This is a genomic window from Ramlibacter sp. P4_H7 (assembly GCF_056400765.1).
This window is the reverse complement of record NZ_JBFUKP010000026.1, coordinates 1-55721: the sequence shown is the minus strand read 5'-3', so window position 1 is coordinate 55721 and position 55721 is coordinate 1. Positions and strand designations below refer to the sequence as shown.

The window sequence follows — 55721 nt, the reverse complement described above, 5'->3', positions numbered from 1 at the left end:
CGCTGGCGCCGCCCGCCGCCGCCGGAACCACCGGCGCCGCGGGGCGTGTCGCCCGGCAGCACCACGCGGGCGCCGTCGCGCAGGCGGTCGGCGCCTTCGGTGATCACCTTCTCGCCGATCTGCAGGCCGCTGGCCACCTGCACGCGGTCGCCCACCGGCTGGCCGCGCACCACCGGCCGCAGCTTCACCGTGCGGTCGTCCTGCAGCACGAACACGTACTCGCCGCTGCCGCTCTGGCGCACCGCGGACACCGGCACCACGACCGCGTTCTGCAGCGTGCGGATGCGCAGCTGCACGTTCACGAACTGGCTGGGAAACAGCTGCTGGCGCGCGTTGTTGAAGCGCGCCTTGGCCCGCACCGTGCCGGTCTGGGTGTCGATCTGGTTGTCCAGCGAGGCGAACGCGCCGGTGTCCAGCAGCTCGGTGCGGGTGCGGTCGAAGGCCTTGACCTCCATGAACGCCGCCGCGTTGTTCTGCAGGAAGGCCGCGTGGTCCTGCGGAATGGCGAACTCCACGTCGATCGGCGACATCTTGGTGATGACCGCGATGCCGTTCGTGTCGCCCGTGCTCACCTGGTTGCCGACGTCCACGTTGCGCAGGCCCACCCGGCCCTCGATGGGCGCGACGATCCGGGCGTACGACAGGTTCAGGCGCGCCGTGCCTTCGTTGGCCTTGGAGGCGACCACGGTGGCGGCCAGCTGGTTGACGGTGGCGCGCTGCGTGTCCACCTCCTGGCGCGCGATCGAATCCTGCTTGAGCAGGGTCTCGAAGCGCTCGAGCGTCACGCGGGCGGCGGCCAGCTGGGCCTCGTCGCGCATGCGCTGGCCCAGCGCCTGCTGCAGCGCCATCTCGAACGGGCGCGGATCGATCAGGGCGAGCAGCTGTCCCTTCTTGACGTTCTGGCCTTCCTTGAACAGCACCTGGGTCAGCACGCCGTTGACCTGGGGACGCACGCGCACGGTCGCCTGCGGGGCCACCGTGCCGAGCGCTTCCAGGTTGACCGGGATGTCGGCCGCCTCCGCGACGGCGAAACCGACGGTGGTCGCACCCCGCGCCCCGGCGGCGCCCCCGGGCCCGCCGGCGCCGCCGCCCGCCCGTGCACCTGCACCTGCACCGGCGCCGCCACCGGTGCCGCGCTGCACGGCCGACAGCTGCTCGGGCCGCGTGAGGTCCCAGGCCAGCCAGGCGAGGCCTGCCGCCACCACGACCGCGATCGCCGTGCCGATGACGGACGCGCGGCGACTGAGCTTGCGGCGCGGCGGCGGCGCGGGCTGCAGGGCGGTCTCGCGGGACAGGGGGGCGTCGGCCGGGTCGGACGGCGGGGGTGTGGGCATCAAGGTCCTTCTTGTTCCGTCTGGAGGTGCGCAAGTTCAGCCATCGCAGAGCTTGCCTGCCGCTGGCTCAACGGGCCGACAGTGCCCGGCGCGACCCGCTGTAGGCGGGTTTCTGATGTGCTCGCACGGTCCTAGCCTCGCCGTTGCGCGTAACGGCGGCGTGTGTCGATTGTTGCGCGCGTGTGAAGTTGGCGATGGGCGGTTGCCGCACCGGAGTCAAGGGGCGGCCAGGGGCAAGGGCCGGCCTTCGCTGGCCGCCGGCGCCGCGACGCCCAGCATCCGAGCGAGGGTGGGCGCGATGTCCGCCACCTCCACCCGCTGCGCGACCGAGCCGGCCTGGACCCAGCGCGGGCCCCAGACCAGCAGCGGCACGTGCGTGTCGTACTCGTAGGGCGAACCGTGGGTGGCGATGCTGGTGCTGGAGCCGAACATGAAGTTGGGCTTGAGCACGTACTGGACGTCGCCGGACACCTCGCGGTTCCAGCTCTTGCGCATCGGCTCGAACAGCGGCGCGCCGGCGCGGTTGCCGCTTTGCAGCTCGCCACGCGTGTACGCCGCCGCCACGTTCGGCTGCGCCAGCAAGGCCTCGCGGGCGGTCAACGCCACCGCTTCGGCATCGAGTCCGCGGGCCGCCACCAGCTTGCGGTCCAGCAGAATGGCGGAGGCGGACATGCCCAGCGCCAGCTTGGGCGCGCCATGGCGCTGCTCCAGCGCGGCATTGACGGCCGCCAGCATCGGCCCGCTGGCGACCCGGCCGGCGCTCAACCCTCGCGACTGGCTCACCTCGGGCGCGGGCATGAAGCCGTGGTCGGCCGTGAGCACGGCCACGTAGTTGTCGCGGCCCACCGTGCGGTCGAGATCGGCGAAGAAGGCCTGCAGCAGGCGGTCGAGCTGCAGCAGGTGGTCGTGCGACAGGCGCGACTCGGCGCTCCAGCGGTGGTTGACGTAGTCGTGGCCGGACAGGCTGATCGACAGGATGTCCGGCGCATCGTCGGCGCCCAGCTGCTCGCCGGCGATGGCGGCCCGCGCGAAGTCCAGCGTCAGCGCGTCGGCATAGGGGCTGGCCAGCAGCGCCGCGTAGTAGTTCGGCCCCGGCTTGTCGTCGTTCGCAGTGCCCATCATCATCGGCAGCTTGCCGCCGCGCGGGCCGAACCAGGGCTGGCTGTCCGGCAGCGAGCGCGCGTAGGCCGCCTCCGGCAGCAGCGGCTTCCACTCGGTCTTGAAGTAGCGGTCGGCCGGCTTCGCGTCGTTGAAGGCGTTGACCCAGGCCGGGTGCTGCGGCATGTAGTAGGTGGTGGAGGCGAACTGGCCGCTGCCGCCCATGTACATGTAGGCGGTGCCAGTGCGGCCCGCGGGCAGGATCGCGCCGCGGTCCTTGCCCGAGATGCCGATCACCTTGGAGCGCGGGTCGGCGCGACGCAGCACGTCGCCCACCGTCTCCACCTTCAGGTTGCGCGGGCTGGTGCCGTCCAGCGGCTGCGTCCTGTTGCCGATGTAGCTGGCGCCGGTGTCACCGGTGCAGTACACGGGCTGGCCGGTGGCGGCGTCCAGCCATTCGTTGCCGATGATGCCGCTGCGGTGCGGATAGGCGCCGCTCAGCACGGTGGCGTGGCCGGCCGCCGTGACGGTGAAGGCGTAGCCGTAGTGCGCCTGGCTGAAGGCGGCGCCGCGCTCCAGGAAGCGCGCCAGGCCGTCGGGCGCGAGCTGGTCGCGGTAGGCCTCCACCTGGCGCTGCGGCAGGCCGTCGACGACGAACAGCACCACCAGTTTCGGCCGGCCTCCTGGCGGCGGCGCGGACGTGACGCCAGCGCAGCCGGCCAGGGCGATTGCGACCAGGAGCAGCGCACGGCGGCGCAGCGATGCGGGCATGAACATGCCCGCGAGGTTAACCGACGTGACCGCCCGCGATGTAGAGGCCAACCCAGGGGAAGCTGCGCACCTCGAAGCCCTGCAGCCGCTCGGCGAGCAGGGTCCAGGGCTGGTCCAGCCCTTCGAGCGTGGTCACCGAATAGAGCGCGGCGCCGAGCACGAACGCGTTGGTGGGCAGCAGCCAGGCAGGCGCCCATTGCAGCCCGCTCGCGACCACGGGCGCGCCCGGCTTCAGGTGCGCCATCACGTGGTCCAGCGCCCGGGCATTGCGCAGCACGTCGTGGGTGAAGTGGAACAGCGCCGCGTCGGCGTGTCCCTGCAGGTGGGCGGAAGCGGCGGTCGCTTCCATCACCGCGACGTTGCTCCAGCCGTGGCAGGCGATGCGGCTGCGCGCGCGCGCCAGCATGTCGGGCGACGGATCGACGCCGACGATGCGGCCGGTGGGGCCGATGCATTCGAGCAGCGGCTCGAAGCTCAGGCCGGTGCCGCAGCCGATGTCCAGCACCGTCGCACCGGCCGGCGGCGCGAGCTGGGCGATCGCCTTCGCGCGCAGCGGCTCGAACGGGGCGAGCTCCAGGTCGTAGCGCTCCGCCCGCCCGCGGTAGGTGTCGCGCGAGGCGGAAGGGTCGGGCCTCCGGCCCGGGCCGGAGGTGAAGCGCATGGCCCGCAGCAAAACGGTCAGGGCGTGATGACGACCAGCACGCTGCAGGGCGCGTGCTCGATCAGCGCCCCGGAGATGGAGCCGCGCCACCAGCGCGCCGCCCAGCTGTCCAGGTGCTTGTGGCCGACGATGATCAGGTCGGCGGCGATGCGGCGCGCGTACTTGGTGATCTCGTCGATCGCCTCGCCGGTGACCACCTCGCCGCGCGCGGTGAAGCCGGATTCGCTCAGGCGGCGCAGGCCGTCGTCGAGGACGCCGCGGTACTTGCGCTTCTCGCGCTCCTCGAGTTCGACGTCGTAGACGCCGCCTTCGAGGCCCACGAAGCTCATGGCCGATGGCATCACGGCCACCAGGTGCAGTTCCGACTGGCTCCATTGCGCGAGGTCGCGGCAGTCGAGCAAGGCCTTCTGTCCGGCGTCGGAGCCGTCATAGGCCAGCAGGATCTTCTTGTACATGGCAAGGCCCCCAAGACATGCCGTGGCCCCGTGCCGCGGCTGGGCCGAGTATGGACCGCAACCGCCGGCAAGGGCAACCGGTCGCAGGGCGGCGTTTCCCCCTAGCAGGCGATGAGTCCAGGCAGGAAGCCGGGAGCGAAATGGCGGTCCGCGACGTCGGCGAGCCGGTCGAACACGGTGTCCAGCGTCGGCGCGGCCGCACCGAACAGCGCCTGCAGCACCGCCGGCTGCTCGAACAGCCCGTGCAGGTACACGCCCAGCACATTGCCCGCGGCGTTCTGCCACCCCAGGTTCGCCGGCAGCACGGTCCGTCCCGGCGCCATGCCGGCATGCTGCGCGGTCTGCCCCTGGTGGATCTCGTAGCCGTCCACGGTCACGCCGGACAGCACGGCCCAGGGGCCGGCCATGGCACCGAAAGCGTGCGAGGCGTGCCGCACCGTCTTGCGCGCCTCGAACTGCGTCACCAGCGGCAGCAGGCCCAGCCCCGGCATGTTGCCGGCGATGTCCTGCGGGTCGACCAGCGCCTCGCCCAGCATCTGCAGGCCGCCGCAGATGCCCAGCACCCGGCCGCCGCCTTCGGCGAACGAGGCCACGGCACCGGCCAGGCCCTGGCGCCGCAGCCAGTCGAGATCGCCCTGCGTGTGCTTGGAACCGGGCAGGATCACCCAGTCGGCGCCGGCCAGTTCCGCCGGCGTGCGCACCCAGCGCAGGCGCACGCCGGGGATGTTGCGCAGCGGCTGGAACTCGTCGAGGTTGCTGATGCGGGGATAGGCGACGACGGCGATGGTCAGGCGCACCTCGCCGGCGGCGGCGGCGCGCTCGTCGTGCGGGCCGTCTTCTTCCGGCAGGCCGTGGTGCCACACCATGGGCAGGGTGGCGACGGTGGGTACGCCGGTGAGCCGTTCGAGCTGTTCCGGCGCCGGAGCGAGCAGCGCCGCGTCGCCGCGAAAGCGATTGAGCACGAAGCCGCGCAGCAGCGCGCGCTCGTCCGGCGCCAGCAGCGCCCAGGTGCCGTACAGGTGGGCGAAGGCGCCGCCGCGGTCGATGTCGGTCACCAGCAGGCAGCGCGCCTGCGCATGCAGCGCCACGCGCAGGTTCACGTAGTCGCTGTCGCGCAGGTTGATCTCCGCCGGCGACCCCGCGCCCTCGATCACCACCACGTCGTTCTCGGCACGCAGCGCCTCCAGCGCATCGCGCACGCGCGGCCACACGAGCGCGCTGCGCTCGCGCCAGGGCGTGTTGGTGAGCACCGGGTCCACCTGGCCCAGCACCACCACCTGGCTGTGGGTGTCGCGCTCGGGCTTGAGCAGCACCGGGTTCATGCGCACGTCGGGCTCCGCGCGCGCGGCCAGGGCCTGGAAGTACTGCGCGCTGCCGATCTCGCCCAGCTCGCCATCCTGACCGGCCACCACCCGCGCGTTGTTGCTCATGTTCTGCGCCTTGAAGGGCGCCACGCGCAGGCCCTGGCGCGCGTACCAGCGGCACAAGGCCGTGGCCAGCCAGCTCTTGCCGGCGCCGCTGCTGGTGCCCAGCACCATGACGCAGGGCGCGGTCACGCCAGCACCTCCGGCTCGCGGACTGCGGTGCCATGTGCCTTCGGAGCAGCCGCGCGGCTCATGCCGGTGCCGCCTCCCGCGGCAGCGCGACCCAGCGGCCGGCCACCGCGTGCACCTGCAGGCGCTGGTCGAACACCGCCTCCACGGCGCGGTGGGTGGCCTCGTCGGCGGTGGCGCCGTGGTGGGCCACCTGCCCGTCGCGCAGCAGCAGCAGGTCGTCGGCCTGCAGCGCCATGCCGATCTCGTGCAGCACGCTCACCGCCGTGCCGCCGAGCGCGACGTGGCGGCGCACGATGGCCAGCCAGTCGGCCTGGTGCGGCGGGTCCAGGTGCGAGAGCGGCTCGTCCATCAGCAGGATGGGCGCGTGCACCGCCAGCGCGCGCGCCAGCAGCACCCGCTGGCGCTCTCCGCCCGACAGGCTGCCCAGCGGCCGGCCCCGGAAGGCCTCGCTCTGCGTTTCCTCCATGGCCGCCAGCACCGCCGCATGGTCCTGCGCGCTGGGCACGCCCAGCCAGTCCTGGTGCGGCAGTCGCCCCAGCATCACCACGTCCTCGGCCAGCAGGTCTTCCGCGCCCGGCTCGCCCTGCCCCAGCCAGGCGATCGCCAGCGCCCGCTCGCGCGCACTCCAGGCCGATGCGGCCTTGCCGAGGACCGAGACCTGCCCGGTGCAGGGCAGCAGGTGCGCCAGCGCCTTGAGCAGCGTCGTCTTGCCCGCACCGTTGGGGCCGGCGATCGCGGTCCAGCGGCCCGCGGGCAACTCCAGCGCGATGTCGTGCAGCACCAGGCGATCGCCCAGCGTCACGCGCAGGCCGGTGCAGGCGAGCGCGGCGTTCACCGGGTCCTCCGCTGCATCAGCACCAGCAGGTAGCCGCCGCCCAGCACCGCGGTGACCACGCCCACCGGCAGCTCGCGCGGCGCCAGCAGCCAGCGGGACAGCACGTCGGCCGCCAGCAGCAGCGCACCGCCCGCCAGCGCCGCCAGCGGCAGCAGCCAGCGGTGCGTCGGCTTGCACAGGGCGCGCACCAGGTGCGGCGCCATGAGGCCGATGAAGGCGACCAGGCCCACGTGCGCCACGGCCGCACCGGTCGCCAGCGCCATCGCCGCCACCAGCAGCAGGCGCACCGGGCCGAGCGCCACGCCCAGGCTCGCGGCCGTGGTCTCGCCCAGCGCCAGCGCATCGAGGGCGCGGCTGCACAGCACGGCCACCACGCCGGCGACGGCGAGCACCAGCGCCAGCACCACGGTGGAAGGCCAGCCCAGGAAACCGGTGGTGCCGAGCAGGAAGGCCTGCATGCTGCGCAGCAGCTCCGGCGCGAGGAACATGGCCAGCGCCGCCAGCGCGCCGAACACCATGCCCACGATCACCCCCGACAGCAGCAGCCGCGTGGTGTGCTGCACCCCGCGCGCGAGCGTGAGCGTGACCGCGACCGCGCCCAGCGCGCCGAGAAAGGCCGCACCGGTAAGGCCGATGCGTGCAGCCCAGGTGGCCGCGGCCGCCGGCGCCGCGCCGAGCAGCACCAGCAGCAGGGCCACGCCGAAGGCCGCACCGGTGGCGCTGCCCAGGAGGTAGGGATCGGCCAGCGGATTGCGGAACAGCCCCTGCGCCACCGCGCCGGCCAGGCCGAGCAGCGCGCCGGCGGTCCAGGCACCCAGCGTGCGGGGAAGGCGGATCTCCCACACGATGGTGAGGCCCGCACCGGTCGGGTCCACCAGCGGCTCCCAGCCCATGCTGCCCACCGCGAGCCCCAGTGCGAGCAGGCCGGCGCTGGCCGCCAGCAGCCAGGCCAGCACCACCACGGGGGGACGGGTCGCGGCGCTCATCGCTGGACCCCGCTGGGCCACTGTCCCTTGAGGCACTGCACCATCAGCCGGGCGGCCTCCGCCATGCCGGGGCCGGCGCGCACCAGCACGTCGCGCTGCGCGGCGTCGAAGGCGCACACCCGGCCGGCGCGCACGGCGCGCATGCGCTGCCAGCCGGGCCGGCCCTCGATGCGGGCCGCGGGCTCGTCCTCCGCCAGCATGATCACGTCGGGATCGGCGCGCACCACGAATTCGGGATTGAGCTTGGGAAACGGCCCCAGCGACGCCGGCACGATGTTGCGTGCGCCGATGCGCGCCAGCAGCTCGCCGATAAAGGACGCTTCGCCGGCGGCATAGGGCGCGGTGCTGACCTCGAAGTAGACGCGGGTGCCGCGCAGCGCCGGCGGCAGTTCGCGCGCGGCGGCCGCCACGCCCTCTTCCACCTCGCGCCACACCTGCGCGCCGTCGCGGGCGCCGAGCACGGGGCCCAGCAGGCGCAGCACCCGTTCCACGTCGGCCAGGGTGCGCGGCTCCGCCACGAACACCTTCAGCCCCAGCGACTGCAGGCGCTCCAGCGCGCGCGAGGACTGCGGCACCAGCACCAGGTCCGGCTTGAGCGCGACGATGGTCTCCACCCGCGCATCCTCCATGCCGCCGACGCGGGGCACCGCCTTCACCGGCGCCGGATGGTTGGAATAGTCGTCCACGCCGACCAGGCGGTCGCAGGCGCCCAGCGCGCACACGAATTCCGTCAGGGAAGGCAGCAGGGAGACGATGCGCTGCGGCGGCTGGTCGAAGCGCACCGCGACGCCGCGCTCGTCGGTGACCGTCAGCGGCTGCGCCGACGCCGCACCGACCCACAGCAACAGGAGCAGCAGCAGCCTAGCCATGCGCCGCACTCCACGCACTCACGATGCGGTGCATCTGCTCCACGCCGTCGGTGAGCGCGGCGGGACCGGGCTGCAGGATGTCGGCCGACTTGATCTCGAACAGCTGGCCGTCGCGGACGGCGTTCACCTGCGCCCAGCCCGGGCGCGCAGCTACCTTCTCGGGGCGGAACTTCTTGCCGCACCAGGAGCCGATCACGATGTCCGGATTGCGCCGCACGATCTCGGCGCCGTCGGCGACGATGCGGTCCTTGCCCAGCGGCTGCAGCGCCAGTTCGGGAAAGATGTCGTCACCGCCGGCGATGCCCAGCAGCTCCGACACCCAGCGGATGCCGCTGATGTGCGGCTCGTCCCACTCCTCGAAGAACACGCGCGGCCGCCGCGGCAGCGCGCGCGCCGCGGCCTCGATCGCCAGCAGGCGCTCGCGCATGCCTTCCAGCAGCCGCAGGCCTTCGTCGGCACGGCCCACCATGGCCGCCACCTGGTACAGCATGGCGAAGATCTCCTCCACGCTGCGCTGGTTGAAGATGGTCACCTGCACGCCCTGCCTGACCAGCTGGGCGGCGATGTCCGCCTGCAGGTCGGAAAAGCCGAACACGCAGTCCGGCCGCAGCGCGAGGATCCGGTCGATCTTCGCGCTGAGGAAGGCGCTCACCTTGGGTTTCTCCTCGCGGGCGCGGCGCGGCCGCACCGTGTAGCCGGAGATGCCGACGATGCGCGCCTCCTCGCCCAGCAGGTACAGCCATTCCGTCGTCTCCTCGGTGAGGCAGACGATGCGGCGCGGTCCGCGCGGAATGGCGATCACTGGCGGCGCTCCTAGAACTGCACGCGCAGCGAGGCGTTGAACTGGCGCCCTGCTTCCGGATAGATCGCGGTGGTCTGCGTGCCCGCGCAGCCGAAGGCCTGCGTGTAGTAGTTGCGGTCGAACAGGTTGGTCACGCCGACCCCCAGCTCCGCGTTGCGGTGGAACTGCCAGGCGTAGCGGGCGTCGGCCGTGGTGTACGAGGGGATCTTGCAGGCATTGTTGAAATCCGGATGCTGCGACGATACCCAGTTCAGGCCGGCGTTGATGCGGTGGCCGGCGACCGGCACCCAGTCGCCCCGCAGCGCCAGCGTCTGGCGCGGCACCAGCGGCACGTCCTTGCCGTCGTACGGGCCGGAGCGGAAGGTCGCCTTGCGCACGACCGCGTTCACCCGCGTGGTGACGCTGGCGCTGACCGCGTGGCTCCAGTCCAGCTCCAGCCCCTGCCGGCGCGTCGGGTCGAAATTGACGTTGGCGCCGAAGAAGCCGAAGGAGCCGACCGCGTTGGGATCGAAGCCGATCTCGTTGGTCAGCGCGCTGCGGTACAGCCGCGCCTGCACGTTGCCGCTGGCGTAGTCCCAGCGCGTACCGAACTCGGTGTCGCGCGAGACCTGTGGCTGCAGGATGACGCCCGGCTGCGTGAAGCTGAACTCGTCCACGTTCGCCAGCCGGAAGCTGCGGCCCACGCGCGCATAGCCGGTCCAGCCGGCCGCGAACGGATGGCTCACGCCGAGCTCCCAGGCGTGCTCGCGGTCGTCCAGCGCCGTGCCCGACGAGCTCTCGTCCTTCTCGATGCGCTCGGTGCGCGCGCCCAGCGAGAAGCGCGTTCCGCCCTGCAGCACGATGTCATCCTTCGCGTACCAGGCGCGCGACTGCTGGTTGGCCACGGAGCCGAAGGCGCCCAGCACGTTGCGGCGCCAGTCGTTGTAGTCGGTGCCCAGCACCAGGATGTTCTTCGCCGTGCCGACGGCCACCTCCTCGCGTGCCCGCAGCGCGTACGACGTGGCGTCCACGTCGTAGTCGAAGGGGAAGCCGCTGTTCATGCTGCGCAGCTTCTTGTCGCGCTGCCCGGCATCGAAGGCCAGCTGCCAGCTGCCCACTTCCGCCTGCGCGAACACGGAGGCGCGTTCGTTGCGGATGCTGGCGAAGTCGTTGGGACGGCTTGCCTGCGACGGATCGGCCTGGTACTGCGCCGTGCTCAGCGCTCCCGGCAGGCGTGCGTCCAGGTCGTCCTGCGCGACGCGGGCGCCCAGCCGCACCGAGCCGTTGGACCATTGGCCCGACACGTCACCCGCGTTCAGCTCCGAGGCCTGGTTGGCGCGGTAACCGTCGCTCTTGCGCTGCTGCGCGTGCGCGTCCAGCGTGAAGCCGCCAGGGGTGCTGACGACGCCGCTGGCGCGCAGGTCGCGCAGGCCGTCGCTGCCCACCCCGCCGTAGAGAGTGGCGCCGCTCGCCTGCTGCTTGCCGGAGCCCGACCTGGTGGTGATCACGATGACGCCGCCGGTGGCGCCCTCGCCGTACAGCACGGCGCCGCTGCCGCGCAGCACCTCGATGCGCTCGATCGAATCGATCGGGATGCCGGCCATGCGCGTGCCGCCCAGGTCGGCCTCGGTCAGGCGCAGGCCGTCGAGGATGACGACCTGGTTGTTGTCGGCGGTGACGCCGAAGCCGCGCAGGTCGACGCTGGTGTCGCCGCCGTTGAACAGGTCCTGCCGGCCGGGCACGCCCAGCAGGCGCACGAGCGCGTCGTTGACGGTGGTGGCGCCACTGGCGCGGATCTCGTCGGCGGTGATCACGCTGACGCCCAGCGGCAGCGAGGCCGCCGGTTCGGCGAAGCGCGTCGCGCGGACGACGGTCTCCTTCAGCGTGGGGGATTGCGCGAGGGCGGAAGTGGCGGACAGCGTGGCGACGGCTGCCAGGAGGCAGGCGGGCGCGCGCAGCGAGGGCACGTTGGAAGTCATGAATGGAGCCGGAAACAGATTTGCCCGCACCGGCTTCCCCGCCGGCGAAATTGGGCGATCACGGCCGCGCGCCTTGCGAGCGCACGGCCACCTCGTTGGCCGGTATCCGGGCTGGCGGAAGAACTTCCATCGCCTTCCCAGGGCCGCTGTTTCAGGCGGCCCCAGTGGCTGTGCGAGGATGGAAGTGATGCATCGCGCCGGAGGTGCAGCGGTTCTCTGGTGCTGCGCATGCGCGCAATGCACCCTTCGAGACCGCTGCGCCTCTGGCGCGATGCACCTCCGCTTACCGTTGCGGGGGCAGCGCAGGTTGGCTTGCGCGCTGGTGCGCGCAGGGCCTCCTGCTTCCCGTTGAACTGCGGCATGTGAACCACACCGCGAGCACCAACGCGCCGATTCTAAAGCTGCCGGATTAACAAAACCCTACAATTCGCGCCATGGCCAGCGGCTCCCCCATCGACCCCCTCGTCGAACGCGTCGAGCGACTGCTCGTGCGCTACGAGGAACTGCAGCGCACCAACGCGCTGCTGGTCGCGCAGGTGGAGCAGCTCACGCAGGAACGCGACTCGCTCAAGTCGCGCCTGTCCGCGGCCCGTTCGCGTGTCGACGCCTTGCTCGAACGCCTGCCCGACCTCAATACGCCCGCATGAAGCAGCTGGAAGTCCAGATCATGGGCCAGAGCTACCTGCTCGGCTGCCCCGAAGGCGGCGAACAGCGCCTGCTCGAAGCCGTGGAAAAGGTCGACACCGCCATGTGCCGCATCCGCGATGCCGGCAAGGTGAAGGCGCGCGACCGCATCGCCGTGCTCGCCGCGCTCAATCTCGCGTTCGACGCCGAACGCAACGCCACGCAGCAGCTGCAGGCAGCGAGCTTCGTCAACGGCGACCCCACGCTCACCGGCGTGCGCAACCTCGCCGACGACGTGCGCCTCGCGCAACTGATGGTCCGCCTGGACCAGGCGCTCGGGGACGACGGCCGCCTGCTCTGAGCATGCACCGCGCGTTCGCGCGCGACGCATTCCACGGTTCAGTTTCGCGCGGTTTTGTCAAGCCCGCAAAATCATCGATGACTTCACATCTTCCTTGCACAACGCGCCGTTTTGCGGCCTAGAATGGATTCGTCTGCAGTGCGTATCGGGCTTTATATTTCCTTGAACCAATGCTCATTGAGCAAGGGCTTGGAACATCGCCCGGCGAGCGTGAACATCTCGCGTCAGATGATCCCAACGCCGAAGCTGACCTCGCCCACCTGAACCCCGGTTCAGGATGCGGCTCGGTGGCGCTGTAGACACCTCTTGCACGGGCTGCCCATGGCAGCCCGTTCCTTTTGCGCGGCCTGCGACAATGCGGGCCCGCGCTCCGGCCCCCGGCCAACAACTCCAACGATGTCGTCCTTCCTGGACCCCCAGCTGGTTCTCGAACTCCTCCTGATCGGCACCTGCACCGGCTTCCTCGCCGGCCTGCTGGGCATCGGCGGCGGCATGATCATGGTGCCCTTCGTGACCATGATCCTCACGTCCAAGGGCTACCCGCCGGACTACACCGTCAAGATGGCGGTGGCGACCTCGCTCGCCACGATCTGCTTCACCTCGCTCGCTTCCGTGCGCGCCCACGACCGGCGCGGCGCGGTGCTGTGGCCGGTGGTGAAGGTGCTGGCGCCGGGGATCCTGGTCGGCTCGCTGCTCGGAGCGCAGATCGCGCACGTGTTGCCGGGGAAAGTGCTGGGCGTGCTGTTCGCGGTGTTCGTGGCTTTCTCCGCCACGCAGATGTTCCTGAACCGCAAGCCGGAGCCGAGCCGCACCCTGCCCGGGCCGCTCGCCACCTTCGGCGTGGGCGGCGTCATCGGCCTGCTGTCGTCCCTGGTGGGCGCGGGCGGCGCCTTCGTCTCGGTGCCCTTCATGACCTGGTGCAACATCAAGATCCACGACGCCGTCGGCACGTCCTCCGCGCTGGGATTCCCCATTGCCGTGGCAGGCACAGCGGGCTACATCTACGCGGGCCTCGGGCTGCCACGGATGCCGCCCGGATCCGTCGGCTACCTGTACCTGCCCGGGCTGGTGTTCATCTCCGCGGCCAGCATGCTGATGGCGCCGCTGGGCGCGCGCACGGCGCACCGCATGGACATCCAGCCGCTGAAGAAGGTGTTCGCGCTGGTGCTGTATGGGCTCGCGGCGTACTTCCTGCTGCGCTGAGGAGATTTCTGGAGGCGGGCGCTCCGGCGCACGCCGCGTGGACTGCGCGGAATATCATGCAGCGCAGTCCCGCTTGGGAAGAGGATCCGGCTTCGCCGGTCCTCTTCGCACTGATTGAACAACTTTGAAAAGTCGCCCCTGGGCGACTTTTCAAAGTTAAGGAGCAACATGGCCCGCATCGCCTTTATCGGCCAACAGGAATTCGGCAAGGCCGTCCTGGAAGCCTTCATCGCCCGCGGCGACACCATCGCCGGCGTGTTCTGCGTGCCGGACAAGCCCGGCACCAAGCCGGACGCACTGAAGGCCGGCGCGCAGGCGCTGGGCCTGCAGGTGTTCACCTTCGCCAGCCTGCGCGCCCCCGAAGCCGAGGCCGCGATGCGATCGCTGGACGCGGACATCGGCATCATGGCCTACGTGCTGCAGTTCGCGCCGCAGTCGTTCGTGAACATTCCCCGGCACGGCACGATCCAGTACCACCCGTCGCTGCTGCCGCTGCACCGCGGCCCTTCGTCGATCAGCTGGCCGATCGCGCTCGGGCGCCGGGAGACGGGCCTCACGATCTTCCGGCCCACCGACGGCCTGGACGAAGGACCGGTGATCCTGCAGAAGACCTGCCCCATCGCGCCCGACGACACGCTGGGCGAGGTGTACTTCAACAAGCTGTTCCCGCTGGGCGTGCAGGCGCTGCTGGAAGCCACGGACATCGTGATGGCGGGGGCGCACCGTGAGCGCGTGCAGGACGAGCACGAAGCCACCTACGAGGGCTGGATGCACGACGAGGAGTGCGAGATCCACTGGCCCGGTCACGTGGACACGATCTACAACCTCATTCGCGCCTGCAACCCGGCGCCGGGCGCGTGGATGTTCCTCGACGGCGTGAAGGTGCGCGTGTACGACTGCCGCAAGCACGTGGTCGGCCGCTTCGTCTCGCGCGGCCACCGGCCCGGCGACGTCGCGGGGGTGACGGAGGACGCCATCGTGATCTGGGCGCAGGGCGGCCTGATCGAGATCCTGAAGCTGCGACCCGAGGGCGCCGGCAAGCTGGGCGCCGGCGAGTTCGCGCGCCAGCGCGGCTGGGCTATTTCGACCGACTGGCAGTCCTGGGTGCGGCCCGCGTAGCGCTGCGCATGCCCAGCGCCTGGTCGATCAGCCGGGCGCCGTCGGCCAGCAGGAAGTTCTTGAAGGCCTGCGCCACCGGCGGCAGGCGCTTGGTGCGCCGGTGCACCACGTACCAGTTCAGCATCAGCGGGAAGCCCTGCACGTCCAGCACCGTGAGCGCGCCGGACTGCAGCTCGCGGCTGATGGTGTGGGCGGACAGGAAGCTCACGCCCATGCCGGCGATCACCGCCTGCTTGATCGTCTCGGTGCTGCGGATCTGCATCGCGATGTTCAGCCCCGGCAGGTTGGTGCCGAAGGCGTCGACCATCGAGTTCCAGGTGTCCGATCCCTTCTCGCGCACGACGAACGGCTCGCGGATGATGCGGTACACCGGGATGCGCGCCGTGCGCGCGAGCGGGTGCGTGGGCGCCGCGACGATCACGTAAGGGTGGGGCGCGAACGGCTCCGCCACCGTGTCCTCGTCCTCGGGCGGGCGCACCATCACCGCCAGGTCGGTCACGTTCTCCTTCATCTGCGTGAGCAGCTCCTCGCGGTTGCACACGCCGAAGTTGAGCGTCACGCCGGCATGGCGCTGCGCGAAGTCCACCAGCAGGCGCGGGAAGAAGTAGTCGCCGGCGCTGATCACCGAGACATTCAGGCGGCCGCCCGACACGCCCTTGAACTGGGCCATGACCTCTTCGGCTTCCTGGAACTTCTGGATGATCTCGCGGCTCGACGTCAGCATCTGGACGCCCGCCGGGGTGAGGTGGATCTTCTTGCCCAGCTGCTCGAACAGCGGCAGGCCCGCGTGCTCCTCGAGCTTGGCGACCTGCGTGGACACGGCGGGTTGCGTGAGGTGCAGCTCTTCGGCCGCCCTCGAAAAGCTGCGATGGCGCGCGACCGCCTCGAAGACCTTGAGCTGGCGCAGGGTGGCGTTTTTCATGGCGCGCCGATCATAGTGGATGACTGATGGAAACCATCAAATACTTTCACTATCATTAATCGTACCGGCTGCCTACAGTGACTCCCATCGACAAGGAGACAAGCATGGGCAAGGACACCTATTCCGCCGACGAAGAGCTCGACCTCAGCCGCGCCTGGCACGAGGTGGGCGGTAATCGCGACGACCTGCGCGCCTGGCTGGAACGGGAACAGCCGCACCTGCTGCGCGCCTACGACGCGGACTTCCTGGTGAACGCCGTCGAGCATGCGCGCGAGCCCGTGCAGGGCCGGCGCTGATCCGCAAGCACATCACGCGTCCCGTGCGCCCACGGGACGCGTTCTCACGTTCGTACGTACTGCTACGGATGCGCAATCCCCCCCTCGATGTGAACGTTCAGCCCTCGTCTGCAGCAGGCGTACGTACCGGTCGGGATTAACCCTAGAAGCGGTTCGGACTTCCGAAAAATTGACCGCAGTCAAGAGAGATCAGGCCCCGTTGGTTGGACCATCCGCTGCGGTCTCGCGATGAACGCCATCGACGGACAGATGGCGCGGGCGAGGCGACACAACAGGAGACAACGCGTGAGACTCACCACCCTGAAAACCCGGATGTCGGTCGCCGCCGCGACCGTGCTTTCGACGGCCGCCATGCTGGCCGCCCCGCTCGCCCACGCGGCGTGGGAACCCACCAAGCCCGTCGAGTTCGTCGTGCCCGCCGGCACCGGCGGCGGCGCCGACCAGATGGCCCGCCTGATCCAGGGCGTGGTCGTCAAGCACAGCCTGATGAAGCAGCCGCTGGTGGTGGTCAACAAGTCCGGCGGCGCGGGCGCCGAGGGCTTCCTCGACGTCAAGAACGCCAAGGCCGATCCGCACAAGATCGTCGTGACCCTGTCCAACCTGTTCACCACGCCGCTTGCCACGGGCGTGCCCTTCAACTGGCGCGACATGACCCCGGTGTCGATGATGGCGCTGGACAACTTCGTGCTGTGGGTCAACGCCGAGACGCCCTACCAGAACGCCAAGCAGTACGTCGACGCGGTCAAGGCCGCGGGCCCGAGCAAGATGAAGATGGGCGGCACCGGCTCCAAGCAGGAAGACCAGATCCTCACCGTCGGCATCGAGAAGGCGACCGGCGCCAAGTTCATCTACATCCCGTTCAAAGGCGGCGGCGAAGTGGCCGTGCAGCTGGTGGGCAAGCACGTGGACTCCACGGTGAACAACCCGATCGAGGCGGTGGCGCAATGGCGCGCCGGCCAGCTGCGGGCGCTGTGCGTGTTCGACGAGAAGCGCATGCCCTACCCGAACAAGATCACGGACAAGCAGTCCTGGCAGGACATCCCGACGTGCAAGGAATCGGGCATCCCCACCGAGTACACGATGCTGCGCGGCATCTTCATGCCCCCGGGCGTGAGCAAGGACCAGGTCGCCTTCTACACGGACCTGCTGAAGAAGGTGCGCGCCACCCCCGAGTGGAAGGACTACATGGAGAAGGGCGCGTTCAACCAGACCTACATGGACGGTGAAGCCTTCACCGGCTGGCTCGGCAAGGCGGAGATGCAGCACCGCGAGCTGATGAAGGACGCCGGCTTCCTGGCCAAGTAAATCGACCGGACACGCCCCCCTCGCGGGGCGTGTTGCCTTCTCCGGCTCGTTCTTCTCCGCTTCCCATTCCAACAGTGCCGGCCGCACCGGCAGGAGACCTCCCCAGATGGATACCACCCAAGAGCCCGGGGCCGAAGAGCGCACGGGCGTTCCCACCTTCGCCGTCGAGGCCGCCGTCGCCGCCCTGGTGCTCCTGATGGGCGCGCTGGTGCTGTTTGGCAGCCGCAAGCTCGGCTCCGGCTGGACCAGCGACGGTCCCGGCGCGGGCTACTTCCCCTTCTACATCGGCATCATCCTGTGCATCTCCGGCGCGGGCGTGCTGTACCAGTCGCTGCTGGGCAAGAAGCGCAACCACGACATCTTCGTGGACGGCGAGCAGATCCGCCGCGTGCTGGCGGTGCTGCTGCCCGCCATCGTGTTCGTCGGCGCGATCCAGGTGCTGGGCATGTACATCGCGTCCGCGGTCTACATCGCCGGCTTCATGATCATCCTGGGCAAGTACAACAAGGCTAAGAGCGTCGCGCTGGCGATCACCATCTCGGTCGTGTTCTTCCTGATGTTCGAAGTCTGGTTCAAGGTGCCGCTCGCCAAGGGCTGGCTGGACCCCCTCGCCTTCCTCGGCTACTAAGCCGCTTCGAAAGCCACTCTCAGCCATGACCGAACTCAGCGCACTGTTCCACGGCTTCAGCGTCATCCTGACGCCGATGAACCTGCTCCTCATGCTGGTGGGCATCACGCTCGGCGTGCTCATCGGCGTGCTGCCCGGACTCGGCGGCGCCAACGGCGTCGCGATCCTGCTGCCCCTGACCTTCACGATGTCGCCCACCTCGGCGATCATTATGCTGTCCTGCATCTACTGGGGCGCGCTGTTCGGCGGCGCGATCACCTCGGTGCTGTTCAACATCCCCGGCGAGCCCTGGTCGGTGGCCACCACCTTCGACGGCTACCCGATGGCGCAAAAGGGCCAGGCGGGCCAGGCCCTGACGGCGGCCTTCACCTCGTCCTTCGTGGGCGCCTTCGTCGCGGTGGTGATGATCACCTTCCTGGCGCCGCTGGTGGCCAAGTTCGCGCTGAAGTTCGGCCCGCCCGAATTCTTCGCGGTCTACCTGCTCACCTTCTGCAGCTTCGTGGGCATGGGCAAGGGCTCCCCGTTCAAGATCCTGGCTTCCATGGCGATCGGCTTCGCGCTCGCCGCGGTGGGCATGGACACGGTCACCGGCCAGCTGCGCCTCACCTTCGGCATCGAGGAGCTGATGCGCGGCTTCGACTTCCTGATCGCGGTGATCGGCCTGTTCGGCATCGGCGAGATCCTGCTGTCGATGGAAGAAGGCCTGGCCTTCTCCGGCAAGTCGGCGCGCATCAACCCCAAGGTGGTGTTCGAGACCTGGAAGCAGCTGCCGCGCTACTGGATGACGTCGATCCGCAGCTCGCTCGTGGGCATCTGGATGGGCATCACCCCCGGCGGCGCCACGCCGGCCTCGTTCATGAGCTACGGCCTGGCCAAGAAGATGTCCAAGGACGGCGCCAAGTTCGGCACCGGCCAGATCGAAGGCGTGATCGCTCCCGAAACCGCGGCGCACGCGGCCGGCACCAGCGCCCTGCTGCCGATGCTCGCGCTGGGCATTCCCGGCTCGCCGACCGCGGCCGTGCTGCTGGGCGGCCTGCTGATCTGGGGCCTGCAGCCCGGTCCCCTGCTCTTCGTCGAGCAGAAGGACTTCGTGTGGGGCCTGATCGCCTCCATGTACCTGGGCAACCTGGCCGGCCTGATCGTCGTGCTGACCACCGTGCCGCTGTTCGCATCGATCCTGCGCATTCCGTTCTCCATCATCGCCCCGGTGATCGTGGTGATCTGCGCGATCGGAGCCTACACCGTGCACAACGCCATGCTGGACGTGTGGCTGATGATGCTGTTCGGCGTGGTCGGCTACGTCTTCAAGAAGCTCGACTACCCGCTCGCGCCGCTGGTGCTGGCGCTGGTGCTGGGCGACAAGGCGGAGGACTCGTTCCGCCAGGCCATGCTGGTGTCGCAGGGCGACCTGTCGATCATGGTGTCCAACCCGCTGGTGGGCACCATCACCGGCCTGGCGCTGCTGCTGCTGGCATGGCCGCTGATCTCGCGCGTGATCGCCAAGGTGCGGCCGCCCAAGGCGAGCAGCTTCGCCGCCGAACAACCGGTGGATTGATGTCCCGACAAGAACGAGGAGGAACGCCATGCCCGTGATCGCACTGACCCAGGAAATGGGCTCGCTGGCCAAGGACGTGGCGCTGCGCCTCGCCGAATCCGGCGGCCTGGCCGTGATGCGCAACGAAGTGGTGGAGAACGTCGCGGGCCGCATGCACGTGCCGGCCAGCCTGATCCGGCGCCTGCGCGAAGGCAAGGCCGGACTGGTGGAACGGCTGTCCACCGACAAGGAGCGCGTGGCGCTGTACACCGCCGAGGAAGTGCTGGCGCAGGCGGTGCGCGGCAACGTGATCCTGCGCGGCTGGGGCGCCACCTGCCTGCTGCGCCCGGTGCGCCACGTGGTGCGCGTGCGCGTCACGCGTCCGCTGGAACAGCGCGTGGCCTGGCTCATGGAGCACCTGGGCACGGACAACCGCGAAGCGGCCGAGGCCGAGGTGCGGCGCAGCGACACGGCGCATGCCTCGCGCATGAACACGCAGTTCGGCGTCACCTGGGGCGATCCCCTGCTCTACGACCTGGTGCTCAACACCGAACGCGTGTCCATCGACAGCTGCGTCGACCAGATCCTGCACCTGTCGCGCCGCCCCGAGTTCCAGGAGACCACGGAATCGCGCGCGATCCTCGACGGCCTCGCACTGAGCGCGCGCGTGCGTGCCGCGCTCAAGGCCAACGATTCCACCAGCAACGTCGACGTGCAGATCGACGGCCGCGAAGGCCGCGTGGTCCTCAACGGCATCGTCGTCAACGACCACGAGAAGGCGGAGACCGAACGCATCGCGGCGGCCGTCGCCGGCATCGGCAAGGTCGACAGCCGCCTGCACCTGATGGCGGTCACGCGCAAATTCACGCACGCGAAAACCTGAATAGAACCTGACCCGAATCAATGAAGGCGGCCATCCGGCCGCCTTTCTTTTTTATGCTTTCAATTGCGGCTTAAGGGCTTACCCGAGTTCATGACCGCGGTCAATTTTCCAGAGCGCGCGCGCTCCCAGAATTCGCCGTCGTCATCGCAAACCTCGCGGCGACATCGCCGCAAATCTCCCCTCACTCCTCACACCCATACAACAGGAGACCTCGGATGGAAAAGACAGTAGACGCCATTCCTGCCTTTGCAGGCGCGTCGCGCGGCGCCGTCACCGGCGCCGATCGTGGGGCGGCCTTCCGCTGGGGCCAGCTCGTCATGGGCATCATCTGCATGGCGATGATCGCCAACCTGCAGTACGGCTGGACGCTGTTCGTCAACCCGATCGCCGACAAGCACGGCTGGACGCGGGCGGCCATCCAGGTCGCCTTCACCATCTTCGTGCTCACCGAAACCTGGCTGGTGCCGATCGAGGGTTACCTCGTCGACAAGTACGGCCCGCGCGTGGTCGTCATGGGCGGCGGCATCCTGGCCGGCCTCGGCTGGATGATCAACGCCTACGCCGACACGCTCACGCTGCTGTACATCGGCGCCGCGGTCGGCGGCATCGGCGCGGGCGCGGTGTACGGCACCTGCGTCGGCAATGCGCTCAAGTGGTTCCCGGACCGCCGCGGCCTCGCCGCGGGCCTGACCGCCGCCGGTTTCGGCGCGGGTTCGGCGCTCACCGTCGTTCCGATCTCGGCCTACATCCACAACCACGGCTACGAAGCGGCCTTCCTGTACTTCGGCATCGGCCAGGGCGCGATCATCTTCCTGCTGTCCTGGTTCCTCGCGCGTGCGCCGGAGCACAAGAAGTCCACCGGCGGCACGGCGAACGTGCAGCAGACCCGCAGGGAATACACCCCGGGCGAGATGATGCGCAAGCCGGTGTTCTGGGTCATGTACGTGATGTTCGTGATGGTGGCCGCCGGCGGCCTGATGGCCACCGCGCAGCTCGCGCCCATCGCCAAGGACTTCAAGATCGACGGCGTTCCGGTGAGCATCCTCGGGCTCGCGCTGCCGGCGCTGACCTTCGCACTGACGATCGACCGCGTGCTGAACGGCCTCACCCGTCCCTTCTTCGGCTGGGTGTCCGACCAGATCGGCCGCGAGCTGACGATGTTCATCGCCTTCGGCCTGGAAGCGTTCGGCATCCTCGCGCTGTACAAGTTCGGCAGCGATCCGGTGCTGTTCGTGATCCTGACCGGCCTGGTGTTCTTCGCCTGGGGCGAGATCTACAGCCTGTTCCCCTCCACCTGCGCCGACACCTTCGGCTCCAAGTACGCCGCCGCCAACGCGGGCGTGCTGTACACCGCGAAGGGAACCGCCGCCTTGCTGGTGCCGCTCTCCAGCCTGCTGACGGCCGCCACCGGCAGCTGGCACGCGGTGTTCATCGTGGCGAGCGTGATGAACGCCATCGCCGCCTTGCTGGCGTGGTTCGCGTTGCGGCCGATGCGGCGCGCGCAGATCGAAGCCTCGGCGCGCGAAGTCGCGGCCTGAGCTTCTCGCCGTGAATGCAAAACGGGCGCCGCGGCGCCCGTTTTTCGTTCCTGCCCATCCGTGGCTAGATCTTGCCCCGGGACTTCAGCCGGCTGAGCGTCTCGGCAGAAAGGTTGAGATAGGACGCGAGTTCCTTCTTCGGCAGGCGCTCCTCCAGCTCCGGATGCTTGCGCAGGAAGCGCTTCACCCGGCCGGGCGCATCGAGCAGGTGCAGCGTGATGGTGTGCGCCAGGATCTCGCTCATGTGGTGCATCACCTCGTACTCGAAAGCCTGCTTCAGCCCGGGATGCCGCTCGATGAAGGTGACCCAGTCGCGCAAGGGCAGCTTGGCGACGCGGGCACGCGTGACGCACACGATGCTGTAGGGGGCGGGGGTGCCAAGGCGCCAGGCGGCGTAGCTGGTTTCCATCTGCCCCTCCTCGGCGAAGCGCAGGATCATCTCCTTGGCTTCCTGGTTGCTCACCACGCGCTTCAGGATGCCGTCGAGGATGAAGTACTGCTCCATCTCGTGCACGCCCTGGTTGAGGAGCGCCTCGCCTTTCTGGCAATCCACCACCACCAGCAGGGGTTCCAGCTCCGCCATCTGGGCAGCGGACATGGTTTTCAGCACCACGTTGTGGGCCAGCTGGACGCGAATGACGTTGCGTTCGGGGTGTTTGTCGATCGAGGACATGGATTCCAGGGGAGGGGATTCCCTTTAAAGCCGCGCAATTTTTCGAAAATTGACTGCGGTCAAGAGGGTTTCCCAAAGGCGACTTCTACCATTCTCGCACTCCCAAACCAGGACTCCGAGACCATGACCACCGAAACGCAGGATCGCGAAACCACCGACGGCTTTCATCTCGTCATCGATGCGCTCAAGCTGAACGACATCGACACGATCTTCGCCCTGCCCGGCATTCCGATCACCGACTTCCTGCGCATCTCGCAGGCCGAGGGCATGAAGGTCATTTCCTTCCGCCACGAGCAGCACGCAGGCAACGCCGCCGCCGCCGCCGGCTTCATCACCGGCAAGCCCGGCATCTGCTTCACCGTCTCAGCCCCGGGCTTCCTCAACGGCCTGACGGCACTGGCGAACGCCACCACCAACTGCTTCCCCATGATCCTGGTCTCCGGATCCAGCGAGCGCGAGATCGTCGACCTGCAGCAGGGCGACTACGAGGAGATGGACCAGCTGGCCATCGCCAAGCCGCTGTGCAAGGCCGCCTTCCGCGTGCTGCACGCCGAAGACATCGGCGTCGGCATCGCGCGTGCGATCCGCGCCGCCGTGTCCGGCCGCCCCGGTGGCGTCTACCTGGACCTGCCCGCCAAGCTGTTCGCGCAAAGCATGGACAAGGAAGCCGGCAAGAAGTCGCTGATCAAGGTGGTCGACCCCGCACCCAAGCAGCTCCCCGCTCCCGACGCCGTCAAGCGCGCGGTCGACCTGCTCAAGTCCGCGAAGAAGCCGCTGGTGATCCTGGGCAAGGGCGCCGCCTATGCGCAGGCCGATGCGGAGATCAAGGCCTTCGTCGAGAAGAGCGGCATCCCCTACCTGCCGATGTCCATGGCCAAGGGCCTGCTGCCCGACAACCACAACCAGTCCGCCTCCGCCGCGCGTTCCTACGTGTTGGCCGAAGCCGACGTGGTGATGCTGGTGGGCGCGCGCCTGAACTGGCTGCTGTCGCACGGCAAGGGCAAGACCTGGGGTGCCGACGGCTCCAAGGCGGCGGGCAAGCAGCAGTTCATCCAGGTCGACATCTCGCCGACCGAAGCCGACAGCAACGTCGCGATCGCCGCCCCCGTGATCGGCGACATCGGCTCCTGCATCTCCGCGTTCAACCAGGCCATGGGTTCGGGCTGGGCCAAGCCGCCGTCCGACTGGACCGGCGCGATCGCCGAGCGCAAGGACAAGAACCTCACCAAGATGGCCGAGACGCTGGCGAAGAACCCGCCGGTGATGAACTTCCACAGCGCCCTCAACGTCATCAAGAACACGGTCAAGGAGAACCCGAAGGCCTACGTGGTGAACGAAGGCGCCAACGCGCTCGACTTCACCCGCTCCATCGTCGACATGTACGAGCCGCGCCGCCGCCTCGACGTGGGTACCTGGGGGATCATGGGCATCGGCATGGGCTTCGCCGTCGCGGCCGCCGCCGTCACCAACGAACAGGTGATCGCGGTGGAAGGCGACAGCGCCTTCGGCTTTAGCGGCATGGAGGTCGAGACGATCTGCCGCTACAACCTGCCCGTGTGCATCGTCGTGATGAACAACAACGGCATCTACAAGGGCACCGACGTCAACCCGCGCGGCGACGCGATGGCCCCCACCCAGTTCGTCAAGAACGCGCGCTACGACATGATGATGCAGGCCTTCGGCGGCGTCGGCGTCACGGCCAAGAACCCCGAGGAACTGAAGAAGGCCCTCGACGAGGCCGTGGCTTCGCGCATGCCCACCCTGATCAACGCACTGATCGACGAGAGCGCCGGCACCGAGTCCGGCCGCATCACCAGCCTGAACCCCGCCGCGGCCAAGAAGAAGACCGCGTAAGGCACCGCATGTCCGCCCGGCCCCGTCCGGGCGGACCCGCACTGATTCTGAAAACTCGATAGGACAAGCAACATGGGTAAAGCACTCGACGGCATCAAGATCCTCGATTTCACGCACGTGCAATCGGGTCCCACCTGCACGCAGCTGCTGGCGTGGTTCGGCGCCGACGTGATCAAGGTGGAGAAGGCGGGCGAAGGCGATGCCACGCGCGGGCAACTGCGCGACATCGACGGCGTGGACAGCCTGTACTTCACCATGCTGAACCACAACAAGCGCTCCATCACTCTGGACACCAAGAACCCCAAGGGCAAGGAAGTGCTGATCGAGCTGATCAAGCAGTGCGACGTGCTGGTCGAGAACTTCGCTCCCGGCGCGCTCGACCGCATGGGCTTCAGCTGGGAACGCATCCAGCAGATCAACCCGCGCATGATCATGGCGTCGGTCAAGGGCTTCGGCCCCGGCCCGTACGAGGACTGCAAGGTGTACGAGAACGTCGCCCAGTGCGCGGGCGGCGCCGCCTCCACCACCGGCTTCGACGACGGCCCGCCGCTGGTGACGGGCGCCCAGATCGGCGACTCCGGCACCGGCCTGCATCTGTGCCTGGGCATCGTGACCGCCCTGTTCCAGCGCGAAAAGACCGGCCGCGGCCAGAAGGTGCTGGCTGCCATGCAGGACGCCGTGCTGAACCTGTGCCGCGTCAAGCTGCGCGACCAGCAGCGCTTGGCGCGCAAGGGCGTGATGGAAGAGTACCCGCAGTACCCCGAAGGCGAATTCGGCGAAGCCGTGCCGCGTGCCGGCAACGCCTCGGGCGGCGGCCAGCCGGGCTGGATCCTGAAGTGCAAGGGCTGGCAGCACGATCCCAATGCCTACATCTACTTCATCACGCAGGCGCCGGTGTGGGCGGCCATCTGCAAGGTGATCGGCGAGGAGACCTGGATCACCGACCCGAGCTACGCGACGCCCAAGGCGCGCCTGCCGCACCTGAAGACCATCTTCTCGCGCATCGAGGAGTGGACCAAGACCAAGACCAAGTTCGAGGCGATGGAGATCCTCAACAAGTACGACATCCCCTGCGGGCCGATCCTGTCGATGAAGGAAATCGCCGAGGAGCCCGCGCTGCGCGCCACCGGCACCGTCGTCGAAGTGGACCATCCCACCCGCGGCAAGTACCTGTCCGTGGGCAACCCGATCAAGATGTCCGACAGCGAAACCGAAGTGACGCGCTCCCCCCTGCTGGGCGAGCACACCGAGGAAGTGCTGGCGCAGCTGGGCTACAGCAAGGACCAGATCGCAGAACTGCGCGAGGCCAAGGTCATCTGACCGACGCCTGCATCCAAAGACAAACCTAAATTTTCAAGGGGCACCACATGGCCAATTCCCAAGTCGACAAGGCAAAGGTCCGCGCAATCCTGGACGCGGTGAAGAAGGACGGACGCGACTCGCTGACGGCGCCCGAAGGCAAGCTGATCTGCGACGCCTACGGCATCAACGTGCCCAAGGAAGGCGTGGTGTCGAGCGCCAAGGAAGCCTCCACCCTGGCCGGCTCCATGGGCTTCCCGGTCGTGATGAAGATCGTCTCGCCGGACATCCTGCACAAGACCGAAGCCGGCGGCGTGATCGTCGGCGTCAAGAGCGCCGATGACGCCGCCACCGCGTACGACACCATCATCGCCAACGCCAAGAAGTACAAGGCCGACGCGAAGATCGTCGGCGTGCAGGTGCAGCAGATGATCAAGGGCGGCCAGGAAGTCATCGTCGGCGCAATGACCGACGACAGCTTCGGCAAGCTCGTTGCCTTCGGCATGGGCGGCGTGCTGGTGGAAGTGCTCAAGGACGTCACCTTCCGCCTGGCCCCGGCCACGCGTGAAGACGCCGCCTCGATGCTCGACGGCATCCAGGCCGCCGAGATCCTGAAGGGCGTGCGCGGCGCCAAGCCGGTCAACCGCGAGGCGCTGGAAAACACCGTCGTGCGCGTGTCGCAGCTGGTCTCGGACTTCCCGGAAATCTCCGAGATGGACCTGAACCCGGTGTTCGCCTCTGAAGAAGGCGCGATCGCCGCCGACGTGCGCATCGTGCTGAACTTCAACCAGAAGCCCGCGCGCTTCCGCCCCGAAGAAAAGGACGTCGTCGCGTCCATGAAGCGGATCATGCAACCCAAGGCGGTGGCGGTGATCGGCGCTTCCAACGAGGCCGGCAAGATCGGCAACTCGGTGATGAAGAACCTCATCAACGGCGGCTACAAGGGCAAGATCTACCCCGTCACCCCCAAGGGCGGCGAGGTCATGGGCCTCGCGGCGTACAAGAGCGTCAAGGACATCCCGGGCGAAGTGGACACCGCGGTGTTCGCGATTCCCGCGGCCCTGGTCGCCGGGGCCCTCAAGGAATGCGGCGAGAAGAAGATCGCCGGCGCGGTGCTGATCCCCTCGGGCTTCGGCGAGACCGGCAACATCGAAGGCCAGGAAGAACTGCAGCGCATCGGCCGCGAGTACAACATCCGCCTGATGGGGCCGAACATCTACGGCTTCTACTACACGCCCGCCAACCTGTGCGCCACCTTCTGCACGGCCTACGACGTCAAGGGCTCCACCGCCCTGTCCTCGCAGTCCGGCGGCATCGGCATGGCCATTATCGGCTTCTCGCGTTCCGCCAAGATGGGCGTGTCCGCGATCGTGGGTCTCGGCAACAAGTCGGACATCGACGAGGACGACCTGCTGCTGTTCTTCGAGCAGGACGACAACACCAAGGTGATCGCCCAGCACTGCGAAGACCTGAAGGACGGCCGCGCCTTCGCGGAAGTCGCCAAGCGCGTCTCCAAGAAGAAGCCCGTGATCGTGCTGAAGGCCGGCCGCACCGAAATGGGCGCCGCCGCTGCCAGCTCGCACACCGGCGCCGTCGCCGGCACCGACAAGATCTATGACGACGTGCTGCGCCAGTCCGGCGTGATCCGCGCCAACAGCCTGCGCCAGATGCTGGAGCTGTCCCGTGGCGTGCCGATCCTTCCCACGCCCAAGGGCGAGAACGTCGTGATCATCACCGGCGCCGGCGGCTCGGGCGTGCTGCTGTCCGACGCCTGCGTGGACAACGGCCTGAAGCTGCTCAAGCCGATGCCGGACGACCTGGACGCCGCCTTCCGCAAGTTCATCCCGCCGTTCGGCGCGGCCGGCAACCCGGTGGACATCACCGGTGGCGAGCCGCCCATCACCTACGTCAACACGGTCAAGCTGGGCCTGGAAGACGACCGCATCCACGCGCTGATCCTGGGCTACTGGCACACCATCGTGACGCCGCCCATGGTGTTCGCGAAGAACATGGTGCAGATCGTCAACGAGATGAAGGCCAAGGGCAAGTCCAAGCCCGTGGTCGCCTCGCTGGCCGGCGACGTCGAAGTCGAGGAAGCCGCGCAGTACCTGTACGAGAACGGCATCCCGGCGTACGCGTACTCCACCGAACTGCCGGTGGAAGTGCTGGGCGCCAAGTTCAAGTGGGCCCGCTCCGCCGGCCTGCTGAAGTAAGCGACGCAAGATGGCGGGTCATCGCGTCATTCCGATCGCCGCGGCCAGCGCGCTCCCCCTGCGGGAGCGCAAGCGGCAGGGTCCCAAGGGGCGCAGGCCCACGGACCAGGCCCTGGCCGAAGTGCGGCAGGTTCTCGGTGACGCGTCGCGCCAGAGCGACCTGCTGATCGAGCACCTGCACAAGCTGCAGGACCGTTTCGGCCACCTCTCGGCGGCGCACCTCTCTGCCCTGGCGCAGGAGATGCGCCTGGCCCAGAGCGAGGTGTACGAGGTCGCGTCCTTCTACCATCACTTCGACATCGTCAAGGAAGGCGAGGACGCACCGCAGGCGCTCACCGTGCGCGTGTGCGACGGCCTGTCCTGCGAGATGGCGGGCGCGCAGCAGCTGCTGCAGAAGCTGCCTTCCATCCTGGGCAAGGAAGTCCGCGTGATCGCCGCGCCGTGCATCGGCCGCTGCGAACAGGCGCCGGCCGCCGTGGTCGGCCAGAAGCCCGTGCCTTGCGCCACCACCGAGAAAGTGAAGGAGTGCGTCAAGGAAAAGGCGACCACCCACGAGCCGGAAGGCTACATGGGCCTGTCGCAGTACCGTGCCGCCGGCGGCTACCAGCTGCTGGAAGAATGTTTGTCCGGGAAGCGCGATGTCGAGTCCGTCATCAAGGTGATGGAAGACTCGGGCCTGCGCGGCCTGGGCGGCGCAGGCTTTCCGGCCGGCCGCAAGTGGCGCATCGTGCGCAACGAACCGGCACCGCGCCTGATGGCGGTGAACATCGACGAGGGCGAGCCCGGCACCTTCAAGGACCGCGTCTACCTCGAACGCGACCCGCACCGCTTCCTCGAAGGCATGCTGATCGCCGCCTGGGCGGTCGGCATTGACCGGATCTACATCTACCTGCGCGACGAGTACCACGGGTGCCGCACGCTGCTGGAACAGGAGCTCGCGCGCCTGCAGGACGACCCGCTGGGCAAGGGCCTGCCGAAGATCGAGCTGCGCCGCGGCGCCGGCGCCTACATCTGCGGCGAAGAGTCCGCGATGATCGAATCCATCGAAGGCAAGCGCGGCATGCCGCGCCTGCGCCCGCCCTACGTGGCGCAGGTGGGCCTCTTCGGCCGGCCGACGCTGGAGCACAACTTCGAGACGCTGTACTGGGTGCGCGACTTGCTGGACCGCGGCCCCGAATGGTTCGCCTCGCAGGGCGCCAATGGCCGCAAGGGGCTGCGCTCCTTCTCCGTGTCGGGCCGCGTGAAGAACCCGGGCGTCAAGGTGGCGCCGGCCGGCGTGACGATCCAGGAACTGATCGACGAGTACTGCGGCGGCATGGCGAGCGGGCACAAGTTCTATGCCTACCTGCCGGGTGGCGCCTCGGGCGGCATCCTGCCGGCGACGATGAACGACATCCCGCTGGACTTCGACACGCTGCAGCCCTACGGCTGCTTCATCGGATCGGCCGCGGTGATCGTGCTGTCGGACAAGGATTCCGCGATCGGCGCGGCGCGCAACCTGATGCGCTTCTTCCGCGACGAGTCCTGCGGCCAGTGCACGCCCTGCCGGGCGGGCACCGCCAAGGCCCATGCCTTGATCCAGTCGTCCAAGTGGGACGTGCCGCTGCTGGCGGAGTTGTCGCAGGTGATGCGCGATGCGTCCATCTGCGGGCTGGGCCAGGCGGCGCCGAATCCGGTGGATTGCGTGGTGAAGTACTTTCCGCATGAGTTGGGTTGAACAGCCAAAGCTGGGGTTCGCCTTCGGGCTCACCCCAGCCTACGAATGCAAGGCAGGACCGCGCCGCCGCGTAGGCTGGGGTGAGCGCGCAGCCGAACCCCAGCTCGCCCCCGTAGGCTGGGGTGAGCGCGCAGCCGAACCCCAGCTCGCCCTCGTAGGCTGGGGTGAGCGCGTAGCCGAACCCCAGCGATGCCCGCAAGGGCCCGGGAGAAAACAATGAACGCCGTCACCCGCGCCGAACTGGCGCAACTCGAATCCCCCGTCGTGCGCTTCAAGCTCAACGGCAAAGAGGTGGAGGCACGCGCCGACGAGACGGTGATCCAGGTCGCCGACCGCGAGGGCGTGGAGATTCCGCGCCTTTGCTACAAGCCGGGCCTGGACACCGTCGGAAACTGCCGCGCGTGCATGGTGGAAATCAAGGGCGAGCGCGTGCTGGCCCCCAGCTGCTGCCGCAACGTCACCGCCGGCATGGAAGTCACCAGCGACAGCGAGCGCGCCGTCAAGTCGCAGAAGATGGTGCTGGAACTGCTGCAGTCCGACATGCCCGAGAAGGACTACACCCGCCACAACGAGGTGGACGAGTGGTCCGCCAAGCTGGGTGTCGGCAAGCCGCGCTTCCCCGCGCGTGGCCAGGTGACGGCCGACGTGTCGCACCCCGCCATCGCGGTCAACCTGGACGCCTGCATCCAGTGCACACGGTGCCTGCGCGCCTGCCGCGACGAACAGGTCAACGACGTGATCGGCCTGGCCTTCCGCGGCGAGCACGCCAAGATCGTGTTCGACATGGACGACCCGATGGGCGTGTCCACCTGCGTGGCCTGCGGCGAATGCGTGCAGGCCTGCCCCACCGGCGCGCTGATGCCCGCGCGCGATGCCGCCCTGCCCGTCCCCGACAAGCAGGTCGACTCGGTGTGCCCGTACTGCGGTGTCGGCTGCCAGCTCACCTACAACGTCAAGGACGACAAGATCCTGTTCGTCGAGGGCCGTGATGGCCCCGCCAACCATGGCCGCCTGTGCGTGAAGGGCCGCTACGGCTTCGACTACGCCAACCACCCGCAGCGCCTGACCAAGCCGCTGATCCGCCGCGCCGACGCGCCCAAGGTGCCCAACGCCACCTTCGATCCCGATCGCGTGATGGACATCTTCCGCGAGGCGACCTGGGAAGAAGCGCTGGCGCTGGCCGCCGGCAAGCTGAAGGACATCCGCGACAACGTGGGTCCCAAGGCGCTGGTGGGCTTCGGCTCCGCCAAGGGCAGCAACGAAGAGGCCTACCTGTTCCAGAAGCTGGTGCGCACCGGCTTCAAGACCAACAACGTCGACCACTGCACGCGCCTGTGCCACGCATCGTCGGTGGCGGCGCTGCTGGAAGGCATCGGCTCCGGCGCGGTGTCCAACCCGGTGATGGACGTGACCAAGGCCGAGGTGATCGTCGTCATCGGCGCCAACCCCACGGTGAACCATCCGGTGGCCGCCACCTGGATGAAGAACGCGGCGAAGAACGGCGCCAAGCTGATCATCATGGACCCGCGCCAGTCGGACCTGACGCGGCTGGCTTGGCGCCACGTGCAGTTCAAGCCCGACACCGACGTGGCGATGCTCAACGCGATCATGCACGTCATCGTGCACGAGGGCCTGGTGGACCAGGCCTTCATCGAAGCGCGCACCATCGGCTACGACGAGCTGAAGAAGAACCTGGTGGGCTACAGCCCCGAGGAAATGGCGCCGGTGTGCGGCGTCCCCGCCGAGATGCTGAAGGAAGTGGCGCGCACCTACGCCACCTCCAGGGGCTCGATGATCCTGTGGGGCATGGGCGTGTCGCAGCACGTGCACGGCACCGACAACGCACGCTGCCTGATCGCGCTGTCGCTGATGACGGGCCAGATCGGCCGCCCCGGCACCGGGCTGCATCCGCTGCGCGGCCAGAACAACGTGCAGGGCGCGTCCGATGCGGGCCTGATCCCGATGATGCTGCCCGACTACCAGAAGGTGGTGGAGCCGGAGGTGCGCGCGCGCTTCGAGAAGCACTGGAAGCTCAAGCCCGGGACGCTCGATGCGCAGCCCGGCCTGACCGTGGTCGAAGTGATGCACGCCATCGGCGAAGGCAAGGTGAAGGGCATGTACATCATGGGCGAGAACCCCGCGATGTCCGACCCCGACGCCAACCACGCCCGCGAGATGCTGGCCGCGCTGGACCACCTGGTGGTGCAGGACATCTTCCTGACGGAGACGGCCGCCCTGGCGGACGTGGTGCTGCCTGCCAGCGCCTTCCCCGAGAAGACCGGCACCTTCACCAACACCGACCGCCTCGTGCAGCTGGGGCGCCAGGCCATCAACCCGCCCGGCGATGCGAAGCAGGACCTGTGGATCATCCAGGAGATGGCGCGCCGCATGGGCCTGGACTGGAACTACGGCCACGTGTCCGAGGCCTTCGACGAGATGCGGCACACCATGCCCAGCATCTCCGGCATCACCTGGGACCGCCTGGAGCGCCAGGGCGCCGTCACCTACCCCTGCACCCACGAGGGCGACCCCGGCGAGTCCGTGGTGTTCGTCGAGGACTTCCCGCGCGCCGACGGCAAGGCCCGCTTCGTGCCCGCGGACATCATCCCCGCGGCCGAGCGCCCCGATGCCGAGTACCCCATGGTGCTGATCACCGGCCGCCAGCTGGAACACTGGCACACCGGCAGCATGACGCGCCGGGCGACGGTGCTGGACGCGATCGAGCCCGATCCCGTGGCCCTGGTGCACCCACTGGACCTGGCCGCCATGGGCGTGAAGCCCGGCGAGCTGCTGACCATCGAGTCGCGCCGCGGCAAGGTCAGCCTGTACGGCCGCGCCGACGAAGGCTCGCCGCGCGGCGCCGTCTTCGTGCCCTTCTGCTACTACGAAGCCGCGATCAACCGCGTGACCAACGACAAGCTGGACCCTGTGGCGAAGATTCCGGAGCTGAAGTACTGCGCGATTCGAGTCACTGCGGGTGGGACGCCGCCCGAGCAGGTTAGTTTTGGTGGGGGGCAGATTCTGAGGAAGATCCAGGAGAGTCTGGTTTAACTGGAACTTTGGACTTCAGTTGAAAAGCGCCGCGAATGCGGCGCTTTTCTTTTGGGGGTGATTTGTTGGTTCTAGTCAATCTACCTATTCGGGAGATGGGTGGAATGGTAGAGGTGAGATTACGATGGCGCCAGTGCGGGCTGGAAAGACGTGTCGGGTAATCTGGTTCGGCAACTTATCCAGCAGCTGCTTCATGGGATGGTTGCGGGTTTTCAGGTGCGGCTTTATCGGCCACTGATATCCAGCCAAAGGGGAAGAATGACGCTAAATCAACGGCCTGCGTACTGTGCTGCGGCGACCTTATCTGGCGTGTACGGGATTGGAGCTTGGGCGCTGCGCCCTACATTTCGTTAGGACTTAGGCACATGACCATTCCTGCAAACATCGACCGGTTCAATCGGTTCACGCTCATTCTCTTCAAGCAGCTGTATCTGAGCTTTCCGCTGCCGACGAACGTGGATGTGAGCTCGCTGATGATGTACGTTGTTCCAACCGGCGAGACCTTCGAGGCTACGTTCCACGCAATCGCTCCAGCGGGCGAGGCAATACAGTTCCTGGCGGCTGAAGGCTTCCTTACCTACAAGGGAAATCTCCTGGACGGCACTGAGTATCATCAGGTGCGCTTAACTATGAAAGGGCTCGCCATCCTCGGGAGTGTCCCGAACTCGCTCGAGAAAAAGGAAACATTGGTGTCGAAGATCCTGGCGGTTGCGGGGAAAGGGTTAAAAGATGCAGGCTCAGAGCAAGTCAGCGATCTCGCGAATCAAGCGTTCACGCTCGCTCTGGCTTCTGCACCGGCTCTTGCCGCAATGTGGCGCCCGTGAGCCCTAACAGATCGTTCGCACGGCGCACGCAGGGGCATTCGCGAACCGTGCTGGTAAGCAGAAGGAGAGTCTGTGCCAGTCAAACAGGAACTCACTGAAGCTCTGGTTCAGGGTTACTACGACGCCGGAAAAAAGGCCGGCTACTGGGGTCACCGCTTTCTGCAGGCCGTTAAGCGCAACGGTGGGTTGCCCACAGTTCAACGGATGCTGCTGCCACGCAATGAGCAGCAGCGCAAGGGTCTCGACGCCCTTCTAGAAGCTGGTCACCCGGAGCTCACGGTTGAGGCCATTATTCTCCAAGAGCGTTTCAGGCCTCTTTTTTCGACCACCGAGTTGCAAACAGCGGCCGACCGATTGGGCGAGTACGCGAAGAAGCTCAGTGCCATAAAGACGAAGGGGCCTAGTCCATTTCCCGACGAGCTTCCTCCGGGACAGCAGTATGTGGAAGGTGCAAGGAAACACGTACGTGTGAACGCCTACGAGCGCGACGCTAAAGCAAGAAAGGCCTGTATCGCGCACTACGGCGCTGTGTGCAGCGTCTGCCACTTCTCCTTCAAGGACTGGTACGGAATTCTCGGGAAAGGCTTCATTCACGTTCATCACATCCGGCCACTCGCACTAAGTGACGGAGAGTATCAGGTCGACCCAATTGCCGATTTGCGTCCCGTCTGCCCCAACTGCCACGCGATGCTGCACCAGAAGAACCCTCCAATGCCTATCGAAGAGCTGAAGGCAAAGATCACGAATGCACAAGGTCCCGCCCCGGCGAACTTCGTTCGCCAACCGCCCTGCCGGTGATGTCGAACGAGAGCGCTCATAGAATCTATGGCCATCGCCGTTTGCAACATGTTCAAGAACTCATTCGAGTTCAGACCTTTGGGAGAGGTTGACCTAGTGCCTCCTCGAACGAGGGGGTTGTATGTGCTGTACCACCAGGACAAACACGGACAAATGAACGTGGTGTATATCGGGATGGCCAGAGGCGAAAATTCGGGGGCTCGGGCGCGACTTAAGGCGCACGTGAAGAGCGAGGGGAAGAGAAATCTTTGGACGCACTTCTCAGTCTTCGAAGTCTGGGACAACATTAGGAAGGAGCAGATTGAGGAACTGGAGGGTCTGTTTAGGCACTTGTATCGCAAGGACGCGAGTGCCAATGGACTTAACGTCCAGCGTACTTACAAACCGCTCGGGAAGATCAGAAGGAAGTCTCCTGATGCTTGGATGCGCTGAGAGTTCTGATAAGTCGGTCGACGCGGATAACCAACGGCGTCCGAGCGCTGCGCTCGCTCCTGAGGTCGCCGGTCATCTTTGAGTTAGGCCGAAAGGGGTGGACCTCGACCTTCTGTACGTTCTGCCGGCACTGCCGGTACTCACACGGCTCCTCTTGGGGGTGTACTGGGACTGGCTGATGACGCCACGAATGCCCGAAGGTGCGCAGGAGCGCGATTTGCGCCGTGAAACCATTCTGTCGCTCGCTGGGTTCAGCTTTACTGCGGTAGGCGCCTTGGCAGCTTTGGACGCGACCAGCCGGCTGGGTCTGCAAGTGTCAATTTGGTTCTCGCTTGTTAGTTTCTTGAGCTACGTAGGCGCGTCAAGCCTTCAGTCGTACAAGTCCCGGCGATGGCACAACCAGCTTGAGTCCGCGCTGACGGAAATGGCATCGCTGGCACTTGTTCTAACGTTAATCACGCTCCTATTCGGCGCAAAGTTGGAGGAGCAATTTGTCTATGCATCAATCTTCATCGCGTTGATTCCGTGGTCACTTGATCACACAATTCGCCTGTCGATGGACTGGCAGTATCTGAGTGCTCTCGATGAACGCCAACGAAGAGGAGAGAGTCCGTGGCCACAAAGAAGACCTCCGGTAAGACGATTGCGGCGAAAGGGTTAGCTAAGTCTGCCATGAAGAGGGCCACCGCCAAGCGGCCGGTGGCCAAGAAGGCTGCTGCTAAGCGGCCAACAGCCAAGAAGGCTGCTGCTAAGCGGCCAACAGCCAAGAAGGCTGCTGCTAAGCGGGCAACAGCCAAGAAGGCCGCTAGGAAGCCTGATTCTGGCGAGAGCTATGGACGCGCGATCGGCATGTATGTTTATTGCTCGGAACACGGCATCCCGTTTCCACGAGGTGAATCGTGTCCGAAGTGCCCGTGAATTTTTGGCCCGACGCGGAACGTTTTCGCGGCGGTCGTCGCCCCCCTATGCCTGCCGGTCATTCCAACGCTCAATTGAATGACTCAAATTTTGCCAGGCAGAGTATTTGAAAATACTAAAGTTTTTCCTGGCGACCGTATTCACCCAAGCGATGCTCGGCGTGGGCGCCTATGCAACAGGAAACCTCTTAATGTATCTGGGGTGGGTGTTTGGCTCCGCACTTCTCTTCTTCACATACCTAGTTCGACCCGCGCTCGTCGATTACCGAAAGAGGCAAGGTGCGTCGTTTCCGGGAGACTGGGTGGCTGTAGTTTCAGGAGTTACGGCGGCGTCTCTTGCCTTCAGCGCAGCGCTCACAGGTCTTGGCGTGGGCGTTCTCGTGGTGGGCAAGGTTCTAGTTGAGTTCGTCACGCTGGTACAGAGTCATGCGACGGCCAAGTCCGTAATGGTCGCGCTCACGGCGGCCGCAACGATGGGAGTGGGTGCCGTGTTCTACTTTTTCCGGCTGAAGCAACGCTTTCTATACGGCGCCACGGAAGCTGCAGCGGGCATTGTGGTCGCTGCTCATCGAATGAGTCTCGAGCCGGCCGTTGGCATTCCGAGCGACACATCGTTTTACTTTGCCTTCCTAACTGCTGGCGTGTACCTATTTGTTCGCGGACTCGACAACATGCACCAGGGAATCAAGTCGAAGGAGCCGGTCGCACTCGCTCTGCTCTCCTGGCCGACCCGATTCACACGGTCTCAAACTAGGCCAGGTCATTTGAATTAGCGCAGGCGGTGCAAGTGGCACCCGCAGCAGGTCTTGATGCCCGCGATCACGGATCGTTGGGCTCATCCCCTACTTTCAAGGAGGATCCGATGAAAGCTGACATCGAACAAATGCGGCGGGAGCTTGAACAATTGCGGATTGAGTTAAGTGAGCTTAGGCAGCAAATGCAGACGGACCGCGACCACTTGGTCTGCAAGTCACTCTCACTCCAAAATGATCATGGAACCGAACTACTCCAAATCGGTCCACGGGGCCTGAGTGCCGGCATCCTCATTCACTGCCAAAGCGGGCAGCGTTTGGAGATGCAGGGACAGTTTGAGGATCAAGCACTTCGAATGTTTTCGCCGCGCAGCGACAAGGTGCTGTTTTCCATTGGAGGCGTGGCCGATCATGGCGACATCCGAGCATGCAACAGCGAAACGGGCGCGTTTGCGCAGCTTCGAGGCATGCGCAGCACCGGCTTTGTGGACACCTACGGCGGCGACACCCACCTAACCGGTCGTTTGCCAACGCCACATATAGGTGAGGTGTAAATCACCTACCGCATCCCCGCCCTAACCTCGCTTTTCGCAAAACAAACGGCACGGCGTCGTGCCGAGTGGGCCGCCCCAACATGAAGAAACGTTTCTAGCTGCGTTCTGCATGTGCATGGCACTCGCCCTCAACCCGCCCTGACCCCCTGCGCCCTGATCTGCGCCAGCAGCCGATCCCGGCTGTGCCGCACATGCGCGCGCATCACCTGCTCCGCGCCGTCCGCATTGCGTGCGTGGATGCGGTCGATGATGGCGTGGTGCTCCTTGGCCGTGACGCGGGCGCTGCCGCCGGGGCAGCGCACGGCGTGCAGGCGGTACAGGCGCAGCAGCGAATAGAGGTCGCCGCACAGCTCGCGCTCGATCCACTTGTTGCGGCTGCCCACCGCGATCTGGCGGTGGAAGTCGGTGTCGGCCTGGCTCGCGAAGATGGACTGCGGCCCCTGCTCCAGCAACTCCTCGATGCGGGTGGCCGTCTCGCGCAGGCGGCGGATCTCCGGGGCGGTCATGTGCTCGGCGGCCTGGCGGCAGGCCATGCCTTCCAGCGCCTCGCGCATGGCCAGCAGCTGCTCCAGGTCCTCCAGCGACAGCTGCACCACGCGCACGCCCGCGTGCGGCGTGCGCTCCAGCAGGCGCCGGCCTGACGCCGGCCACCTGGGAGGCTCTCTCCTGCCGATTGCCCCACCCGCTGTGCCGTCCTATGCTGCGCCCTATCCGCCAGCAGGCTCCCCCATGGCGCATTGCGCCCCCAACGCTATGACGACACGACTGGTCGACTGCTCCTACAGCGCGCACGCGCCCGCCATCCTGGCGATCCTCAACGAGGCGATCGTCAACTCCACGGCGCTGTACGACTACGTGCCGCGCGCGCCCGAGTCCATGGCCGGCTGGTTCCGTGGCAAGGAGGATCGCAACTTTCCCGTGATCGGTGCGGAGTCCGACGACGGTGAGCTGCTCGGCTTCGCCAGCTATGGTCCCTTCCGCGCGTGGCCGGCCTACAAGTACACCGTCGAGAACGCCATCTACATCCACAAGGACCATCGCGGCAAGGGACTGGGCCGCCTGCTCCTGCGCGAGCTGATCGCGCGCGCCCGCGCGCAGGACCTCCACGTGATCGTGGCGGGCATCGACATGGAGAACGCCGCCAGCATCGCGATGCACCAGTCGCTCGGCTTCGCGCACGCGGGCACCATCCGGCACGCCGGCTTCAAGTTCGGTCGCTGGCTGGACCTGGGCTTCTACGAACTGCTGCTCGACACGCCGCAAATGCCGAGGGACGGCTAGGAGTCTGCGCGGTAGAAGGCTTCGAGCCAAAACCGTCGAAAACCGAGGAGCGTTTCGTGATACGGACCAGCCAATAGCCGTAGCTATTGGCGCAGGCCGGAGCGCGGAAGGCTACCGATTTCTCGGCGGTTTGGGCCGAAGTCGTTCTGCCGCGCAGACTCCTAGCCTTGGCTCATGGCGCCAAGCCCGTGTGCACTTCTCGTGCGACATTCGGGGCATTCAATGCCGGAGCAAGCCCTTGATCGAACCCCTGCTGTTGACCACCACCCGCGTCTCGACCTTCGACAACAAGAGGCCGCTCACCGCCGCCAGCGGTTTCTTCTTCCAACGCGACGAACGGCTGTTCCTCGTCACGAGCAGGCATGTCGTGATCGACAAGCCGAGCAAGCACTTCCCCAACCGCATCGAGATCGAGCTGCATACCGATGCGCAGAACCTCACTCGCTCGACCGGGCTGTCTGTGCTGCTGTACAAGGACGGCAAGAGCGTGTGGCGCCAGGGCCGGGACGCCACCGGCGAGATCGACGTGGCGGTGATCGAGCTCGATCGCTCGGCCATGCCGGCGTCGGTGGCGATCGAGTGTTTCACCGCCGACCACCTGCAACGCACGCTGGACGAGGTGGAGGTCGGCAGCTCCTTGCTGGTCGTCGGCTTCCCGCTCGGTTTCCATGACACGCTGCACCACCTGCCGGTGGTGCGCCAGGCGGTGATTGCCTCGTCGTTCGGACTGCGGTTCCAGGGCCACGGCTATTTCCTGACCGACGCCCGTACGCACCGCGGCACCAGCGGCGCGCCCGTGGTGATGCGCAGCGCCGATGGTGCCGGCCGCCTGCCCTGGAAGCTGCTCGGCGTGCACTCGGCTGGCATGGACATGGGCAGCCGGGACCTGCGGCTGGACGAGTCGTTGGGCCTGAACTGCGCCTGGTACGCGGACATCCTGCTGACGTTGACGGATGCCAATGCGCGGATCAAGGGGGTCGAGGACCAGTTGGTGGGTGAGCCCGAGGATGACGCGTGAGATTGCACGCCATCTGTGGACCCGCCAGGCTCGCCAGCTCGCTGGGGTTCGGCTGCGCGCTCACCCCAGCCGCGGCGGCGCGAGGGGCCGCCGTCATGCGCCGCCGGCGCCGGCAAAAGTGATCTTGCGGATCTTGCGGTTTCCCATGTCGGCAACGAACAGCACGCCCGCCCGGTCGAAGGCCAGGCCCGAGGGCAGACTGAAGCTCGCGGAAGCGCCGTCGCCGTCCTGATCGCCGGCTTGGCCGGCGCCGGCTACCACCGACGTTTCGCCGTCGGGCCCGATCTTGAGGATGCGGTTGCCGAAGGTGTCGGCGACGAACTTGTTGCCGGACGCATCGGTGGCGACGTCGCTCGGATGCGGGAAGTCGATGGGGTCTTCCGCGATCGTGGAGACCTGGCCGTCGGCGATGAGACGGGTCTGGTTGTTGCCGCCGAAGTCGGCGACATGCACGCGAGAGGAGTCGTCCACCGCGACCGCATGCGGCATGAAGAACTGCGCGGTTTGGGCGGGGCCGTCCATGGTGCCGAATTCACCGGAGCCGGCAAGGGTGGTCACCTGCGCGGCTTGGGCCTGGGCTTGCGCCTGGCTGCCTGTTCCGCCGCCGCAACTGGTGACCAGGCAGGTTGCGAGGGTGCAGGCCGTCAGGAAAGGGAACAGCTGGGTGTGTGGCATCTCTTGCCTCCCTGGAGCGGGACCATGCTGCGCCGATTGGGGCCAGGGTGCAAGGCCGCAGCGCATCCGTGCCGTTGAGCCTGCTGTGCCGAAGCCGACGGCGGCGACCGGCCGCGAGAGGCTGCCAGGGGTCGTGGAACGCCGTCCGGCGCTAGGGTGCGCCCGGCGTCATGCCCTTTGCCTTGAGCACCGCGCTCGCCGCGGGCGTCTGCAAGTACGCGATGAACGCCTTGGCGGCTTCGGCTGCCTTGGTGTTCGCAGCGACACCCGCCGTGAACACGACCTCCTGCTGGAGCGGTGGCGGAACGGGGCCGACCACGTCGAGACCCGGCGCGGTCAGCACGTTGATCAGGAAGACGCCCAGTTCGGCCTCGCCGCTGGCAACCGCTTCCACGACCTGCGCCGGCCCGGGCTGTGCCTTCGTCTTGGCCTTCATGGCTTCGCCGACGCCCAGGCTTTCGAACACGCGCAAGACCTGAGCACCGGCTGCGCTCGCGGGGATGGTGGCGATGGATCGCGCGTTCAGCAGCGTCTGCTTCAGCGCTTCGGGGCTGCTGATGTCGGGCTTGGGCGCGCCCGATCGCACGGCCACGCCGAGCCCCACCCGCGCAATGTCGATGGTCGGCCCCGCCGCGAACTGAGCTTGCGCAGTGGAGTCCTTGAAAACCTCGCGCGGCACGACTCCGAGGTCGAACGGGCCACCCGTTGACGCCATCTTGATCAATTCGGGCGTGGTGCCGAAACGCATGACCACCGTATGACCGGAGGCACGCTCGAACTGCGCGGCGAGCTCCTTCATCGGCGCGGTCATGGCGCCACCCGCCAGGACTTGCAGTTCGGCGGCCTGCACCTGGGTCATGGGTGATGCGAACAAGGCGAGTCCCAGGAGGGAGACAGCGAGCGTCCGGACGATGGGTCTTGCGAGCGCGCCGGCAGTGCCGCGCCGAAACACGGCAGGGTCCAGGAACGGGAAGAGGAAAGTGGGCCGCATCGAAGTCGCCTCGCGATTGCATGGATCGGCTGCGGGAACACACGATCAGCGGCAGCAGATCGCAGCTTTATAGTCGCCCCCACGCAGTCGGGCAAGACGTGGTGGGAACGCCATGGCTCGCCCCGTCATGCCGGCCCACCGCAAGGAGATGCTCGATGAACGCTCCGGTCCACGCCCTCGCTTCCCTGGTCGCTCTCGCACTGCTTGCCGCCCCTGCGCACGCGCAGACGTCGCGCTTCCCCGATCGGCCGGTGAAGTTCGTGGTGGCGTTCGCACCCGGTGGCAACATCGACACGCCGGTTCGCATCGTCGCGGCCAAGCTGAGCGAATTCTGGAAGGTGGCGGTCCTCGTGGACAACCGTGCGGGCGCCGGCGGCACCATCGGCACCGACTTCGTGGCCAAGGCACCCGCGGACGGGTACACCCTGGTGGCCTGCGCCAGCGCCACGCACGGCGTCAACCCGGCGTTGAACAGGAAGCTGCCGTACGACGCGGTCAAGAACTTCTCGGCCATCTCGCTGATCGGCTCCGCGCCCAATGTGCTGATCGTGCCGCCGAACTCGCCGATCAAGACGGCGCAGGAGTTCCTCGCCTACGCGAAAGCCAACCCCGGCAAGTTGTCGGTCGCGACCGCGGGCAACGGCTCGACGCAGCACTTCTCGCTGGAGATGCTGAAGGCGATGTCGGGCACCGACATCGTGCATGTCCCGTACAAGGGTGGTTCGCTAGCGCTCGCCGACGTGATGGGCAACCAGGTGCCCGCTGCCATCACCGGCCTCCCCACCGCGGTGTCGGCGATCAAGGCCGGCAAGGTGCGCGCGCTGGCCATCACATCGGCGGAGCGGTCCCGGCATGTGCCCGACCTGCCCACGATGGCGCAGGCCGGCCTGGCCGGCTACGAGTTGACCACCTGGACCGGTCTCTGCGCACCGGCGGGCACGCCCCGCGGCATCGTCGAACAGATCAACGCCGACGTGCGCCGTGCCCTGGAGTCGCCCGACACGCGCCAGCGGCTGCTGGATGCGGGGGTGGAGCCGACCTCCTCCTCCTCCGAGCAGTTCGGCAGCCTCATCGCCAGCGAGGTGGCCCGGTTTTCCAGGATTGCGGCGTCCGCCGGCATCACGGTCGAGTAGTGCGCACACGCGGGCTCGACGGGCCCTGGGCTGCTGCAGGCTGCAGCTCGACAGGCCGCGGATGCCGCAGGTCGGGAAAGCGTGCGGCGACTTGCCAGAGCGCCGCTTCGCATTGCTGCGCCCGGGGCCTTGTCCTATGCTCAGCCTCGCAACCGACAGAGGTGATCCCATGAAGATGCTGCTGACAGTCGCGATGCCCCATGAGCCCTTCAACTCCCTCGTCAGGAACGGCAAGGTGGGCGAGATCCTTGGGCGCATCCTCGAAACGATCAAGCCCGAGACGGCCTACTTCACGGAGCAGGACGGAAGACGCGGCGGAATCTTCGTCGTGGACGTGCAGAACCCGTGGGACGTGCCCGCACTTGCAGAGCCCTTCTTCCTCAACTTCCAGGCGGACTGCAAATTCCGCATCCTGATGAGCCCGCAGGACCTGCAAAAGGCCGGCCTGGAGGAGATCGGCAAGAAGTGGGCGTGACATCCGCCAGGCAGATCGCGGCGCTCCTCGGCCCCACCATGGTGGCGACGCTCGTTGCCGAATTTCCGCTGGTGCACCCCCACCTGTACGACGCGCAGATTCCACCGGTCGTCTTCCTCACTGGCGTCCTGATGTTCGTCGCCGGCCTGGCGATCGTTCGTGCCCACAACGTCTGGGCGTGGAATTGGACGGTGCTGGTCACCCTCTCCGGCTGGTTCTTCCTGCTCCTGGGCTTGGTCCGGATGTTTGGCGCCGGCCAGTACCGCCAGCTCTCCGCTGCCGCAAACTCCTGGGTGTTTGTCCTGCTCGAAGCCTGTTTGCTGGTCGTGGCTCTCTTCATGACGGTCAAGGCCTACGGTCGAAGCGGCGAGTAGCGGGGTCGCTGTCAAGCGTGAGAATGGGGCTTGCAACCGCAAGCGATCAAGGAGACCGCCATGGCCTCAACCCCATCCTTCGGTGACTTCGAGCTGGCCGGCTGGCAGGACGAGGCCACGGCCGCAGAGTACGACCGGCATCTCTCCCTGGTGACCACCCAGTCGGCCGAGGCCCTGCTGGACGATGCCGGCGTCGGCACGGGACACAAGGTACTGGATGTCGCCACGGGCGCGGGCTACGTCGCAGCCGCCGCCGCTCGACGCGGCGCGCAGCCGCTTGGCATCGACTTCTCGGCGACCCAGGTCCGCCTGGCACGACAGCGGTACCCGGACCTTCGCTTCGAACAAGCCGATGCCGAAGCGCTGCCCTTCGAACCGGCATCGTTCGACGCCGTCGTCAACGCCTTCGGTTTCTGTCACCTGCCCCACCCGGACCTGGCGCTGAAGGAGGCGTTCCGGGTGCTCAAGCCCGGTGGCCGGATGGCTTTCTCGGTCTGGGACCTGCCGGGGCGCACTCTCGTGTTCGACGCGTTCTATTCCGCCATTCGTGCGCATGGCTCCATGGATGTCGGGCTGCCCGCCGGACCGAACTTCTTTTTCTTCAGCAATGCGGAGGACAGCCTCCTGGCGCTGCGCAACGCCGGATTCGAGAGCCCCACGTTCCGGCAGGTTCCGCAAGTCTGGCGCGCCTCGGATCCGGACGAATTCTTCGCGGTGGTGTCGACCGGCACGGTGCGCGCGGCTGCGGCCCTGCGGGCGCAGAGCCCGCAGGCGCAGCAGGCCATCCGCGCATCGATGCGGCAGGCCCTGTCCGCGTACCGGCGGGACAGCGGGTGCGAAGTGCCCATGCCGGCGGTGGTGGCGGCGGGCGTCAAGCCCTGACGCCTCGGCTGTCCCCGTGGATTCGCCCATTCCATTGCGCGATACTCGCGCTGACCTCTGAAGGCCGATCCACTCAAGGAGCAAGCCATGTCGATTCTTGCGATCGCGAAGATGGGGCATCCGATGCTGAAGCGGATCGCGGCGAAAGTGGGCGATCCCACGGACCCTGCCCTCGCGCGCCTCTGCGCGGACATGCGCGAAACCCTCGAGGACATTGGCGCGAGCGGCCTCGCGGCGACCCAGGTGTTCGTCGACCAGCGCGTCGTGGTCTACCGCGTTGGCGCCTCGAGGATTCCGGCCGGCTCGGGTCTGCAGCCGGTTCCATGGACGGTGATGGTCAACCCCGTGATCACGCCCCTGACCTACGAGAAAGTCGACGTGTGGGAGCGCTGCCTGTCGATTCCCGGATTGCACGGAAGAGTGCCGCGCTACCCGAGGATCTCGATCCGCTATCAAACCCTGGAAGGCGCCAACGTCGAGCAGGAGGCCCACAGCAGTTGGGCGGCGCTGCTGCAGCACGAATGCGATCACCTGGACGGCGTGCTGTACCCGATGCGGATGGAAGACTTGTCGCTGCTCGCCTTCAACGAGGCGCCCGGTGCGCTGGCCGAGGAAGCGGCCACGCGGCCGGACCGGATCGATCCCCTGTTTCTCGATCTGGTCGAGCGGTGGCCGGCCCGGGCACGATGGCAGCGTGCAGCGGGCCATTGAGGTGAGGGGCTTGGCCCGCATCGCAATGCCTGGGGACCCGTTGCGCTGAACGCGTCCCGGCCCAGGGCGACGGCCCTTGCGCTTCCCCGATTGCCCCCGCCCGCCCCCTGTCCTATCCTCCCCCCCACCCCCAGGAGGCCCCGCATGGCGCAATACCGGCTGACGGTCAACGACCGACCCCAGGACGTGGAAGCGTGGGACGGCGACATGCCGCTGCTCTATGCCTTGCGCAACAGCCTGGGCCTGCATGCGCCCAAGTTCGGCTGCGGGCTCGGCCAGTGCGGCGCCTGCACCGTGCACGTCGAAGGCCAGCCGGTCCGCTCCTGCCTGGTGAAGCTGTCGGACGCGGTGGGCAAGCGCATCACCACCAACGAAGGCCTGGGCACGCCGGAGAAGCCCCATCCCGTGCAGGCCGCCTTCATCGCCGAGCAGGCTGCGCAGTGCGGCTACTGCACCAACGGCATGGTGATGTCGGCGGCGGCCCTGCTGGCGCGCAACCCGAAGCCGACGCGCGAACAGGCGCAGGCCGCGCTGGCCGGCAACCTGTGCCGCTGCGGGTCGCACGACCGCGTGCTGCGCGCCATCGCCCGCGCCTCGGGCCAGGGAGAAGCATGATGGACCTGCGCCGCCGCCAACTGCTGCAGGGCAGCGTCTGCTTCGTCGGCTTCTCGCTGCTGGGGCACGCCCTCCCTGCCGCCGCGCAGGCGCAGGCCGCACGCGGCCCGCTGCCGCTGGACCAGGTCGATGCCTTCCTGGCGCTGCGCCCGGACGGCACGGTCGTCGTCTATTCCGGCAAGGTGGACCTGGGCACCGGCCACCGCATCGCGATGCGCCAGATGGTGGGCGAGGAACTCTCGCTGCCGGTCGCGCGCATCGATCTCGTCGAAGGCGACAGCGCGCTCACGCCCAACCAGGGGCCCACCGCGGGAAGCACCGGCGTGATGCGCGGCGGCGTGGAGCTGCGCCGTGCCGCCGCCAGCCTGCGCGAGGGCCTGCTGGCGCTGGCCGCGCCCAGGCTGGGCGTCGAAGCCGCCACGCTCAAGCTGCAGGACGGCCGCGTGCTGGCCTCCGACGGCCGCGCGATCGCGGTGGCGGACCTGGCCGGCGGCGCACCGTTCAAGATCCCGATGAACGCCAACGTGCCGCTGAAGAAGCCGGCGGACTTCCAGCTGATCGGCAAGCCGCTGCCGCGGCCCGACATGCCGGACAAGATCACCGGCCGCCACGTCTACATGCACGACTTCACCCTGCCGGGCATGCTGCACGCGCGGGTGGTGCGTCCGCCGGCGGTGGGCGCGCGCGTGCTGGCTGTCGACGAGTCTTCGGTGGCCAAGCTGCCCGGCGTGCGCGTGGTGCGCATCCAGGACTTCGTCGCCGTCGCCAGCCCGGACGAATGGGCTGCGATCCGCGCCGCGCGCGAGCTGAAGGTGCAGTGGAGCGACAGCGCCACCCTCACCTCGCACGAAGGCGTGCTGGCCTGGGCCAAGGCCGGCCCGTTCGGGTCCGAGGAGACGATCGTCCAGAAAGGCGACGCCAGCCGCATCGGTGCGATCGCGGGCGCGCCGCAGCACGTGCGCTCCGCCTACTACTGGCCCATGCAGTCGCACGGCTCCATGGGACCCTCCTGCTCGGTGGCCGACGTGCGCGCGGACGGCGCCACCGTGTGGACCGCCTCGCAGGCGAGCCACCGGCTGGCCGTCTCCTGCGCCGCCGCCCTGGGACTGGAGCAGGCCAGGGTGCGCACGATCTACCTGGACGGCGCCGGCTGCTACGGCATGAACGGCCACGACGACGCGAGCGTCGAGGCGGCCATGCTGTCGAAGGCGCTGGGCAAGCCGGTGCGCGTGCAATGGAGCCGCGAGGACGAACTGGGCTGGGACCCCAAGGGCCCACCGCAGCTGCTGGAGATCAGCGCCACGCTCACGCCCGAAGGCCGCATCGATGGCTGGAACACGGAGATGTGGGTGCCGCGCGCGACGGCCAACCTGGCCTGGATCCCGCTGCTGTCGCCGCAGGCGGCCGGCCTGCCGCAGCCCAAGGGCCAGGCCACCGGGCTGGTCTCGCAAAACGGCGATCCGCCCTATGCCGCCAAGGCGGTGCGGGTGCACGCGCACTGGCTGGACAACGCGCCGCTGCGCCCGTCCAACATCCGCGCACCGGGCAAGGTGGCCAACTGCTTCGCGGTCGAAAGCATGGTCGACGAACTGGCGGCGCAGGCGCGCGTGGACGCGCTGGAGTTCCGCCTGCGCGACCTGGCGCAGCCGAGGGGGCGTGAGGCCGTCGAGCGGCTCGCGAAGCTGATGAAGTGGGCGCCGCGGCCGTCGCCCGCGTCCGGCTCCAACGCACCGCTCGCGCGCGGCCGCGGCATGGCCTACATCCACTACAAGCACAACGAGACCTTCGTCGCCATGGGCATGGACGTGGAGGTGGACCGCCGCAGCGGCGCGGTCCGCGTGCTGCGCGTGGCCTGCGTGCACGACTGCGGGCTGATGATCAACCCCGACACGGTGCGCGCGCAGGTCGAAGGCAACATCCTGCAGACCCTCTCGCGCACGCTGCACGAGGAAACCACCTTCGACCGCAGCAAGGTGACCAGCGTGAATTGGGAGGCCTACCCGCTGCTGCGCTTTCCCGAAGTGCCGCGCCTGGACATCGAGCTGGTGCAGCGGCTGGACCAGCCACCGCTGGGCGCCGGCGAGGCAGCCTCCGCTCCGGTGCCCGCGGCGCTGGCCAATGCGGTGTTCGATGCGACGGGCGTTCGGCTGCGCTCGGTGCCGTTCACGCGGGACCGCGTGAAGGCGCTGTTCGCCTGACATCGCGAACTTGACGATCCACGCACATGCCGGACAAGCCGACCTCCTATCTGCTCGCGGGCCAGACCAGCGAACTGGAACGCCTGCAGTTGCAGTCGCGCGTGTGGGAGCCCGCCGGCAAGGCATTGCTGGCCGAACTTCCGGACGGCACCGGCAGCCGCGTGCTCGAAGCCGGCTGCGGCGTGATGGGATGGCTGCGCCTGCTCAGTGAATGGGTGGGGCCCACGGGCGAAGTCGTGGGCTCGGACGTCGACCCGCAGATGCTGGGGCGCGCGCAGGAGCTGGTGCGCAGCGAGCGGCTCGCCAACGTGCGGCTGGTCGAGGACAACCTCTTCGACAGCAAGCTGGCGCCCGCGACCTTCGACCTGGTCCACGCGCGCTTCCAGATCGCGCCGCTGGGCCGCGCCGATGCCCAGGTGCGCAGCTACCGCGGCTTGCTGCGCCCCGGCGGCACCCTGGTGCTGGAGGATCCCGACATGGCGTCGTGGCGCGTCAACCCCGATGCGCCGGCCGTGCAGGAACTGATCGCGCTGATCGACCAGGGCTTTCGGCCGGCGGGCGGCAACTTCAACGCGGGGCGCGAATTGCCGGAGCTGCTGCGCAGCGTGGGCATGAAGGCCAAGCTCAGGGCCCACGTCGTTGCGCTGGAGCCCGGACACCCCTACCTGCGCCTGCCCCTGCAGTTCGCGACCTCGCTGCGTCCGCGCCTCGAAGCCATCGTGCCGCCGGCGGAACTGGCCACGCTGCTCCAGCGCGCAGAGGCGGAGCTGGCACGCCCCGGCACGTGGGGCACGACCTTCACGCTGATCCAGGCTTACGCCCAGGCGAGCGCTTGACCATGCCCTTCACCCGCCTCGAGCACAAGCTGCCGCCACCGCTGGTGGCGCTGTGCGTGGGGTTCCTGATGTGGGTCGCGGCGCACTTCACCGAGTCCGTTCCCCTCCCCTTCGGCGTGCGCGTGGCCCTGGCGGTTGCGCTGGCCTGCGCCGGCCTGGGGATGGCCATCACGGGCGTCGTTCAATTCCGGCGCGCGCAAACCACCACCAACCCCTTGCATCCCGAAGCCGCCTCGTCCCTGGTGCGCGACGGCATCTTCCGCTTCACACGCAATCCCATGTACCTCGGATTGCTGCTCATCCTGCTGGGCTGGGCCGCGTACCTGGCGAGCCTGCTGGCGCTGGTGCTCGCGCCGCTCTTCCTGTTCTACATGGACCGCTTCCAGATCGGCCCGGAGGAGCGCGCGCTGTCCGAGCGTTTCGGCAGGGAGTTCGATGCGTACGCCGCCCAGGTGCGGCGGTGGCTGTAGAGCGGGATCAAGTCGGCAGCGGCTTCACTGGGCGCTTGACGGCGTCCCGGTCCACCGCGACAGCGCTTCGCCCAGTCTCGCCTTCACGTCGGCATGCGCAAAGCTCGCCTCGATCGAATTCCGCGCCAGCGTGCGCAGAGTGTCATCGGTCCAGCCGAACGCCTGGCTGCACAAGGCGTACTCGCCGACCAGGCTGGCGCCCAGCAGCACCGGATCGTCGGTGTTGATCGACACCTTGACGCCGGCGCGGCGCAGGCGGTCGATCGGATGCTCCTCGATGCGGGGGTAGACATTCAGCCGCAAGTTCGAGGTCGGGCAGATGCCCAGCGGGATCTGCCGGTCCACCAACAGGCGCACGAGGTCCGGGTCTTCGATCGCCCGCACCCCGTGGTCGATGCGGTCGGCGCCCAGCAATTCGATGGCGTCGCGCACGCCTTCGGGTCCGCTGGACTCGCCGGCATGTACGGTGCGGCGCAGTCCGGCTGCACCCGCGCGCCGGAATGCCTCTGCGAACCGGGCGCCGGTGCGCCCGGCCGCGGCCTCGTTGCCGTCGATCGAGAGCGCCACCACGCGCGGATGCCGCAGGGCCACCAGGGTGTCCACCAGTTCGGACGCGGCGTCCGCCGACTGCGTGCGCAGCAGGCTGATGCACAGGCCCACCGGCGGCAGCCCGTCCTCTTCCGCGGCCGTGAAGCCGGCGTCGATCGCATCGATCATGGCGGGGAGGCGACCGTGCCACGCATTCCAGTGGGTCGGGTTGACGATCACGTCCGCATAGCCCGCGCCGTTGTCCGCCAGCCGCCGGGCATAGCCATAGCTCAATTCGGCCAGCCGGTCGCGGGTCGACGCCAGGCCGCAGGCCCAGTCGAGGAAGTGCAGGAAGTCGGCCAGGCCATCGAACTCGAACAGGTGGTCCCGCGGCCGGGGCATGGGCACGCCGGCTTGCGCCGCCCATTGCTCCAGGACGACGGGCTCGAAGCAGCCTTCGAGATGGGCGTGGACCTCCGCCTTGGGCAGGCCGCGCAAGTGGTCGGTGGAAAGGGTCTGCGGGTGGGGCACGAGGGACTCCGTAGGATCGGACAGGGGCGCGGCGCTTCCATGCAGGCGGCGCAGGCGACAGCGGAGCCTACCAAGGCGCCGTGACGCGTGCGACACTGCCGCACCCAGCCCGCAGCCAGCACCTGCCGAGGAGACCAGGGACATGCCCGGAGCCATGATCGCCGCCCTGTTCTTCACCGTGGCCTTGCTGGTCACGACGACGTACTTCATCCTGGGCTCGATCCCGCTGCTCGTCCTGAAGCACGACACACCGCTGGACGCGCGCTTCGTCCGTGGCTTCTTCAACATCTACTACCGCGCCGCCGTCATCACGGCCAGTGCAACGGCGATCAGCTATGCGCTGGCTGGTCGCGCGGCGCTCGCGATGGGCGCCGCCGTGCTCGCGTTGATCGCCCTCGCCCTGCGCAAGAGCGTCATTCCCAAGATGGACGCGCTCGGCGCCCGGATCGAGTCCAGCCCCATGGATGCGATCCCGGGCTTCCGCAAGACCCACCTCACCGCCATCGCGATCAACATCGCCCAGCTGGTCGCGATCGTCTGGAGCCTGACGACGCGGCTGTAACTTTCCCTGCTGCTGACAGCCAGGTGCGCCTCAACAGGCCGTCTGGGCAGCTATGCGCCTTAGGCGTATAGTCCACCCATGCTCACGGTCGCGCGAAGTTGAAGGAGATCCGCCGTGCCCTCGAAGACCAAGCCCCTCACTGAAGCGAAACTGCGCGCGTATGAATCGAAGCGCGATCTGGCGGCCGAATTGCTCGAGTCCGTGCAACAGATGAAGGCCGGAAAGACCCAGGTCGTCTCTTCGCCAGCCGTCGAAGCCCGCGAGCGCACGGGTCTGTCCCAATCCCAGTTTGCGGCCCTCCTGGGCGTTTCCGTGCGCACCCTGCAAGGCTGGGAGCAGGGGCGCAAGCAACCCAGTGGAGCGGCGAGAACGCTGCTCACCATTGCACGCACGAATCCAAAGGCATTGCTCGCCGTGGCAGGCAAGTAGCGCAGCGTGGGGGCACAACAAGGCGATCAGCGCAGCTAACCGTCACGGGCGTGCCGCGCAAATGCGGACAGTGACTCCGTCGCTTGCCAATGGAACGCAACCATGCCCAAGAACTTCTCCAAGTGCGAAGCCTTTTGGGCGCAGGTCGTCCGATCGCTCTCACCGAACGACCCCCGCAGATCGGCCGTGCCCGACGCGTTCGGATTCGGCGGCGAAGGCCAGCTGGCGGATGAGCTCGCGATCCTCGGGGTTGCCGTGGTCGTGATGTTCCTGCGTCGCCGGTTGCATCGCGCCGGGAGGCCTGCTGCCTGACAGGCCGGGACGGCCAGGGCGGCATGCGCAATGCCGTGGGAACGGGTCAGGTCGGGCCGTCGGCCTGGCGCGCGTAGAGCACCGCGTCCGCGAGGCGGTGGTAGCGGAAGCCGGCAAAGCTGTAGGCGCGGCCGTCGAACTGGATGCCCAGCGACGCCATCAACACCTGTTCCGCATCGGTCGGTGGCGCGCCAACCGGGGCCGGCGCGGGCTGGCCACCGTCATCCCCTTCGTTCGCACCGGGTCGCGTCCGGCGCGCATGCGCCAGCGCATCGCCCATTTGTTCGTAGCGGTAGCCCGCATCGCCACCTTCGCGGCGCGCGCCGCTCTCCGCCCCCTGGCGCTCGTCCTCGCCCGGCGGCGGGCCCCCTGCTTGGGACGGGGGGTCGGCGGCGGCGGACTGCTGGGGGAGGTCTCTGGAACGGCGGTGCTGGTTGCTCATGGAGAGCTCCTTCGGTACAGCCCGCAATGTCGGCGCTGGCCGGCTGCGCGTCTGTACGCGGCCGCACCGTCGAGGCAAGTGCTGACGACGCTTACAACTCCGTCCGCACCGCAAGAAGGCGTTCGTATTCCTTGCGCACGACGGCATAGCACTCGCAGGTGCGCAGTTCCAGGCCCGGGCGATCCAGCACCGTGATGCGGCCGCGCTGGTACTGGATCAGCCCGGCGCGCTGCACGTTCAGGGCCGCCTCGGTGACCCCCTCCCGGCGCACGCCCAGCATGTTGGCGATCAGTTCCTGCGTCATCACGAGTTCGTTGCCCTGAAGCCGGTCCAGGCTCAACAGCAGCCAGCGGCACAGTTGCTGGTCCAGGGAGTGATGCCGGTTGCACGCCGCGGTCTGCACCATCTGGGTGATGAGGGCCTGCGTGTAGCGCAGCAGCAGGTGCAGCACGGCGCCGGAGCGGGTGAACTCGTCCTTCAGGAACTGGGCCCGCATGCGGAAGCCCTCGCCGGCGCTTTGCACCACCGAGCGGCTCAAGGTGGTCTCGCCGCCCATGAACAGCGAGATGCCCAGCATCCCTTCGTTGCCGACCACCGCGATCTCCGCCGATGCGCCGTCTTCCATCACGTACAGCAGCGACACGATGGACGTGGTGGGAAAGTAGACGTGGCTCATGGCCACGCCGGACTCGGAGAGGACCTGCCCCAGCGGCATGGTCACCGCTTCGAGCTGGGGCAGCCAGCGCGCCCGCTCCTCGGGCGGCAACGCGGCCAGGAGGTGGTTGTTCAGCGGATCCGGCTTGCTCATGACGCCCTTCGACATCGTCGGCAGCCGCATGCCGCCAGGGTGGCAGCACTGCGAGCTGCAGGCGCTTTTTTCCAGTATAGGGCGGCAGGCTCATCCGTGCGCAAGCGCACAGACGCCGGCGCGGCGATGCTGCATCGTGCATGGACCGGCGGTGCGAACGTCGCCACCGGATGCAAGGAAACGCATTGAACAACTTCAGGATCTCCCTGGTGACGCTGGCCGCCGGCCTGGCGGTCTGCACGGGGGTTTCGGCCCAGGTCTTCGCCCGCAGCGACCACCAGGCCCGCCAGGAAGCGATCGCGCTGCGCGACCGGTCGGCGCAGGCCGCCTGCGCGCGGCTGGCCGGCCAGTCCAGAACCGTCTGCTTCGCGGAAGCCGACGCCGAGGACAGCATCGCGCGGGCCGATCTCGCCGCGCAGTACCGGCCCTCGGCGAAGGCGCGCCACCGCGCCCTCGTCGTGGCGGCGGACAGCCGCCTGGTGCTGGCGAAGGTGCGCTGCGACGACCGGCCCGGCAACGCGAGGAACGGATGCCTGGCGCAAGCACTCCAACTCCATACATCCGCCCGCGCCGATGCGACGGCGCGGCTGAAGACGTTCGAAGCGAACGCGATGGCGGCCGAACAGTCCGCCGAGGATCGCGAAGAAGCGGCGAGCGATACCTTCGCGGTGCGCTACGCCGCAGCCAGGCTGCAGTGCGACGGCTACGTCGACAAGCTGCGCGAGCTGTGCCTGCAGCAGACGCGCGACCACTTCCTCAAGCTGTAGCTCCGGCGCGAGGACCCCGTTTTTTCAAGGAGAAGCATATGAACATCATCGTCTGGCTCGTCGTCGGTGGCCTGGTCGGCTGGGTCGCCGGCCGCCTGGTCGGGGGAACGAGCGGCGTCGTCATGAACGTCGTCGTCGGCATCGTCGGCGCCTTCCTCGGGGGCTGGCTGCTCGGCCCGATGCTGGGGGCCGGCACCATCAACCAGGGCGACTTCAGCATGGCCAGCCTGGTCGTGTCGCTGCTGGGTGCCGTGATCCTGCTGGCCGGGGTCACCCTGCTTCGGCGCGCGACCTCGCGTTGAGCCTCGCCGGCCGGCCCCCGCGGCCGGCCGTTTTGCTTCAGCGGCGCGCGATGCGCACCCGCACGGCGTGCGCGGTGCCGTCGTCGACCAGCGCCAGCGCCTCCCCGGCCACCAGCCGGCCGTCGAGCTCGATCGCCGGAGGCGCGCCCTCTTCCCCTGACACTTCGATCTCGATCCGGTAGGCGGTGTCGCGGAACCGGTAGTCGACCGCGAACGACTCCCAATGCGCCGGCAGGCACGGCGCGATCGCCAGCCACGCGCCCTGGTCGTCCGTGCGCAGCCGCAGTCCCAGCAGCGATTCGAGCACCAGGCGGTACATCCAGCCCGCCGACCCTGTGTACCAGCTCCAGCCTCCGCGCCCCGTGTGCGGCGGCATGCTGTAGATGTCCGCGGCCACCACGTACGGTTCCACCTGGTACACGGCGACCTCCTGCGCGGTGCGGCCGTGATTCAACGGGTTGATGATGTCCATCAGCTGCCACGCCCGGCGGCCGTCGCCCAGCGCCGCGAACGCCATGGCCGCCCAGACCGCCGCATGCGTGTACTGGCCGCCGTTCTCGCGCACGCCCGGCAGGTAGCCGGCGATGTAGCCCGGGTCCGGCCCCTTGCGGTCGAACGGCGGGTCCAGCAGCTGCACCAGCATCGCCTCCGGGCGCACCAGCCGCGCCGCCAGCGCATCCATCGCCTCGCGCGTGCGCGCCGTGTCGGTCGGGCCGTCCAGCACCGACCAGCTCTGCGCCACCGCATCGATGCTGCATTCCGGGCTGTCGTGCGAGCCGAGCGGCGTGCCGTCGTCGAACCAGGCGCGGCGGTACCACTGGCCGTCCCAGGCCGACACCTCCAGCCGCTCGCGCAGTGCCTGCCGCTCGCTGTCGCAACGCTGCGCCAGGGCGTCGTCGCCGCGGCGGCGCGCGAGCGGCGCGAACTGGCGCAGCACCTCGCACAGGAAGAAGCCGAGCCACACGCTCTCGCCGCGGCCGGCGTGGCCCACCCGGTTCATGCCGTCGTTCCAGTCGCCGCCGCCCATCAGCGGCAGTCCGTGCGCGCCGAAGCGCAGGCCGTGCTCCAGGGCGAGCGCCGCGTGGCCATAGAGGCTGGCGGCGCGGCCGGAGCGGCCCGGCTGGTCGTAGTAGGACTCCTGCTCCGGCGCCAGCGCGCGGCCTTCCAGGAAGAACACGTTCTCGTCCAGCACGCCGGTGTCGTTGGTGGCCTCGACGTAGCGGCACAGCGCCAGCGGCAGCCAGAGGTAGTCGTCGGAGATGTGCGTGCGCACGCCGTGCCCCCAGGGCGGATGCCACCAGTGCTGCACGTCCCCTTCCTGGAACTGGCGGCCCGCGCAGGTCAGGAGCTGTTCGCGCAGCGCCTGCGGGCGCGCGTGCACCAGCGCCATCGCATCCTGCAGCTGGTCGCGGAAGCCGAAGGCGCCACCCGACTGGTAATGGCCGCTGCGCGCCATCACGCGGCAGCCCAGCGTCTGGTACACCAGCCAGCCGTTGGCCAGCAGGTCCAGCGCCGGATCGGGCGTGCGCACCTGCACCGCCCCCAGCACCTGCCGCCAGTGCGCGTGCACGTCCGCCAGCGACTGCTGCACGACGGCGCTGCCACGGAAGCGCCGCACCAGCTGCTGCACCTCGTCCACGCTGCGGCCCATGCCGAGCCGGAACGTCACCTCGCGCGACTCGCCCGGCGCCAGCCGCACCGGCACCTGGATCGCGGCGCACGGATCCAGCGCGACGCCGCTGCGGCCCGACAGGTGCGCGCGGCGCATCGCGGCGGGACGACGCAGCGAGCCGTTGCGGCCGATGAACTCGGTGCGGTCGCAGGTCATCGTCCCGGCCAGCCGGTCGGCCTCGTCGACGTCCAGGAAGCCCACCCAGTCGCCGAAATGGTTGCTGTAGGGGTTGCGCGCCAGCACGGCGCCGCTGTCGGTCGCCACCTCGGTGTGGATGTGCGGCGCGGTCTTGGCGCGCATGTCGCCCAGCACCCACTCCACGTAGGCGGTCACCGAGAGCTGGCAGCTGCGGCCGCTGTCGTTGCGCAGCACCAGCCGCGAGAACTTCACCGCCGCGTCGGTGGCGACGAACACCGTGAGTTCGCTGTGGATGCCGCCTTCATCGTGCTCGAACACGCTGTAGCCGAAGCCGTGCCGCGTGATGTAGGGTGAGCTCAGGCCGCCGGCATCCGTGCCCTCGGCCGTCGGCAGCGACGTGGGGTGCCAGACCTTCCCGGTGTCCTCGTCGCGCAGGTACAGCACCTCGCCGCAGCCATCGATGACGGCGTCGTTGTTCCACGGGGTCAGGCGCAGCTCGTGCGCGTTCTCGCACCACGTGTAGCTGCTGCCGCCATCGGACACGACGGTGCCGAAGCGCGGGTTGGCGATCACGTTGACCCAGGGCGCGGGCGGCCGCTGGCCGGGCGGCGGCGCCACCACGTACTCACGGCCGTCGGGCGCGAAGCCGCCGATGCCGTTGTCGAACAGCAGGGCGGGCCGCACCGGCGCCACGGCCGGCGCCATCGGCTCGGGCGGCCGGGTGAGCGCGAGCGGCGCGACCCGGCGCT

General features: G+C 68.0%; 56 protein-coding genes and 1 riboswitch. Of the genes, 37 read left to right on the top strand and 19 right to left on the bottom strand.

Annotated features, from left to right (window positions below; translation table 11 throughout):
- From AC1DSA_RS24175 to AC1DSA_RS24130, 10 genes are all read right to left on the bottom strand, one after another.
- On the bottom strand, positions 1–1334 hold a 1334-nt coding region (locus AC1DSA_RS24175; protein ID WP_477893455.1), incomplete at its 3' end, for an efflux RND transporter periplasmic adaptor subunit.
- A 216-nt stretch (positions 1335–1550) separates the two neighbouring features.
- Positions 1551–3209, bottom strand: coding sequence for an alkaline phosphatase family protein (locus tag AC1DSA_RS24170; protein ID WP_477893454.1), 1659 nt, complete (start codon positions 3207–3209; stop codon positions 1551–1553).
- Positions 3210–3219: 10 nt separating this feature from the next.
- Complete coding sequence (locus AC1DSA_RS24165; protein WP_477893453.1) at positions 3220–3864, bottom strand: class I SAM-dependent methyltransferase; 645 nt, start codon at positions 3862–3864, stop codon at positions 3220–3222.
- A gap of 17 nt (positions 3865–3881) precedes the next feature.
- A complete protein-coding gene (locus tag AC1DSA_RS24160; RefSeq protein ID WP_477893452.1) occupies positions 3882–4319 on the bottom strand; it encodes a universal stress protein in 438 nt (145 codons plus the stop codon).
- A 101-nt stretch (positions 4320–4420) separates the two neighbouring features.
- Entirely contained in the window at positions 4421–5875 is a 1455-nt protein-coding gene (locus AC1DSA_RS24155; RefSeq protein WP_477893451.1) for a cobyric acid synthase, read from the bottom strand.
- 58 nt (positions 5876–5933) lie between these two features.
- Positions 5934–6710 carry an ABC transporter ATP-binding protein gene (locus AC1DSA_RS24150; RefSeq protein WP_477893450.1) on the bottom strand — a complete coding sequence of 259 codons (777 nt, stop codon included), beginning with the start codon at positions 6708–6710 and terminating at the stop codon, positions 5934–5936.
- Positions 6707–7696, bottom strand: a complete 990-nt coding sequence (locus AC1DSA_RS24145) for a FecCD family ABC transporter permease (protein ID WP_477893449.1) — start codon at positions 7694–7696, stop codon at positions 6707–6709. Before AC1DSA_RS24145 ends, AC1DSA_RS24150 begins: the two co-directional genes overlap by 4 nt.
- The gene (locus AC1DSA_RS24140; RefSeq protein ID WP_477893448.1) at positions 7693–8565 is read right to left on the bottom strand and encodes an ABC transporter substrate-binding protein; all 873 of its coding nucleotides are present in this window, start codon (positions 8563–8565) and stop codon (positions 7693–7695) included. Before AC1DSA_RS24140 ends, AC1DSA_RS24145 begins: the two co-directional genes overlap by 4 nt.
- Complete coding sequence (locus tag AC1DSA_RS24135) at positions 8558–9367, bottom strand: cobalamin-binding protein (RefSeq protein ID WP_477893447.1); 810 nt, start codon at positions 9365–9367, stop codon at positions 8558–8560. Before AC1DSA_RS24135 ends, AC1DSA_RS24140 begins: the two co-directional genes overlap by 8 nt.
- 11 nt (positions 9368–9378) lie before the next feature.
- On the bottom strand, positions 9379–11325 hold the full coding sequence (locus AC1DSA_RS24130; protein ID WP_477893446.1) for a TonB-dependent receptor domain-containing protein: 1947 nt from the start codon (positions 11323–11325) through the stop codon (positions 9379–9381).
- 80 nt (positions 11326–11405) lie between these two features.
- Positions 11406–11726, bottom strand: a riboswitch (cobalamin riboswitch).
- Positions 11727–11759: 33 nt separating this feature from the next.
- Between AC1DSA_RS24130 and zapB the strand changes: the two genes are divergently transcribed.
- From zapB to AC1DSA_RS24110, 4 genes are all read left to right on the top strand, one after another.
- Positions 11760–11972, top strand: coding sequence for a cell division protein ZapB (gene zapB / locus AC1DSA_RS24125; RefSeq protein WP_477893445.1), 213 nt, complete (start codon positions 11760–11762; stop codon positions 11970–11972).
- Positions 11969–12310 (top strand): cell division protein ZapA, encoded by a 342-nt coding sequence (locus AC1DSA_RS24120; protein WP_477893444.1) that lies wholly within the window; start codon positions 11969–11971, stop codon positions 12308–12310. The genes zapB and AC1DSA_RS24120 overlap by 4 nt, the downstream gene beginning before the upstream one ends.
- 396 nt (positions 12311–12706) lie before the next feature.
- Entirely contained in the window at positions 12707–13513 is an 807-nt protein-coding gene (locus AC1DSA_RS24115) for a sulfite exporter TauE/SafE family protein (RefSeq protein WP_477893443.1), read from the top strand.
- 168 nt (positions 13514–13681) lie between these two features.
- Positions 13682–14632, top strand: coding sequence for a methionyl-tRNA formyltransferase (locus AC1DSA_RS24110; protein ID WP_477893442.1), 951 nt, complete (start codon positions 13682–13684; stop codon positions 14630–14632).
- Here AC1DSA_RS24110 and AC1DSA_RS24105 read toward each other — a convergent pair.
- Positions 14592–15554, bottom strand: a complete 963-nt coding sequence (locus AC1DSA_RS24105; RefSeq protein WP_477893441.1) for a LysR family transcriptional regulator — start codon at positions 15552–15554, stop codon at positions 14592–14594. The genes AC1DSA_RS24110 and AC1DSA_RS24105 overlap by 41 nt on opposite strands.
- 104 nt (positions 15555–15658) lie before the next feature.
- Here AC1DSA_RS24105 and AC1DSA_RS24100 point away from each other — a divergent pair, with 104 nt between their 5' ends.
- The 6 genes from AC1DSA_RS24100 (at position 15659) to oxlT (ending at position 21738) form a co-directional block, all read left to right on the top strand.
- Positions 15659–15850, top strand: a complete 192-nt coding sequence (locus tag AC1DSA_RS24100; RefSeq protein ID WP_477893440.1) for a hypothetical protein — start codon at positions 15659–15661, stop codon at positions 15848–15850.
- A gap of 351 nt (positions 15851–16201) precedes the next feature.
- Complete coding sequence (locus AC1DSA_RS24095) at positions 16202–17155, top strand: Bug family tripartite tricarboxylate transporter substrate binding protein (protein WP_477893458.1); 954 nt, start codon at positions 16202–16204, stop codon at positions 17153–17155.
- A 106-nt stretch (positions 17156–17261) separates the two neighbouring features.
- Positions 17262–17783 (top strand): tripartite tricarboxylate transporter TctB family protein, encoded by a 522-nt coding sequence (locus AC1DSA_RS24090; RefSeq protein WP_477893439.1) that lies wholly within the window; start codon positions 17262–17264, stop codon positions 17781–17783.
- A 25-nt stretch (positions 17784–17808) separates the two neighbouring features.
- Positions 17809–19338: a tripartite tricarboxylate transporter permease gene (locus tag AC1DSA_RS24085; RefSeq protein ID WP_477893438.1), complete on the top strand. Its 1530-nt coding sequence runs from the start codon at positions 17809–17811 to the stop codon at positions 19336–19338.
- A gap of 28 nt (positions 19339–19366) precedes the next feature.
- Complete coding sequence (locus AC1DSA_RS24080) at positions 19367–20200, top strand: cytidylate kinase family protein (RefSeq protein ID WP_477893437.1); 834 nt, start codon at positions 19367–19369, stop codon at positions 20198–20200.
- A 317-nt stretch (positions 20201–20517) separates the two neighbouring features.
- Positions 20518–21738, top strand: a complete 1221-nt coding sequence (oxlT, locus tag AC1DSA_RS24075; protein ID WP_477893457.1) for an oxalate/formate MFS antiporter — start codon at positions 20518–20520, stop codon at positions 21736–21738.
- Positions 21739–21802: 64 nt separating this feature from the next.
- Here oxlT and AC1DSA_RS24070 read toward each other — a convergent pair whose 3' ends face one another.
- On the bottom strand, positions 21803–22411 hold the full coding sequence (locus tag AC1DSA_RS24070; RefSeq protein ID WP_477893436.1) for a Crp/Fnr family transcriptional regulator: 609 nt from the start codon (positions 22409–22411) through the stop codon (positions 21803–21805).
- Positions 22412–22534: 123 nt separating this feature from the next.
- Here AC1DSA_RS24070 and oxc point away from each other — a divergent pair, with 123 nt between their 5' ends.
- The 11 genes from oxc to AC1DSA_RS24015 all read left to right on the top strand — a co-directional run bounded on the left by oxc (position 22535) and on the right by AC1DSA_RS24015 (position 36822).
- On the top strand, positions 22535–24265 hold the full coding sequence (oxc, locus tag AC1DSA_RS24065; RefSeq protein WP_477893435.1) for an oxalyl-CoA decarboxylase: 1731 nt from the start codon (positions 22535–22537) through the stop codon (positions 24263–24265).
- Positions 24266–24337: 72 nt separating this feature from the next.
- The gene (gene frc / locus AC1DSA_RS24060; protein ID WP_477893434.1) at positions 24338–25585 is read left to right on the top strand and encodes a formyl-CoA transferase; all 1248 of its coding nucleotides are present in this window, start codon (positions 24338–24340) and stop codon (positions 25583–25585) included.
- A 47-nt stretch (positions 25586–25632) separates the two neighbouring features.
- Positions 25633–27777 (top strand): acetate--CoA ligase family protein, encoded by a 2145-nt coding sequence (locus AC1DSA_RS24055; protein ID WP_477893433.1) that lies wholly within the window; start codon positions 25633–25635, stop codon positions 27775–27777.
- A gap of 10 nt (positions 27778–27787) precedes the next feature.
- Positions 27788–29494 carry an NAD(P)H-dependent oxidoreductase subunit E gene (locus tag AC1DSA_RS24050; protein ID WP_477893432.1) on the top strand — a complete coding sequence of 569 codons (1707 nt, stop codon included), beginning with the start codon at positions 27788–27790 and terminating at the stop codon, positions 29492–29494.
- A 216-nt stretch (positions 29495–29710) separates the two neighbouring features.
- A complete protein-coding gene (fdhF, locus tag AC1DSA_RS24045) occupies positions 29711–32545 on the top strand; it encodes a formate dehydrogenase subunit alpha (protein WP_477893431.1) in 2835 nt (944 codons plus the stop codon).
- 365 nt (positions 32546–32910) lie between these two features.
- Positions 32911–33369: a hypothetical protein gene (locus AC1DSA_RS24040; protein ID WP_477893430.1), complete on the top strand. Its 459-nt coding sequence runs from the start codon at positions 32911–32913 to the stop codon at positions 33367–33369.
- 72 nt (positions 33370–33441) lie between these two features.
- Positions 33442–34167 carry an HNH endonuclease gene (locus AC1DSA_RS24035; protein ID WP_477893429.1) on the top strand — a complete coding sequence of 242 codons (726 nt, stop codon included), beginning with the start codon at positions 33442–33444 and terminating at the stop codon, positions 34165–34167.
- 27 nt (positions 34168–34194) lie between these two features.
- Positions 34195–34599 carry a hypothetical protein gene (locus tag AC1DSA_RS24030; RefSeq protein WP_477893428.1) on the top strand — a complete coding sequence of 135 codons (405 nt, stop codon included), beginning with the start codon at positions 34195–34197 and terminating at the stop codon, positions 34597–34599.
- 97 nt (positions 34600–34696) lie between these two features.
- Positions 34697–35260, top strand: a complete 564-nt coding sequence (locus AC1DSA_RS24025) for a hypothetical protein (protein ID WP_477893427.1) — start codon at positions 34697–34699, stop codon at positions 35258–35260.
- Between the two features lie 363 nt (positions 35261–35623).
- Positions 35624–36289 (top strand): hypothetical protein, encoded by a 666-nt coding sequence (locus tag AC1DSA_RS24020; RefSeq protein WP_477893426.1) that lies wholly within the window; start codon positions 35624–35626, stop codon positions 36287–36289.
- Between the two features lie 89 nt (positions 36290–36378).
- Entirely contained in the window at positions 36379–36822 is a 444-nt protein-coding gene (locus AC1DSA_RS24015) for a hypothetical protein (RefSeq protein ID WP_477893425.1), read from the top strand.
- A gap of 128 nt (positions 36823–36950) precedes the next feature.
- Here AC1DSA_RS24015 and AC1DSA_RS24010 read toward each other — a convergent pair whose 3' ends face one another.
- Positions 36951–37424 (bottom strand): GntR family transcriptional regulator, encoded by a 474-nt coding sequence (locus AC1DSA_RS24010; protein WP_477893424.1) that lies wholly within the window; start codon positions 37422–37424, stop codon positions 36951–36953.
- A 151-nt stretch (positions 37425–37575) separates the two neighbouring features.
- On the opposite strand from AC1DSA_RS24010, the gene AC1DSA_RS24005 reads away from it, so the two are divergent.
- Together AC1DSA_RS24005 and AC1DSA_RS24000 are read left to right on the top strand one after the other, a co-directional pair.
- On the top strand, positions 37576–38103 hold the full coding sequence (locus AC1DSA_RS24005; protein ID WP_477893423.1) for an N-acetyltransferase family protein: 528 nt from the start codon (positions 37576–37578) through the stop codon (positions 38101–38103).
- 238 nt (positions 38104–38341) lie between these two features.
- Positions 38342–39121, top strand: coding sequence for a S1 family peptidase (locus AC1DSA_RS24000; protein WP_477893422.1), 780 nt, complete (start codon positions 38342–38344; stop codon positions 39119–39121).
- A gap of 93 nt (positions 39122–39214) precedes the next feature.
- Here AC1DSA_RS24000 and AC1DSA_RS23995 read toward each other — a convergent pair whose 3' ends face one another.
- Together AC1DSA_RS23995 and modA are read right to left on the bottom strand one after the other, a co-directional pair.
- Positions 39215–39679, bottom strand: coding sequence for an NHL repeat-containing protein (locus AC1DSA_RS23995; RefSeq protein ID WP_477893421.1), 465 nt, complete (start codon positions 39677–39679; stop codon positions 39215–39217).
- A 268-nt stretch (positions 39680–39947) separates the two neighbouring features.
- Positions 39948–40655, bottom strand: coding sequence for a molybdate ABC transporter substrate-binding protein (gene modA / locus AC1DSA_RS23990; protein WP_477893420.1), 708 nt, complete (start codon positions 40653–40655; stop codon positions 39948–39950).
- 287 nt (positions 40656–40942) lie between these two features.
- Between modA and AC1DSA_RS23985 the strand changes: the two genes are divergently transcribed.
- From AC1DSA_RS23985 to AC1DSA_RS23945, 9 genes are all read left to right on the top strand, one after another.
- Positions 40943–41920, top strand: coding sequence for a Bug family tripartite tricarboxylate transporter substrate binding protein (locus AC1DSA_RS23985; RefSeq protein WP_477893419.1), 978 nt, complete (start codon positions 40943–40945; stop codon positions 41918–41920).
- A 169-nt stretch (positions 41921–42089) separates the two neighbouring features.
- The gene (locus AC1DSA_RS23980; protein WP_477893418.1) at positions 42090–42395 is read left to right on the top strand and encodes a panthothenate synthetase; all 306 of its coding nucleotides are present in this window, start codon (positions 42090–42092) and stop codon (positions 42393–42395) included.
- A complete protein-coding gene (locus AC1DSA_RS23975; protein WP_477893417.1) occupies positions 42386–42769 on the top strand; it encodes a hypothetical protein in 384 nt (127 codons plus the stop codon). The genes AC1DSA_RS23980 and AC1DSA_RS23975 overlap by 10 nt, the downstream gene beginning before the upstream one ends.
- A gap of 60 nt (positions 42770–42829) precedes the next feature.
- Positions 42830–43651 (top strand): class I SAM-dependent methyltransferase, encoded by an 822-nt coding sequence (locus tag AC1DSA_RS23970; protein WP_477893416.1) that lies wholly within the window; start codon positions 42830–42832, stop codon positions 43649–43651.
- Positions 43652–43738: 87 nt separating this feature from the next.
- Entirely contained in the window at positions 43739–44362 is a 624-nt protein-coding gene (locus tag AC1DSA_RS23965) for a peptide deformylase (protein WP_477893415.1), read from the top strand.
- Positions 44363–44506: 144 nt separating this feature from the next.
- Positions 44507–44977 carry a (2Fe-2S)-binding protein gene (locus tag AC1DSA_RS23960; RefSeq protein ID WP_477893414.1) on the top strand — a complete coding sequence of 157 codons (471 nt, stop codon included), beginning with the start codon at positions 44507–44509 and terminating at the stop codon, positions 44975–44977.
- Positions 44977–47175 carry a xanthine dehydrogenase family protein molybdopterin-binding subunit gene (locus AC1DSA_RS23955; RefSeq protein WP_477893413.1) on the top strand — a complete coding sequence of 733 codons (2199 nt, stop codon included), beginning with the start codon at positions 44977–44979 and terminating at the stop codon, positions 47173–47175. The genes AC1DSA_RS23960 and AC1DSA_RS23955 overlap by 1 nt, the downstream gene beginning before the upstream one ends.
- A 26-nt stretch (positions 47176–47201) precedes the next feature.
- Positions 47202–48011: a methyltransferase domain-containing protein gene (locus tag AC1DSA_RS23950; RefSeq protein ID WP_477893412.1), complete on the top strand. Its 810-nt coding sequence runs from the start codon at positions 47202–47204 to the stop codon at positions 48009–48011.
- Between the two features lie 2 nt (positions 48012–48013).
- On the top strand, positions 48014–48481 hold the full coding sequence (locus AC1DSA_RS23945; RefSeq protein ID WP_477893411.1) for a methyltransferase family protein: 468 nt from the start codon (positions 48014–48016) through the stop codon (positions 48479–48481).
- 24 nt (positions 48482–48505) lie between these two features.
- Here the strand turns inward: AC1DSA_RS23945 and add are convergent, their stop codons facing one another.
- A complete protein-coding gene (gene add, locus AC1DSA_RS23940; RefSeq protein ID WP_477893410.1) occupies positions 48506–49540 on the bottom strand; it encodes an adenosine deaminase in 1035 nt (344 codons plus the stop codon).
- A gap of 142 nt (positions 49541–49682) precedes the next feature.
- Here add and AC1DSA_RS23935 point away from each other — a divergent pair, with 142 nt between their 5' ends.
- The 3 genes from AC1DSA_RS23935 (at position 49683) to AC1DSA_RS23925 (ending at position 50843) form a co-directional block, all read left to right on the top strand.
- Positions 49683–50102, top strand: a complete 420-nt coding sequence (locus AC1DSA_RS23935) for a hypothetical protein (protein WP_477893409.1) — start codon at positions 49683–49685, stop codon at positions 50100–50102.
- Between the two features lie 114 nt (positions 50103–50216).
- A complete protein-coding gene (locus AC1DSA_RS23930) occupies positions 50217–50531 on the top strand; it encodes a helix-turn-helix domain-containing protein (protein ID WP_477893408.1) in 315 nt (104 codons plus the stop codon).
- Positions 50532–50633: 102 nt separating this feature from the next.
- Positions 50634–50843: a hypothetical protein gene (locus AC1DSA_RS23925; protein ID WP_477893407.1), complete on the top strand. Its 210-nt coding sequence runs from the start codon at positions 50634–50636 to the stop codon at positions 50841–50843.
- A 46-nt stretch (positions 50844–50889) separates the two neighbouring features.
- On the opposite strand, the gene AC1DSA_RS23920 is transcribed toward AC1DSA_RS23925, so the two are convergent.
- Together AC1DSA_RS23920 and AC1DSA_RS23915 are read right to left on the bottom strand one after the other, a co-directional pair.
- The gene (locus tag AC1DSA_RS23920) at positions 50890–51285 is read right to left on the bottom strand and encodes a hypothetical protein (protein ID WP_477893406.1); all 396 of its coding nucleotides are present in this window, start codon (positions 51283–51285) and stop codon (positions 50890–50892) included.
- A 91-nt stretch (positions 51286–51376) separates the two neighbouring features.
- A complete protein-coding gene (locus AC1DSA_RS23915; RefSeq protein WP_477893456.1) occupies positions 51377–52093 on the bottom strand; it encodes a Crp/Fnr family transcriptional regulator in 717 nt (238 codons plus the stop codon).
- Between the two features lie 185 nt (positions 52094–52278).
- On the opposite strand from AC1DSA_RS23915, the gene AC1DSA_RS23910 reads away from it, so the two are divergent.
- The gene (locus AC1DSA_RS23910; RefSeq protein ID WP_477893405.1) at positions 52279–52860 is read left to right on the top strand and encodes a hypothetical protein; all 582 of its coding nucleotides are present in this window, start codon (positions 52279–52281) and stop codon (positions 52858–52860) included.
- A 38-nt stretch (positions 52861–52898) separates the two neighbouring features.
- Positions 52899–53162 (top strand): GlsB/YeaQ/YmgE family stress response membrane protein, encoded by a 264-nt coding sequence (locus AC1DSA_RS23905; protein ID WP_477893404.1) that lies wholly within the window; start codon positions 52899–52901, stop codon positions 53160–53162.
- Between the two features lie 37 nt (positions 53163–53199).
- Here the strand turns inward: AC1DSA_RS23905 and AC1DSA_RS23900 are convergent.
- The coding region (locus AC1DSA_RS23900) for a glycoside hydrolase family 94 protein (protein ID WP_477893403.1) at positions 53200–55721 on the bottom strand (2522 nt) is incomplete at its 5' end.

What these genes read in the sequence shown, in the direction of transcription:
- AC1DSA_RS24170 (WP_477893454.1), bottom strand. Translation starts at nt 3,209, where the DNA reads ATGTTCATGCCCGCATCGCTGCGCCGCCGTGCGCTGCTCCTGGTCGCA.
- AC1DSA_RS24165 (WP_477893453.1), bottom strand. Translation starts at nt 3,864, where the DNA reads ATGCGCTTCACCTCCGGCCCGGGCCGGAGGCCCGACCCTTCCGCCTCG.
- AC1DSA_RS24160 (WP_477893452.1), bottom strand. Translation starts at nt 4,319, where the DNA reads ATGTACAAGAAGATCCTGCTGGCCTATGACGGCTCCGACGCCGGACAG.
- AC1DSA_RS24145 (WP_477893449.1), bottom strand. Translation starts at nt 7,696, where the DNA reads ATGAGCGCCGCGACCCGTCCCCCCGTGGTGGTGCTGGCCTGGCTGCTG.
- AC1DSA_RS24140 (WP_477893448.1), bottom strand. Translation starts at nt 8,565, where the DNA reads ATGGCTAGGCTGCTGCTGCTCCTGTTGCTGTGGGTCGGTGCGGCGTCG.
- AC1DSA_RS24130 (WP_477893446.1), bottom strand. Translation starts at nt 11,325, where the DNA reads ATGACTTCCAACGTGCCCTCGCTGCGCGCGCCCGCCTGCCTCCTGGCA.
- zapB (WP_477893445.1), top strand. Translation starts at nt 11,760, where the DNA reads ATGGCCAGCGGCTCCCCCATCGACCCCCTCGTCGAACGCGTCGAGCGA.
- AC1DSA_RS24120 (WP_477893444.1), top strand. Translation starts at nt 11,969, where the DNA reads ATGAAGCAGCTGGAAGTCCAGATCATGGGCCAGAGCTACCTGCTCGGC.
- AC1DSA_RS24115 (WP_477893443.1), top strand. Translation starts at nt 12,707, where the DNA reads ATGTCGTCCTTCCTGGACCCCCAGCTGGTTCTCGAACTCCTCCTGATC.
- AC1DSA_RS24110 (WP_477893442.1), top strand. Translation starts at nt 13,682, where the DNA reads ATGGCCCGCATCGCCTTTATCGGCCAACAGGAATTCGGCAAGGCCGTC.
- AC1DSA_RS24105 (WP_477893441.1), bottom strand. Translation starts at nt 15,554, where the DNA reads ATGAAAAACGCCACCCTGCGCCAGCTCAAGGTCTTCGAGGCGGTCGCG.
- AC1DSA_RS24100 (WP_477893440.1), top strand. Translation starts at nt 15,659, where the DNA reads ATGGGCAAGGACACCTATTCCGCCGACGAAGAGCTCGACCTCAGCCGC.
- AC1DSA_RS24095 (WP_477893458.1), top strand. Translation starts at nt 16,202, where the DNA reads ATGCTGGCCGCCCCGCTCGCCCACGCGGCGTGGGAACCCACCAAGCCC.
- AC1DSA_RS24090 (WP_477893439.1), top strand. Translation starts at nt 17,262, where the DNA reads ATGGATACCACCCAAGAGCCCGGGGCCGAAGAGCGCACGGGCGTTCCC.
- AC1DSA_RS24085 (WP_477893438.1), top strand. Translation starts at nt 17,809, where the DNA reads ATGACCGAACTCAGCGCACTGTTCCACGGCTTCAGCGTCATCCTGACG.
- AC1DSA_RS24080 (WP_477893437.1), top strand. Translation starts at nt 19,367, where the DNA reads ATGCCCGTGATCGCACTGACCCAGGAAATGGGCTCGCTGGCCAAGGAC.
- oxlT (WP_477893457.1), top strand. Translation starts at nt 20,518, where the DNA reads ATGGGCATCATCTGCATGGCGATGATCGCCAACCTGCAGTACGGCTGG.
- AC1DSA_RS24070 (WP_477893436.1), bottom strand. Translation starts at nt 22,411, where the DNA reads ATGTCCTCGATCGACAAACACCCCGAACGCAACGTCATTCGCGTCCAG.
- oxc (WP_477893435.1), top strand. Translation starts at nt 22,535, where the DNA reads ATGACCACCGAAACGCAGGATCGCGAAACCACCGACGGCTTTCATCTC.
- frc (WP_477893434.1), top strand. Translation starts at nt 24,338, where the DNA reads ATGGGTAAAGCACTCGACGGCATCAAGATCCTCGATTTCACGCACGTG.
- AC1DSA_RS24055 (WP_477893433.1), top strand. Translation starts at nt 25,633, where the DNA reads ATGGCCAATTCCCAAGTCGACAAGGCAAAGGTCCGCGCAATCCTGGAC.
- AC1DSA_RS24050 (WP_477893432.1), top strand. Translation starts at nt 27,788, where the DNA reads ATGGCGGGTCATCGCGTCATTCCGATCGCCGCGGCCAGCGCGCTCCCC.
- fdhF (WP_477893431.1), top strand. Translation starts at nt 29,711, where the DNA reads ATGAACGCCGTCACCCGCGCCGAACTGGCGCAACTCGAATCCCCCGTC.
- AC1DSA_RS24040 (WP_477893430.1), top strand. Translation starts at nt 32,911, where the DNA reads ATGACCATTCCTGCAAACATCGACCGGTTCAATCGGTTCACGCTCATT.
- AC1DSA_RS24030 (WP_477893428.1), top strand. Translation starts at nt 34,195, where the DNA reads ATGGCCATCGCCGTTTGCAACATGTTCAAGAACTCATTCGAGTTCAGA.
- AC1DSA_RS24015 (WP_477893425.1), top strand. Translation starts at nt 36,379, where the DNA reads ATGAAAGCTGACATCGAACAAATGCGGCGGGAGCTTGAACAATTGCGG.
- AC1DSA_RS24005 (WP_477893423.1), top strand. Translation starts at nt 37,576, where the DNA reads ATGACGACACGACTGGTCGACTGCTCCTACAGCGCGCACGCGCCCGCC.
- modA (WP_477893420.1), bottom strand. Translation starts at nt 40,655, where the DNA reads ATGACCCAGGTGCAGGCCGCCGAACTGCAAGTCCTGGCGGGTGGCGCC.
- AC1DSA_RS23985 (WP_477893419.1), top strand. Translation starts at nt 40,943, where the DNA reads ATGAACGCTCCGGTCCACGCCCTCGCTTCCCTGGTCGCTCTCGCACTG.
- AC1DSA_RS23980 (WP_477893418.1), top strand. Translation starts at nt 42,090, where the DNA reads ATGAAGATGCTGCTGACAGTCGCGATGCCCCATGAGCCCTTCAACTCC.
- AC1DSA_RS23970 (WP_477893416.1), top strand. Translation starts at nt 42,830, where the DNA reads ATGGCCTCAACCCCATCCTTCGGTGACTTCGAGCTGGCCGGCTGGCAG.
- AC1DSA_RS23965 (WP_477893415.1), top strand. Translation starts at nt 43,739, where the DNA reads ATGTCGATTCTTGCGATCGCGAAGATGGGGCATCCGATGCTGAAGCGG.
- AC1DSA_RS23960 (WP_477893414.1), top strand. Translation starts at nt 44,507, where the DNA reads ATGGCGCAATACCGGCTGACGGTCAACGACCGACCCCAGGACGTGGAA.
- AC1DSA_RS23955 (WP_477893413.1), top strand. Translation starts at nt 44,977, where the DNA reads ATGGACCTGCGCCGCCGCCAACTGCTGCAGGGCAGCGTCTGCTTCGTC.
- AC1DSA_RS23950 (WP_477893412.1), top strand. Translation starts at nt 47,202, where the DNA reads ATGCCGGACAAGCCGACCTCCTATCTGCTCGCGGGCCAGACCAGCGAA.
- AC1DSA_RS23945 (WP_477893411.1), top strand. Translation starts at nt 48,014, where the DNA reads ATGCCCTTCACCCGCCTCGAGCACAAGCTGCCGCCACCGCTGGTGGCG.
- AC1DSA_RS23935 (WP_477893409.1), top strand. Translation starts at nt 49,683, where the DNA reads ATGCCCGGAGCCATGATCGCCGCCCTGTTCTTCACCGTGGCCTTGCTG.
- AC1DSA_RS23925 (WP_477893407.1), top strand. Translation starts at nt 50,634, where the DNA reads ATGCCCAAGAACTTCTCCAAGTGCGAAGCCTTTTGGGCGCAGGTCGTC.
- AC1DSA_RS23920 (WP_477893406.1), bottom strand. Translation starts at nt 51,285, where the DNA reads ATGAGCAACCAGCACCGCCGTTCCAGAGACCTCCCCCAGCAGTCCGCC.
- AC1DSA_RS23915 (WP_477893456.1), bottom strand. Translation starts at nt 52,093, where the DNA reads ATGAGCAAGCCGGATCCGCTGAACAACCACCTCCTGGCCGCGTTGCCG.
- AC1DSA_RS23905 (WP_477893404.1), top strand. Translation starts at nt 52,899, where the DNA reads ATGAACATCATCGTCTGGCTCGTCGTCGGTGGCCTGGTCGGCTGGGTC.